General features: G+C 66.5%; 56 protein-coding genes and 1 other RNA gene (2 of these 57 cut by a window edge). 30 read left to right on the top strand and 27 right to left on the bottom strand.

Annotated features, from left to right (window positions below; genetic code table 11):
- Both acs and FPZ24_RS01095 read left to right on the top strand, forming a co-directional pair.
- Positions 1–1,255 carry the 3' portion of an acetate--CoA ligase gene (gene acs / locus FPZ24_RS01100; RefSeq protein ID WP_146569327.1) on the top strand. The gene continues 683 nt to the left of window position 1, outside the view, so 1,255 of the gene's 1,938 nt are visible here — the last part of the coding sequence; its start codon lies beyond the left edge, outside the window; the stop codon is at positions 1,253–1,255.
- Positions 1,252–2,220 (top strand): NADPH:quinone oxidoreductase family protein, encoded by a 969-nt coding sequence (locus tag FPZ24_RS01095; protein WP_146569326.1) that lies wholly within the window; start codon positions 1,252–1,254, stop codon positions 2,218–2,220. The genes acs and FPZ24_RS01095 overlap by 4 nt, the downstream gene beginning before the upstream one ends.
- On the opposite strand, the gene FPZ24_RS01090 is transcribed toward FPZ24_RS01095, so the two are convergent.
- On the bottom strand, positions 2,217–2,909 hold the full coding sequence (locus tag FPZ24_RS01090; protein ID WP_186728957.1) for a Crp/Fnr family transcriptional regulator: 693 nt from the start codon (positions 2,907–2,909) through the stop codon (positions 2,217–2,219). The two genes, FPZ24_RS01095 and FPZ24_RS01090, sit on opposite strands and share 4 nt — an antisense overlap.
- Positions 2,910–2,945: 36 nt before the next feature.
- Here FPZ24_RS01090 and FPZ24_RS01085 point away from each other — a divergent pair, with 36 nt between their 5' ends.
- Positions 2,946–3,770 carry a TauD/TfdA dioxygenase family protein gene (locus FPZ24_RS01085; protein WP_146569324.1) on the top strand — a complete coding sequence of 275 codons (825 nt, stop codon included), beginning with the start codon at positions 2,946–2,948 and terminating at the stop codon, positions 3,768–3,770.
- A 48-nt stretch (positions 3,771–3,818) separates the two neighbouring features.
- Positions 3,819–5,369, top strand: a complete 1,551-nt coding sequence (locus FPZ24_RS01080) for an N-acyl-D-amino-acid deacylase family protein (protein WP_186728956.1) — start codon at positions 3,819–3,821, stop codon at positions 5,367–5,369.
- Between the two features lie 159 nt (positions 5,370–5,528).
- Here FPZ24_RS01080 and gor read toward each other — a convergent pair whose 3' ends face one another.
- Both gor and pgi read right to left on the bottom strand, forming a co-directional pair.
- Positions 5,529–6,875 (bottom strand): glutathione-disulfide reductase, encoded by a 1,347-nt coding sequence (gene gor, locus FPZ24_RS01075; RefSeq protein WP_146569322.1) that lies wholly within the window; start codon positions 6,873–6,875, stop codon positions 5,529–5,531.
- Positions 6,876–6,967: 92 nt separating this feature from the next.
- A complete protein-coding gene (gene pgi, locus FPZ24_RS01070) occupies positions 6,968–8,458 on the bottom strand; it encodes a glucose-6-phosphate isomerase (RefSeq protein ID WP_146569321.1) in 1,491 nt (496 codons plus the stop codon).
- A gap of 143 nt (positions 8,459–8,601) precedes the next feature.
- On the opposite strand from pgi, the gene lepB reads away from it, so the two are divergent.
- The 3 genes from lepB to era are packed head-to-tail and all read left to right on the top strand — an operon-like array spanning position 8,602 to position 11,041.
- Positions 8,602–9,483, top strand: coding sequence for a signal peptidase I (gene lepB, locus FPZ24_RS01065; RefSeq protein ID WP_240047672.1), 882 nt, complete (start codon positions 8,602–8,604; stop codon positions 9,481–9,483).
- On the top strand, positions 9,483–10,151 hold the full coding sequence (gene rnc, locus FPZ24_RS01060; protein WP_146569319.1) for a ribonuclease III: 669 nt from the start codon (positions 9,483–9,485) through the stop codon (positions 10,149–10,151). The genes lepB and rnc overlap by 1 nt, the downstream gene beginning before the upstream one ends.
- Positions 10,148–11,041, top strand: coding sequence for a GTPase Era (gene era / locus FPZ24_RS01055; protein WP_146569318.1), 894 nt, complete (start codon positions 10,148–10,150; stop codon positions 11,039–11,041). The genes rnc and era overlap by 4 nt, the downstream gene beginning before the upstream one ends.
- 65 nt (positions 11,042–11,106) lie before the next feature.
- Here the strand turns inward: era and FPZ24_RS01050 are convergent, their stop codons facing one another.
- A complete protein-coding gene (locus FPZ24_RS01050; protein WP_146569317.1) occupies positions 11,107–11,808 on the bottom strand; it encodes an NAD-dependent deacylase in 702 nt (233 codons plus the stop codon).
- 76 nt (positions 11,809–11,884) lie between these two features.
- Here FPZ24_RS01050 and kynU point away from each other — a divergent pair, with 76 nt between their 5' ends.
- From kynU to FPZ24_RS01015, 7 genes are all read left to right on the top strand, one after another.
- Positions 11,885–13,078 (top strand): kynureninase, encoded by a 1,194-nt coding sequence (gene kynU, locus FPZ24_RS01045; RefSeq protein WP_146569316.1) that lies wholly within the window; start codon positions 11,885–11,887, stop codon positions 13,076–13,078.
- Positions 13,075–13,911, top strand: coding sequence for a tryptophan 2,3-dioxygenase (gene kynA / locus FPZ24_RS01040; protein ID WP_146569315.1), 837 nt, complete (start codon positions 13,075–13,077; stop codon positions 13,909–13,911). Before kynU ends, kynA begins: the two co-directional genes overlap by 4 nt.
- Before the next feature lie 155 nt (positions 13,912–14,066).
- Positions 14,067–15,692, top strand: coding sequence for an acyl-CoA synthetase (locus FPZ24_RS01035; protein ID WP_146569314.1), 1,626 nt, complete (start codon positions 14,067–14,069; stop codon positions 15,690–15,692).
- The gene (locus FPZ24_RS01030) at positions 15,689–16,843 is read left to right on the top strand and encodes a thiolase domain-containing protein (RefSeq protein WP_146569313.1); all 1,155 of its coding nucleotides are present in this window, start codon (positions 15,689–15,691) and stop codon (positions 16,841–16,843) included. The genes FPZ24_RS01035 and FPZ24_RS01030 overlap by 4 nt, the downstream gene beginning before the upstream one ends.
- On the top strand, positions 16,843–17,238 hold the full coding sequence (locus FPZ24_RS01025) for a Zn-ribbon domain-containing OB-fold protein (protein ID WP_146569312.1): 396 nt from the start codon (positions 16,843–16,845) through the stop codon (positions 17,236–17,238). Before FPZ24_RS01030 ends, FPZ24_RS01025 begins: the two co-directional genes overlap by 1 nt.
- A gap of 115 nt (positions 17,239–17,353) precedes the next feature.
- A complete protein-coding gene (locus FPZ24_RS01020) occupies positions 17,354–18,685 on the top strand; it encodes an MFS transporter (RefSeq protein ID WP_146569311.1) in 1,332 nt (443 codons plus the stop codon).
- Positions 18,682–19,692 (top strand): aldo/keto reductase, encoded by a 1,011-nt coding sequence (locus FPZ24_RS01015; RefSeq protein WP_146569310.1) that lies wholly within the window; start codon positions 18,682–18,684, stop codon positions 19,690–19,692. The genes FPZ24_RS01020 and FPZ24_RS01015 overlap by 4 nt, the downstream gene beginning before the upstream one ends.
- 332 nt (positions 19,693–20,024) lie before the next feature.
- Here the strand turns inward: FPZ24_RS01015 and FPZ24_RS01010 are convergent, their stop codons facing one another.
- Positions 20,025–20,309 (bottom strand): chorismate mutase, encoded by a 285-nt coding sequence (locus tag FPZ24_RS01010; RefSeq protein ID WP_146569309.1) that lies wholly within the window; start codon positions 20,307–20,309, stop codon positions 20,025–20,027.
- A gap of 97 nt (positions 20,310–20,406) precedes the next feature.
- Between FPZ24_RS01010 and FPZ24_RS01005 the strand changes: the two genes are divergently transcribed.
- The 3 genes from FPZ24_RS01005 to FPZ24_RS00995 all read left to right on the top strand — a co-directional run bounded on the left by FPZ24_RS01005 (position 20,407) and on the right by FPZ24_RS00995 (position 23,761).
- Positions 20,407–21,423, top strand: a complete 1,017-nt coding sequence (locus FPZ24_RS01005) for a polyprenyl synthetase family protein (protein ID WP_146569308.1) — start codon at positions 20,407–20,409, stop codon at positions 21,421–21,423.
- A gap of 189 nt (positions 21,424–21,612) precedes the next feature.
- Complete coding sequence (locus FPZ24_RS01000) at positions 21,613–22,599, top strand: proline iminopeptidase-family hydrolase (RefSeq protein ID WP_146569307.1); 987 nt, start codon at positions 21,613–21,615, stop codon at positions 22,597–22,599.
- 61 nt (positions 22,600–22,660) lie between these two features.
- Positions 22,661–23,761: an FAD-dependent oxidoreductase gene (locus FPZ24_RS00995; RefSeq protein WP_338061666.1), complete on the top strand. Its 1,101-nt coding sequence runs from the start codon at positions 22,661–22,663 to the stop codon at positions 23,759–23,761.
- 88 nt (positions 23,762–23,849) lie between these two features.
- Here FPZ24_RS00995 and FPZ24_RS00990 read toward each other — a convergent pair whose 3' ends face one another.
- Complete coding sequence (locus FPZ24_RS00990) at positions 23,850–24,830, bottom strand: cation diffusion facilitator family transporter (RefSeq protein ID WP_146569305.1); 981 nt, start codon at positions 24,828–24,830, stop codon at positions 23,850–23,852.
- Positions 24,831–24,882: 52 nt separating this feature from the next.
- Here FPZ24_RS00990 and hrpB point away from each other — a divergent pair, with 52 nt between their 5' ends.
- Entirely contained in the window at positions 24,883–27,396 is a 2,514-nt protein-coding gene (hrpB, locus tag FPZ24_RS00985; protein ID WP_146569304.1) for an ATP-dependent helicase HrpB, read from the top strand.
- A 112-nt stretch (positions 27,397–27,508) separates the two neighbouring features.
- The gene (locus tag FPZ24_RS00980) at positions 27,509–27,790 is read left to right on the top strand and encodes an ETC complex I subunit (RefSeq protein ID WP_146569303.1); all 282 of its coding nucleotides are present in this window, start codon (positions 27,509–27,511) and stop codon (positions 27,788–27,790) included.
- 81 nt (positions 27,791–27,871) lie between these two features.
- Here FPZ24_RS00980 and FPZ24_RS00975 read toward each other — a convergent pair whose 3' ends face one another.
- The 4 genes from FPZ24_RS00975 to FPZ24_RS00960 are packed head-to-tail and all read right to left on the bottom strand — an operon-like array spanning position 27,872 to position 30,561.
- Positions 27,872–28,342, bottom strand: coding sequence for an NUDIX hydrolase (locus tag FPZ24_RS00975; RefSeq protein ID WP_146574051.1), 471 nt, complete (start codon positions 28,340–28,342; stop codon positions 27,872–27,874).
- A 56-nt stretch (positions 28,343–28,398) separates the two neighbouring features.
- Entirely contained in the window at positions 28,399–29,079 is a 681-nt protein-coding gene (locus FPZ24_RS00970; RefSeq protein WP_146569302.1) for a TPM domain-containing protein, read from the bottom strand.
- Positions 29,079–29,948, bottom strand: a complete 870-nt coding sequence (locus FPZ24_RS00965; RefSeq protein ID WP_146569301.1) for a TPM domain-containing protein — start codon at positions 29,946–29,948, stop codon at positions 29,079–29,081. Before FPZ24_RS00965 ends, FPZ24_RS00970 begins: the two co-directional genes overlap by 1 nt.
- Before the next feature lie 22 nt (positions 29,949–29,970).
- A complete protein-coding gene (locus FPZ24_RS00960; protein WP_146569300.1) occupies positions 29,971–30,561 on the bottom strand; it encodes a LemA family protein in 591 nt (196 codons plus the stop codon).
- A gap of 142 nt (positions 30,562–30,703) precedes the next feature.
- Between FPZ24_RS00960 and mscL the strand changes: the two genes are divergently transcribed.
- Entirely contained in the window at positions 30,704–31,138 is a 435-nt protein-coding gene (mscL, locus tag FPZ24_RS00955) for a large conductance mechanosensitive channel protein MscL (protein ID WP_146569299.1), read from the top strand.
- A 139-nt stretch (positions 31,139–31,277) separates the two neighbouring features.
- Here the strand turns inward: mscL and FPZ24_RS00950 are convergent, their stop codons facing one another.
- Entirely contained in the window at positions 31,278–31,709 is a 432-nt protein-coding gene (locus FPZ24_RS00950) for an RrF2 family transcriptional regulator (RefSeq protein WP_146569298.1), read from the bottom strand.
- Positions 31,710–31,825: 116 nt separating this feature from the next.
- Between FPZ24_RS00950 and ssrA the strand changes: the two genes are divergently transcribed.
- Together ssrA and FPZ24_RS00940 are read left to right on the top strand one after the other, a co-directional pair.
- Positions 31,826–32,170: a transfer-messenger RNA gene (gene ssrA / locus FPZ24_RS00945) on the top strand.
- A 96-nt stretch (positions 32,171–32,266) separates the two neighbouring features.
- Positions 32,267–33,040, top strand: a complete 774-nt coding sequence (locus FPZ24_RS00940) for a class II aldolase/adducin family protein (RefSeq protein ID WP_146569297.1) — start codon at positions 32,267–32,269, stop codon at positions 33,038–33,040.
- A 60-nt stretch (positions 33,041–33,100) separates the two neighbouring features.
- Here the strand turns inward: FPZ24_RS00940 and FPZ24_RS17440 are convergent, their stop codons facing one another.
- Together FPZ24_RS17440 and FPZ24_RS00930 are read right to left on the bottom strand one after the other, a co-directional pair.
- On the bottom strand, positions 33,101–34,288 hold the full coding sequence (locus FPZ24_RS17440) for a PEPxxWA-CTERM sorting domain-containing protein (protein WP_240047556.1): 1,188 nt from the start codon (positions 34,286–34,288) through the stop codon (positions 33,101–33,103).
- A gap of 154 nt (positions 34,289–34,442) precedes the next feature.
- Entirely contained in the window at positions 34,443–35,831 is a 1,389-nt protein-coding gene (locus FPZ24_RS00930; RefSeq protein WP_146569296.1) for an alpha/beta fold hydrolase, read from the bottom strand.
- Positions 35,832–36,008: 177 nt separating this feature from the next.
- Between FPZ24_RS00930 and FPZ24_RS17435 the strand changes: the two genes are divergently transcribed.
- Complete coding sequence (locus FPZ24_RS17435) at positions 36,009–36,665, top strand: PEPxxWA-CTERM sorting domain-containing protein (RefSeq protein WP_240047555.1); 657 nt, start codon at positions 36,009–36,011, stop codon at positions 36,663–36,665.
- A 68-nt stretch (positions 36,666–36,733) separates the two neighbouring features.
- Entirely contained in the window at positions 36,734–37,078 is a 345-nt protein-coding gene (locus FPZ24_RS00920) for a PilZ domain-containing protein (protein ID WP_146569295.1), read from the top strand.
- Positions 37,079–37,140: 62 nt separating this feature from the next.
- Here FPZ24_RS00920 and FPZ24_RS00915 read toward each other — a convergent pair whose 3' ends face one another.
- Positions 37,141–39,507: a TonB-dependent receptor gene (locus tag FPZ24_RS00915; protein ID WP_146569294.1), complete on the bottom strand. Its 2,367-nt coding sequence runs from the start codon at positions 39,505–39,507 to the stop codon at positions 37,141–37,143.
- 153 nt (positions 39,508–39,660) lie between these two features.
- On the opposite strand from FPZ24_RS00915, the gene FPZ24_RS00910 reads away from it, so the two are divergent.
- Together FPZ24_RS00910 and FPZ24_RS00905 are read left to right on the top strand one after the other, a co-directional pair.
- Entirely contained in the window at positions 39,661–40,407 is a 747-nt protein-coding gene (locus FPZ24_RS00910) for a class I SAM-dependent methyltransferase (RefSeq protein WP_146569293.1), read from the top strand.
- Positions 40,408–40,743: 336 nt separating this feature from the next.
- Positions 40,744–41,706 (top strand): DUF535 family protein, encoded by a 963-nt coding sequence (locus FPZ24_RS00905; RefSeq protein WP_146569292.1) that lies wholly within the window; start codon positions 40,744–40,746, stop codon positions 41,704–41,706.
- Here the strand turns inward: FPZ24_RS00905 and FPZ24_RS00900 are convergent.
- The 3 genes from FPZ24_RS00900 to FPZ24_RS00890 form a co-directional block, all read right to left on the bottom strand.
- Positions 41,633–41,995, bottom strand: a complete 363-nt coding sequence (locus FPZ24_RS00900; RefSeq protein ID WP_146569291.1) for a hypothetical protein — start codon at positions 41,993–41,995, stop codon at positions 41,633–41,635. The two genes, FPZ24_RS00905 and FPZ24_RS00900, sit on opposite strands and share 74 nt — an antisense overlap.
- On the bottom strand, positions 41,992–42,837 hold the full coding sequence (locus FPZ24_RS00895) for a hypothetical protein (RefSeq protein ID WP_146569290.1): 846 nt from the start codon (positions 42,835–42,837) through the stop codon (positions 41,992–41,994). Before FPZ24_RS00895 ends, FPZ24_RS00900 begins: the two co-directional genes overlap by 4 nt.
- A gap of 62 nt (positions 42,838–42,899) precedes the next feature.
- The gene (locus FPZ24_RS00890) at positions 42,900–43,703 is read right to left on the bottom strand and encodes a hypothetical protein (protein WP_146569289.1); all 804 of its coding nucleotides are present in this window, start codon (positions 43,701–43,703) and stop codon (positions 42,900–42,902) included.
- A gap of 167 nt (positions 43,704–43,870) precedes the next feature.
- Here FPZ24_RS00890 and FPZ24_RS00885 point away from each other — a divergent pair, with 167 nt between their 5' ends.
- The 3 genes from FPZ24_RS00885 to FPZ24_RS00875 all read left to right on the top strand — a co-directional run bounded on the left by FPZ24_RS00885 (position 43,871) and on the right by FPZ24_RS00875 (position 45,319).
- The gene (locus FPZ24_RS00885; RefSeq protein ID WP_338061665.1) at positions 43,871–44,251 is read left to right on the top strand and encodes an ArsR/SmtB family transcription factor; all 381 of its coding nucleotides are present in this window, start codon (positions 43,871–43,873) and stop codon (positions 44,249–44,251) included.
- Positions 44,248–44,916, top strand: a complete 669-nt coding sequence (locus FPZ24_RS00880) for an MIP/aquaporin family protein (protein WP_146569288.1) — start codon at positions 44,248–44,250, stop codon at positions 44,914–44,916. The genes FPZ24_RS00885 and FPZ24_RS00880 overlap by 4 nt, the downstream gene beginning before the upstream one ends.
- Positions 44,917–44,977: 61 nt before the next feature.
- Complete coding sequence (locus FPZ24_RS00875) at positions 44,978–45,319, top strand: arsenate reductase family protein (protein WP_240047724.1); 342 nt, start codon at positions 44,978–44,980, stop codon at positions 45,317–45,319.
- Between the two features lie 231 nt (positions 45,320–45,550).
- On the opposite strand, the gene pnp is transcribed toward FPZ24_RS00875, so the two are convergent.
- From pnp to FPZ24_RS00850, 5 genes are all read right to left on the bottom strand, one after another.
- Positions 45,551–47,905: a polyribonucleotide nucleotidyltransferase gene (pnp, locus tag FPZ24_RS00870; RefSeq protein WP_146569286.1), complete on the bottom strand. Its 2,355-nt coding sequence runs from the start codon at positions 47,903–47,905 to the stop codon at positions 45,551–45,553.
- 151 nt (positions 47,906–48,056) lie between these two features.
- Positions 48,057–48,326 (bottom strand): 30S ribosomal protein S15, encoded by a 270-nt coding sequence (rpsO, locus tag FPZ24_RS00865; RefSeq protein WP_146569285.1) that lies wholly within the window; start codon positions 48,324–48,326, stop codon positions 48,057–48,059.
- 23 nt (positions 48,327–48,349) lie between these two features.
- Positions 48,350–49,312: a tRNA pseudouridine(55) synthase TruB gene (gene truB / locus FPZ24_RS00860; RefSeq protein ID WP_146569284.1), complete on the bottom strand. Its 963-nt coding sequence runs from the start codon at positions 49,310–49,312 to the stop codon at positions 48,350–48,352.
- A 31-nt stretch (positions 49,313–49,343) separates the two neighbouring features.
- On the bottom strand, positions 49,344–49,712 hold the full coding sequence (locus FPZ24_RS00855) for a DUF6491 family protein (protein ID WP_146569283.1): 369 nt from the start codon (positions 49,710–49,712) through the stop codon (positions 49,344–49,346).
- 31 nt (positions 49,713–49,743) lie between these two features.
- Positions 49,744–50,328, bottom strand: coding sequence for a thymidine kinase (locus FPZ24_RS00850; protein WP_146569282.1), 585 nt, complete (start codon positions 50,326–50,328; stop codon positions 49,744–49,746).
- 61 nt (positions 50,329–50,389) lie between these two features.
- On the opposite strand from FPZ24_RS00850, the gene FPZ24_RS00845 reads away from it, so the two are divergent.
- Positions 50,390–50,878, top strand: coding sequence for a hypothetical protein (locus FPZ24_RS00845; protein ID WP_146569281.1), 489 nt, complete (start codon positions 50,390–50,392; stop codon positions 50,876–50,878).
- On the opposite strand, the gene rbfA is transcribed toward FPZ24_RS00845, so the two are convergent.
- The 5 genes in view from rbfA to nusA are tightly spaced (at most 9 nt apart) and all read right to left on the bottom strand, a layout consistent with a single transcriptional unit that may run on beyond the window.
- Positions 50,875–51,270 (bottom strand): 30S ribosome-binding factor RbfA, encoded by a 396-nt coding sequence (rbfA, locus tag FPZ24_RS00840; RefSeq protein ID WP_420853377.1) that lies wholly within the window; start codon positions 51,268–51,270, stop codon positions 50,875–50,877. The genes FPZ24_RS00845 and rbfA overlap by 4 nt on opposite strands.
- On the bottom strand, positions 51,260–51,649 hold the full coding sequence (locus tag FPZ24_RS00835; RefSeq protein WP_146569279.1) for a glyoxalase superfamily protein: 390 nt from the start codon (positions 51,647–51,649) through the stop codon (positions 51,260–51,262). The genes rbfA and FPZ24_RS00835 overlap by 11 nt, the downstream gene beginning before the upstream one ends.
- A 9-nt stretch (positions 51,650–51,658) precedes the next feature.
- A complete protein-coding gene (gene infB, locus FPZ24_RS00830) occupies positions 51,659–54,304 on the bottom strand; it encodes a translation initiation factor IF-2 (RefSeq protein ID WP_146569278.1) in 2,646 nt (881 codons plus the stop codon).
- Entirely contained in the window at positions 54,301–55,026 is a 726-nt protein-coding gene (locus FPZ24_RS00825) for a DUF448 domain-containing protein (RefSeq protein ID WP_146569277.1), read from the bottom strand. Before FPZ24_RS00825 ends, infB begins: the two co-directional genes overlap by 4 nt.
- Positions 55,007–55,719 carry the 3' end of a transcription termination factor NusA gene (nusA, locus tag FPZ24_RS00820; protein ID WP_146569276.1) on the bottom strand. Its footprint extends 916 nt past the window's final position, so 713 of the gene's 1,629 nt are visible here — the last part of the coding sequence; its start codon lies off the right edge, out of view; its stop codon occupies positions 55,007–55,009. The genes FPZ24_RS00825 and nusA overlap by 20 nt, the downstream gene beginning before the upstream one ends.

The following is a 55,719-nucleotide window of genomic DNA, read 5'->3' as shown; positions in this document are numbered from 1 at the left end:
GGGCGATGGCGACCATTGGTATCACGACCTGCTGGCAACCGCGGAGCCCGAATGCCGTCCGGAGCCGATGAACGCCGAAGACCCGCTGTTCATCCTCTACACGTCTGGCTCGACCGGCAAGCCCAAGGGCGTGCTCCACACCACCGGCGGCTATCTCGTCTGGGTCAGCCTCAGCCACGAACTGACCTTCGATTACCGCCCGGGCCAGATCTATTGGTGCGCCGCCGACATCGGCTGGGTCACCGGACACAGCTACATCCTGTACGGCCCGCTATCGAACGGCGGCACGACGTTGATGTTCGAAGGCGTCCCCAACTGGCCCGACGCCAGCCGCATCTGGCAAGTCTGCGACCGCCACGGCGTCGAAATCCTCTATACCGCGCCCACCGCTTTGCGCGCGCTGATGAAGGAAGGCGACGAGTTCGTCACCCGCACCAGCCGCTCGACGCTCAGGCTGCTCGGCACGGTCGGCGAGCCGATCAACCCGGAGGCGTGGCGCTGGTATCACGACGTCGTGGGCGAGGGCCGCTGCCCGATCGTCGATACCTGGTGGCAGACCGAGACGGGGGGGCATATGATCACGCCCCTGCCCGGCGCGACCGACCTGAAGCCTGGCAGCGCGACCTTGCCGTTCCCCGGCATCGACCCGCAGATCGTCGATGGCGAGGGCGCGGTCCAGACCGGCGCGACCGAAGGCAACCTGGTCATCGCCCGCAGCTGGCCCGGCCAGATGCGCACCGTGTGGGGCGACCACGACCGCTTCTTCCAGACCTATTTCACCACCTATCCCGGCAAATATTTCACCGGCGACGGCTGTCGTCGCGATGAAGACGGCTATTATTGGATCACCGGCCGCGTCGACGACGTGATCAACGTATCGGGCCACCGCATGGGCACCGCCGAGGTCGAGAGCGCGCTGGTTCTCCACCACGCCGTCGCCGAGGCCGCGGTGGTCGGCTTCCCGCACGACATCAAAGGCCAGGGCATCTACGCCTATGTCACGCTGAACGCCGACGAGACGCCATCCGACGACCTGCGCAAGGAGCTGGTCGCCTGGGTTCGCACCGAAATCGGGCCGATCGCGACCCCCGACGCGATCCAGTTCGCGCCGGGCCTGCCCAAGACGCGCAGCGGCAAGATCATGCGCCGCATCCTGCGCAAGATCGCCGAGGGCGACGTGTCGAGCCTGGGCGATACGAGCACGCTCGCCGATCCGGCGGTGGTCGACGATCTGGTCGCGAACCGGGTGGGGTGAAAGCGCTCGTCGTCTCGTCGCTGGCGCCCGACTTCGCCGGCTGCGCGCTGGCGGACGTCTCCGATCCGATGCGGCGACCCGGCCAAGTGTTGGTCCGCGTGCGCGCGGCGTCGCTCAACTTTCCCGACCTGCTGATGACCGAGGGCAAGTATCAGCTCAAACCCGATCTGCCGTTCGTGCCGGGCATGGAAGTGGCGGGCGAGGTGGTGGAAGCCGACGCCGATAGCGGTTTCTCAGAAGGGGTCGCAGTGGTCGCGGGTACGCGGCTCGGCGGGTTCGCCGAATTGGTCACGGTCGATGCCCGGAGCGTCCGCGCCAAGCCCGCGAACCTCGACTTCGCGCACGCGGCGAGCGTCGGTGCGGCGTATAACACCGCCTATGTGTCGCTGGTCCGGTTGGCTGATGTGCAGCCGGGCGAGTGGGTCGTGGTCCATGGCGCCACCGGCGGCGTGGGGCTGGCCGCGGTCGATCTCGCCAAGGCGCTCGGTGCACGCGTGATCGCGACGTCGCGGTCCGCGGAGAAGCTTGCAGTCATAGCCGACGAATACGCCACCGACGCAACGCTGACGGCGCCCGGTTTTCGCGAGGCCGTCAAGGAACTGACCGGCGGCGGCGCGGACGTGATCTACGACCCGGTCGGCGGCGACGTATTCGACGAAAGCACGCGCTGCATCGCATTCGGCGGGCGGCTGCTGGTGGTCGGCTTCACCTCGGGTCGGATCGCGACCGTCGCGACCAACATTCCGCTGATCAAGGGATTCTCGGTCATCGGCGTCCGCGCCGGCGAATATGGCCGGCGGTTTCCCGACAAGGGTCGCGAGAACCAGGATGCAATCTGGACACTGGCGTCGGCGGGCAAGATCCACCCGCGCGTCGATGCCCGCTATCCGCTGGCCGACTGGCGCACCGCGTTCGAAGCGATGCGCGACAGCCGCATGGTCGGCAAGATCGTGATCGAGCCTTAAAGGCCCGCGAACGAGCGCAGTGCCGCGATGTTGGTGACCAGCACCGACCGGTACAGCGGTACGACCCACTCCCTTTCAGCCAGCGCCAGGATATGCCCGCTCGCCGACTTGCGGCTGAGCCCGCACATTTCGGCGACGTCGGCCTGGGTGGCGGCGACCACGCCTTCATGGTCGGCGAGCTGCGCCAGTCGCGCCGCGATGCGCTGGCGCGGGGTCAGGCACAGGTTGAGCGCCGCCGCATGCACTGCCGCGTCCAACTGATCGTATAGCAACGCGATCACCGCCGCCCATGCGCCCGGCGCCTGTTCGGCGATCCGCGGCAGCGCGATGTCGGGAACGAGCAGCACATGGCCCGCGCGCTGCGCCGACGCGGTGACGATCCGCCGCCCACCGCCGAACCGTCGCGACTGACCGATCGCCTGCCCTGCGCCGATCAGGCCGAGCAACACGCCGCGATCCCTGCCCGCGCTGACCTCCAGCCGCAGCACGCCGTCGACCACCAGGCACAGGCCGGGTTCCTCGTCGCCCTCGCTATAAATCCACTGCCCCTCGTCGAGCGCGCGCACCCGCCCCGCCGCGACCAGCGCGTCGGCCAGCGCCGGATCGAGCCCGCCGAACCATCGACCACGCTTCAAGGCCGCCATCACGTCCATCGCGCAATTGCTACGATCGTAGCATTCGTTCCGCAAGCGACTCGCTAATCATCGGCGCAAAGGAGAGGGCCAATGCATATTCAGCCGATCGCCGATCAGTGCGGCGCCGAAGCCAGTGGGATCGATCTCAAGACGCTCGACCAGTCCGGGATCGACGCGCTGAAGACCGCCGTCGCCGAGCGCGGCGTGTTGTTCGTCCGCGACCAGGAACTGACGCCCGAGGATCACATCGCCTTCGCGCGGCGCTGGGGCGACATCGACATCAACAACTACTTCCCGGCGAACGGCGGCCACCCGGAGATCGCCGAAGTCCGCAAGGCCGAGGCGCAGACGACCAATATCGGCGGCGGCTGGCATACCGATCACAGCTATGACCAGGTGCCCGCGATGGGATCGATCCTGCTCGCGCGCGAGACCCCGCCGACCGGCGGCGACACGTTGTTCGCGAGCCTTGGGGCGGCGTACGATTCGCTGTCCGACGGGCTCAAGGGGACGCTGGCGACCTTGCGCGCTGTCCACTCCGCCGATCACATCTACGGGGCGGACGGCGTCTACGCGAAGACCGACCAAGGCGCCGACCTGAAGGGCCACGACGTCCACGCCAATGCGGTTCACCCAGCAGTGATCCGTCACCCGGTGACGGGCCGCAAGATCCTGTACGTCAACCCGGCTTTCACGCTGCACTTCGAAGGCTGGACGCGCGAGGAAAGCATGCCGCTGCTCGCCTACCTCTATTCGGTCGCGATGCGCCCCGAATTTCAATGCCGCCTGCAATGGGCGCCGGGATCGCTCGCGGTGTGGGACAATCGATCGACCTGGCATTGCGCGATGAACGACTATCATGGGCATCGCCGGCTGATGCACCGGATCACGATTTCGGGGGTGCCATTGAACTAGGCCGAGCGCTGCTGTTAGCCTGTCCCCGCACGATCGAGGGGAATGGCGATGGCCCGGCAATTGACACGGCGACAGATGGTCGGCGGCACCGTGGCGGCGGGGGCGCTGGCGAGATGGTCGCCGGGCCTCGCCCAGCAATCCGCGCCGATGACCCTATTCAAGGAAGTGATGCTGGTCGATGGCACCGGAGCACCGAGCCGGCTCGCCAACGTCCTCGTGTCGGGCGATCGCATTGCCGATGTCACGGAGCCGACCGGGCGCCGGATTGCGGCGGGCGCGGCGCGCACCGTCGCCGGCGAAGGTCGCGTGCTCGCACCGGGCTTTATCGACATGCACAGCCATGGCGATCCGCTGGAGGATTCGTACGAGAGCTTCCTTGCGATGGGCGTGACCACGATCACGCTCGGCCAGGACGGTGACGGGCCGCGGATCGGCAAGGACCTCGACCCGAGGAGCTGGATGGCGGCGGTCGACCGCGCCGCGATCGATCTTAACGTCGCGCTGCTCGCCAGCCACGGCACGCTGCGCCGCGCCGCGGGCGTACCCGACTCTGTCCGCAGGCCCGACGCCGACGGACTCGCGCGGATGGCGGCGCAGCTCGAGTCCGAACTGCGCGCGGGTGCGTTCGGCCTGTCCTACGGCCTCGAATATGTTCCCGGCATCTATTCCTCCGCGCCCGAGCTCGCCAATCTCGGCCGTGTCGTCGCGCGTCACAGCGGCGTCGTCATGAGCCATATGCGGTCGGAGAATGACGACGAGATCGAGGCGTCGATCGACGAGCTGGTATCCACTTCGCTCCCCGCCCGCCCGCACATCTCGCACCTCAAGGTCGTGTTCGGCAAAGGCGCGGGGCGCGCGCAGCAACTGATCGATTTCCTCGAGACGAAGCGGCGCCAGGGAGTCGATTTGACCGCCGACGAATATCCCTACGAGGCTGGCTATACCGGTATTGCGATCCTGTTTCCGCAATGGGCGTTGCCGCCGACCGACTATGCCGGCGTGATCGCCTCACGCCGCCAGGAATTGCGTGACTATCTGATCGCGCGGATGACGCGGCGCGGCGGACCCGAAGCACTGCTGATCGGCACGCCGCCATACGCCGGCAAAACATTGGCGCAGGCAGCGCAGGAAACGGGGCTGCATTATGCCGACTTGCTGATCAAGCTTGGCCCCGACGGTGGATCGGGAGCGCACTTCACGATGAACAAGGTGCTGCAGGACGCTTTGCTGCGCTACAAACAGGTGGCGTTTTCAACCGATGGCGGCCCCGGCATGCGCCATCCGCGCGCGACCGGTACCTACGCCAAACTGGTCGAGGAATATGTCGTGCGCGACAAGGTGTTGACGGTCGAGGAGATGGTGCGCAAGGCAACCGGTTTCCCCGCTGCGATCCTACGCCTGCCCGACCGAGGCGTGATCCGGAAAGGTGCGAAGGCGGACCTCGTGCTGTTCGACCCGGCAAAGGTCAAAGCGCGCTCGACCTATGTCGATCCGTTCGCGATGGCGACGGGGTTCGACTTGGTGATGGTCAACGGACGGCCGGCGTTCGAAGACGGCAAGCGTGTCGGCAAGGCCGGGCGGCTGCTGCGGGCGGTATGATAGTTCGCCGGCGCTGAAGTGTCGAAATCGGCGACTAACCGTCAGGCCGCTTGGATTTGGAGCCAAGGCTCAGGATTAGCGCCGCGGCGATGCAGATCACGAAGCCGACGATGCCGGCAATGATACCTAGCTGATGTGTCATGCTGATCCCTCCGCGTGCTACTTCATCAGCACCAATTCCTCCGCCATCGTCGGGTGCAGCGCGACGGTGGCGTCGAAATCGTCCTTGGTCAGCCCGGCTTTCACCGCGACCGCCGCGGCCTGCAGGATTTCCGCGGCTTCGGGACCGATCATGTGGATGCCCAGAATCTTCCCCGTCTCACCGTCGCAGATCATCTTGTAGAGCGCGCGTTCGTTGCGGTTCGCCAACACGTTCTTCATCGGGCGGAAGTCGCTCAGGTACACCTTGACTGATCCATGCTTCATCTTCGCCTGGCTCTCGGTCATGCCGACGCCCGCCATTTGCGGGTGGCTGAACACCGCCGCTGGGATGCAGTTATAGTCGACCCGCGTCGGTTTGTTGCCGAACACGGTGTCCGCGAACGCCTGCCCCTCGCGGATCGCGACGGGAGTCAGCTGGACGCGGTTGGTGACGTCGCCGACCGCATAGATGCTCGGCACGTTGCTGCGACTGTCCTCGTCGACCTTGACCGCGCCCATTTCGGTCAGCTCGATCCCAGCCGCTTCCAGGCCCAGGTTCTCGGTATTCGGCACGCGGCCGGTCGCGAACATCACGCAATCGACCTCGATCGGCTCGTGATTCGACATCGACACTTTCAGGCTGCCGTCGGGCTGCTGTTCGATCCCTTCGAACTTCGCGTTGAAGCGAAAATCGATGCCCTTCATCATGCTGATCTGTAGCAGCCGATCGCGGACCGACTCGTCATAGCCGCGCAGGATCACGTCGGTGCGGTTGATCAAGGTCACCTTCGCGCCGAATTCGTGGAAGATGCCGGCGAACTCATTGGCGATATAGCCCGCGCCGGCGATCAGGATGCGCTTCGGCACGCTGTCGAGGTGGAATGCCTCGTTCGAGGTGATGCCGTATTCGTGTCCCGGACAAGTCGGAATGTGCGGCCGCGCGCCGGTCGCGATCAGGATATATTTGGCGGTGACCTCGCGCCCGCCGGCCAGCTTCAGACTGTTCGGCCCGGTGATCTCGGCATGTTCGTTGATGATCTCGACGCCGTGGCTGTCGAGCGTCGCGGTATAGGCCTTGTTGATCCGGTCGACTTCCTCGAACACGTTCGCGGTCAGCGTCTTCCAGTTGAAGGTGCAGTCCGGTACCTCCCATCCGAAGCGTCGCGCGTCCATCAGGTCCTCGGCGAAATGCGCGCCATAGACGAGCAGCTTCTTCGGCACGCAGCCGCGGATCACGCAGGTGCCGCCGACGCGATATTCCTCCGCCACCGCCACCTTCGCGCCGTGCGCCGCCGCGACCCGCGACGCGCGCGTGCCGCCCGATCCCGCGCCGATGACGAACAGGTCGTAGTCGTAGTCGGTCATTCTATTTCCCTATTCGTCACCCCAGCGAAAGCTGGGGTCTCCCGCAGTATATCTCCGCCCGAGATCCCAGCTTTCGCTGGGATGACGGATCGCTACCCGAACGCCCGCTTCAACAGATCGTTGGTGGAGACATCGAAATCGCCCCCGCCCTTTGCCGCCGCCTTCGCCATTTCCTTGCCGAGTTCGACCCCGAACTGGTCGAACGAGTTGATGCCGAGCAGCACGCCGTTCACGAACACGCGATGCTCGTGATACGCGATCAGCGCACCCAGCGTCCGCGCGTCGAGATCGTCGAGCAGCAACGTCGTCGAGGGCCGATCGCCCGGATAGGCCCGCGCAAGATCGTCGGGGTTGGGCTTGCCCTTCATCAACGCAGCCCCTTGCGCGAACATGCTGGTCAGCAGCGCCTTATGATGGTCCTCGGCCAGCGTGTCGCCGGGTTCGATCACGCCGATGAATTCGAGCGGCACGACGTGCGTTCCCTGGTGCAGCAGCTGGAACACCGCGTGCTGCTGATCGGTGCCGACGCCGCCCCAGGTGATCGCGGCGGTCGGGCGACCGACGGGCTTTCCGTCGAGCGTCGCGCCCTTGCCGTTCGATTCCATCTCGAGCTGCTGGAGGTAGGAGGGAAGCAGCCGCAAGCGTTCGTCGTAACAGAACACGCCGCGCGTCTCGCAATGCAGGACCTGGGTATAGAACAGGTCGGTGAACGCCGCGAGCGCAGGAACGTTCTCGTGCAGCGCCGCCAGCCGGAAGTGCCGGTCCATCTCCGCCGCGCCTTCGAGCAACTCGCTGAACGCGTCCCAGCCCAGCGCGATCGCCGCCGGGAAACCGATCGACGACCACAATGAATAGCGCCCGCCGACCGTGTCCGCGAACGGCAGGACGCGTGTTTCATCGACCCCCCATTCGATCGCCTTGTCGGGGCTCGCGGTCAGCGCGACGACGCGGCCATAGGGATCCTCGACCCCGCCCTCTTGCATCCACGCGATCACGCTGTCGGCGTTCATCATCGTTTCGGTTGTGGTGAACGTCTTCGACGCCACGGCAAGCAAGGTCGCGGTCGGATCGAACCGCTTGAACACTTCTTCCAGCGCCTGGCCGTCGACGTTGGAGACGATCGCGACCTCGTACCGCGTTTCCTCGCGGCCCAGCGCATCGACCAGCAGGTCCGGCCCCAGCGCCGACCCGCCGATCCCGACGTGCAGGATGTTGCGGATCGGGCCCAACGCACCCTGTTCGATCGCGTCGATCAGCGCGCGCATCCGGGCATGGTACCCTTGCGCGACGACGACATCGTCTTTGTTCCCCTCGCCGCGCTCCATCGTGTGCGTGACGGCGCGGTCCTCGGTGGTGTTGATCACTTCGCCCGCGAACAGCGCCTCGCGCTTGCCCGCCAGGTCACACGCCTTGGCGAGCCGTTCGAACGCCTTGATGCCGTCGTCGGTCAAATGCGTCTTCGACCAATCGAAATGGATGCCGGCGACGTCGGCGCTGTATTTCGACAGCCGGTCGGGATCGTCGGCGAAAAGCTGGGTCAGCGGGGTCCGCTTGAGTGCCTCGATCTCGCTCCAGTCGGCCATTCGAACGCTCCTTTTTGACTCGCGATGTCTCAATGGGCGTTCACAACGTCCCGTTCAAGGAACCGGGTCCAGTTACCTCCGCCTTGACCTTACGACACACCATGCGCAAACCCCGCGCCATGACCGACACGCCAGAGGCGCCCATGGTGGCACCGGACCCCATTCCGACTCCCGCCGCGCCCGCACCGGTGACGAAACCCGTGAAGGAAAAGAAGAAGGAGGACTGGCGCGACACGCTGAGCTTCCTGCTGAAGCTCGCGGTGGTCGTATTCATCTTCCGCAGTTTCCTGTTCTCGCCCTTCTCGATCCCGTCGCAATCGATGCTGCCGCGGTTGTACATCGGCGACTATCTGTTCATCTCGAAGTGGAATTACGGCTATTCGCGGCACTCGCTGCCGTGGAGCATTCCGCTGATCCCGGGCCGCATCCTGGCACGGACCCCGACCCGCGGCGACGTCGCGGTGTTCAAAACCCCGGCGGGCAATGGCGAGGATATCATCAAGCGCGTCATCGGCCTGCCCGGCGATACGATCCAGATGCGCGGCGGCCAGTTGATCCTGAACGGCGTCGCCGTGCCCAAGCAGCGTGTCGCCGACTTCGTCATCCCGCTGACCCCGAACTACAACGAAAAGCCCAAGCTCAACCCGATGGAAGAAGCGGACTGCCCCGCCTCCTATGTCACCACAGCGAACGGCGCGCCCGCGTGCAAATATCAGCAGTACAAGGAAACGCTGCCGGGCGGGCCGAGCTATCTGGTGCTCGATCGCGGCCTGCGCGCCGGAGCGGACGATACCGACGTGTTCACCGTGCCGCCCGGTCATGTCTTCATGATGGGCGACAATCGCGACGATTCGGGCGACAGCCGCTTCCCGGTGGCCGAGGGCGGACTCGGCATGGTCCCGATGGAGAATCTGGAGGGCAAGGCGGTCATCACCTTCTGGTCGACCGACGGCAACGCGCAGTGGTTGCTGCCCTGGACCTGGTTCACCGCCGCGCGCTGGAGCCGGATGGGGCAAGCGTTCTGATGAGCGACACCCTCGCCGCGTGGCTTGGCGAGACCTTCGATCACCAGCCCAACGACCTCGCCGGGTTCGCGCGTGCGCTGACGCACGGCAGCCAGGCGGCGGATAATTACGAGCGGCTCGAATTTCTCGGCGACCGCGTGCTCGGGCTGGCGATGGCCGAATGGCTGTACGAACTGTTCCCCGACGAGCCCGAGGGTGGCCTGTCGAAACGGCTCAACGCGCTGGTGACGGGTGCGGTGTGCGCCGACGTCGCGCGCGGGATCGGCGTGCAGCCGCACCTCCGCCTCGGCAAGCAGGCGCGCGACGACGGCGCGAGCGACAGCGACAACGTGCTGGGCGACGTGATGGAAGCGCTGATCGGCGCGCTGTACCTCGACGGCGGCTACGCTCCGGCGCAAGCGTTCGTTCGCTCCGCATGGCGCGACCGCGTCCATGCGGCCGCCCGCGCGCCGCAACACCCCAAGTCCGCGCTTCAGGAATGGGCCGCCGCGCACAATCGCAAGACCCCGCACTACGAAGTCACCGATCGCTCCGGCCCGCAACACGCGCCGCGCTTCACGGTGCGTGTCAGCCTGGGCGGGTTCGCCGAGGCCGAGGCGACGGGCACGAGCAAACAGGAAGCGGAGACCGCGGCGGCGGCAGCATTGCTCGCGCAGGTGGGAGCATGACCCAGCATTGCGGCCTCGTCGCCGTGCTCGGCGCGCCAAATGCGGGGAAGTCGACGCTCGTGAATGCGCTGGTCGGGCAGAAGGTCGCGATCGTCAGTCCCAAGGCGCAGACGACGCGCACGCGGCTGCTCGGCGTCGCGATCGAGGGTGAGACACAGCTGCTGCTGGTCGACACGCCCGGCATCTTCGCGCCGCAACGGCGCCTAGACCGCGCGATGGTGGCCGCGGCCTGGGGCGGGACCGAGGGCGCGGACGTGATCGCGCTGGTGGTCGATGCCAAGGGCGGGCTCGGCCCCAAGGTCATGCCGATCGCCGAGAGCATCGCGGGACGGCCCGAGCGCAAGTTCCTGATCCTCAACAAGGTCGATCTCGCGGACAAGGCCAAGCTGCTGGTCCATGCCGAGCGGCTGAACGCCGCGGTCGCGTTCGACGAGACCTTCTTCGTGTCGGCGGAAACCGGCGACGGCCTGCCCGAGCTGAAGAAGGCGCTGGCGTCCAACATGCCCGAGGGGCCGTGGCATTTCCCCGAGGACCAGGTGTCGGACGCGACCGAGCGCGCGCTGGCCGCCGAGGTGACGCGCGAGCAGCTCTACCTCCAGCTGCACGCCGAACTGCCCTATGCCAGCGCGGTCGAGACCGAGAAGTTCGACGAGCGCGCCGACGGATCGGTCGAGATCCACCAGCAGATCCTGGTCGCCCGCCCGACCCAGCGCGCGATCGTGCTGGGCAAGGGCGGCACGCGGATCAAGGAGATCGGCGCGCGGGCCCGGGCGCAGCTTCGCGAACTGCTCGACCGACCCGTGCACCTCTACCTTCACGTGAAGGTGAAGGCCGATTGGGACGAGGACCGCGAGGTATTCAAGGACATCGGGCTGGACTGGGTCGAGTGACTGCTCCGCGCCGCTAAGTTGACACCAGGGTGACACTAGCGACGTCGATCGCGGGACGCCGAAAGTCAGCTTTTCAGCATCGCCTCCACCCATGCCGGCACCAGCTCCCCGGCCGGCCCGCGCCGGCTCTCGGCGAACCAGCCGCTGCCTTCCGACGGGTCGAGATTCATCTCCAGCGTCCGCGCTCCGTGGTATTTCGCGGTCTGGACGAAGCCCGCAGCGGGATAGACCGCGCCCGACGTGCCGATCGACACGAACAGGTCGGCGCGCGCCAAGGCACGCTCGATGACATCCATGTCGTAGGGCATCTCGCCGAAGAACACGATGTCGGGCCGCAGCGCCGGCGCGCCGCATGTCGCGCAGATTTCGCCCGGCGGCATGTCTCCCGACCACGCCGCCCGCTCGCCGCAATCCGCGCACAACGCCGACAGTAATTCGCCGTGCATGTGGAGCATCCGCGTCGCCCCCGCCCGCTCGTGCAAGTCATCGACGTTCTGCGTGACGATCAGCAATTCGCCAGGCCATTCGGCATCGAGCTTCGCCAGCGCGCGATGCGCCGCATTGGGCTCGACGCCCGCCAGCGCCGCGCGGCGGAGATCGTAGAAACGATGCACCAGTTCCGGATCGCGCGCGAGCGCCTGTGGCGTGCAGACATCCTCGACCCGATGCCCCTCCCACAGCCCGCCCGGCCCGCGAAACGTCGCAATCCCGCTCTCGGCCGAAATGCCCGCGCCGGTCAGCACCACAATGTTTCGGATGTCGGCCATCACCGATAGCTGACAGGCGAAATCCTACATTGCCAGCACTCTTTACAACCGCGCGATTTCGGGGCCTGTCGCGATCATGATCGATTTCGCGGCGACCCGGCGGCTGTTCCATTTGCCCGAGGGCATGATCTATCTCGACGGCAATTCGCTCGGGCCGTTGCCGGTCGCTGCCGAGGCGCGGGTGGCCGGCGTGATGCGCGGCGAATGGGGCGGCCAGCTGATCAAGGCATGGAACACCGCCGACTGGATCAACCTGCCGCGCCGCGTCGGCGACCGGATCGGCACGCTGATCGGCGCACCGGCAGGGAGTGTCGCGACCGGGGACACGCTGTCGATCAAGGTGTTCCAGGCGCTGTCGGCGGCGTTGGCGATGCGGCCGGAGCGGAGGGTTGTATTGTCGGACACCGGCAATTTCCCGTCCGATCTCTACATCGCGCAGGGGCTGCTTCAGGCACTCGGGCGCGGGCTCGAATTGCGGCTGGTCGCGCCCGAGGACGTCGCCGACGCGATCGACGAGAGCGTTGCGGTCACGCTGATCACCGAGGTCGATTACCGCACCGGGCGGATGCACGACATGGCGGCGCTGACCGCGAAGGCGCATGCGGCGGGCGCGATCGCGGTGTGGGACTTGGCGCATTCGGCGGGCGCGATCCCGGTCGATCTGACCGCCGCCGATGCCGATTTCGCGGTCGGCTGCACGTACAAATATCTCAATGGCGGACCCGGCGCTCCCGCGTTCATCTACGTCGCGCCGCGCTTCGCCGAGAGCGCGCAGCCGATCCTGTCGGGCTGGATGGGACACGAAGCGCCGTTCGCGTTCGACCTCGATTATCGCCCGCACGCCAGCGTCGAGCGGATGCGCGTCGGGACACCGCCGGTGCTGGCGCTGGCGGTGCTCGATGCCGCGCTCGACGCGTGGGAGGGCGTAGATATGGCCGATATCCGCGTCCAGTCGACCCGCCTCTCCGAACGATTCATCGCGGAGGTCGAGGCGCGCTGCCCGGACCTCGACCTCGCGTCACCCCGCGATCCGCACGCACGCGGCAGCCAGGTCTCATTCCGCCACCCACAAGGCTATGCGATCATGCAAGCGCTGATCGCGAACGGGGTGGTGGGCGATTTCCGCGCCCCCGATCTGATCCGGTTCGGCTTCACCCCGCTCTATCTGAGCGAGGACGAGGTGGTCGACGCCGCCCGCATCCTCGAACGCGTGATGACCGAACGCTTGTGGGACGACCCCGCCTATGCGACGCGCTCGGCGGTAACATGACCGAAAAACCTTCTGATGCCGGCGACGCCGGCGGGCCCGAAACCGATTTCGCCGACAAGATGGCCTATGGCGACTATCTGCGCCTCGACTTGATCCTCGGCGCGCAGGAACCGCGATCCACGGCGCACGACGAACTGCTGTTCATCATCCAGCACCAGACGTCCGAACTGTGGATGAAGCTGGCCGTTCACGAGCTCGAATCCGCGCGCGACGCGATCGCCGGCGACCAGCTGGCGCATGCGTTCAAGATGCTCGCGCGAGTGGCGCGCATCCTCGAACAGCTCAACAACGCCTGGGACGTTCTGCGCACGCTGACGCCGAGCGAATATACCGAGTTTCGCGAGGACCTTGGCCAGTCGTCGGGCTTCCAGAGCCACCAATACCGCGCGATCGAATTCCTGTGCGGCAATCGCAACGCCGCGATGCTGAAGCCCCACGCGCACCGGCCCGGGATCGTCGGCGAGTTGCAAGCGATCCTGGCGCGGCCGAGCCTGTACGACGAGGCGGTGCGGCTGCTCGGCCGGTCGGGTTTCGATGTCGGCGAAGAGCGCGTCGGTCTGGCGGACCAGCGCGAAGAAAGTCCCAAGGTCCAGGCGGCCTGGCGCGCGGTCTATCAGGCGCCCGAACAGCATTGGCCGCTCTACGAACTCGCCGAGAAACTGGTCGATCTCGAAGATTATTTCCGCCGCTGGCGCTTCAACCACGTCACCACGGTCGAGCGCGTCATCGGCCTGAAGCGCGGCACCGGCGGCACGCAGGGCGTCGCGTATCTCCGCCGGATGCTCGAGGTCGAGCTGTTCCCCGAGCTGTGGCACGTGCGTACCGAGCTCTAGTGCTCCTGCGAAAGCAGGAGCCCAGAGCCACAAGCGACGTCGCCCATTATCCTGGATTCCTGCTTTCGCAGGAATACGGGGTTGACGGCACCATACCCGATATTCCAATTCGGGAGGAAGCCGTAGCGTCATGAAACGCGCGGCAGGAGAGCCGCATGACCGCATGGACCTACGCCAATATCTGGGAATCGGTCGCGGCGGCGGTGCCGGACCAGCCCGCCATCGTCCAGGGCGAGCGCGTCGTCAGCTTCGCAGAATTCGAGGCGCAGGCCGATGCACTGGCCACGCATCTGCTCGCCGCGGGGTTGCAGCAACAGGCCAAGGTCGCGGTCTACGCCACCAACTGCCCCGAATTTCTGGTCGCCTATTACGCCGCGTTCAAGGCGGGGCTCGCGCCGTTCAACGTCAATTATCGCTACGGGCCGGAGGAGGTCCGCTACCTGCTCGACAATGGCGATGCCGAGGCGGTGGTGTTCGAGAGCGGGTTCGCGAGCATCCTCGACCCGATCCGCGCCGCGATGCCCGGCGTGAAGAGCTGGATCGCGATCGGCGCCGATCCGCCCGCCTGGGCCGAGAATTTCGCCGCGCTCGCCGCGCGCGTTCCCGCCGAGCGGCCGACGATCGCACCTTGGGGCCGCCATAACGAGGACCTGCTCCTGATCTTCACCGGCGGCACGACCGGCATGCCCAAGGCGGTGATGTGGCAGCAGGGCGATCTGATGGCGAAGGGCGGCTACGGATCGAACCCGCTGCTCGGCGTAGGACCGATGAGCGCGCCGGAGGAGGCCGGTCCGCGTGCCGCCGCGTCGCCGATCAAGCCGCGCTCGCTGATCGCCCCGCCGCTGATGCACGCGACCGGCCTGATCGGCGCGTTTACCGCGATCTCGTCTGGCGGCGCGGTCGTACTGCTCCCGCACGGCAAGTTCGATCCCGAGGAGGTGTGGGCCGCGGTCGAACGCTGGCGCGTCACGCGGATGACGATCGTCGGCCAGCCCTTTGCGCAACCCTTGCTAGAGGCGCTCGACGCCAATCCTGGGCGTTGGGACTTGTCCTCGCTCTTCATCATCGGCTCGTCCGGCGCGATGTGGAACCGCGAGAACAAACTCGGCCTGATCCGTCACATCCCGCAGGTCAATCTGATGGACAGCTACTCCTCGTCCGAAGCGTTCGGGATGGGTATCTCGACCACCAACGCGCAGGGCGAAAGCGCCACCGCGACCTTCGCGCTCGGCCCCGATTGCGCGATCTTCACCGAAGACGGGCGGCGGGTCGAACCGGGATCGGGCGAGAGCGGACGGCTCGCGGTCGGCGGGTACATCCCGCTCGGTTACTACAAGGATCCGGTGAAGTCGGCGCAGACCTTCCCGACCTATGAAGGGCAGCGTTGGTCGATGCCCGGCGACTGGGCGAGCGTCGATGCCGACGGCACCGTCCGCATCCTCGGCCGCGGGTCGCAATGCATCAACACCGGCGGCGAGAAGGTCTTTCCGGAGGAAGTCGAGGAAGCATTGAAGCGCCACCCCGGCGTGCGCGACGCGGCGGTGACCGGCGTGCCAGATGCGCGATTCGGCGAGCGGATCGTCGCGCTGGTCGAGCCGCATGCCGGCCAATCGCCCGACGAGACGGACTTGCGCGACCACGTCAAATCGCAACTGGCGACCTACAAGGCGCCGCGCCACGTCCTCGTGGTCGACAGCGTTGCGCGCGCACCCAACGGCAAGCTCGACTACAAAGCAATCAAGGAGCGCGCGATGGCGGCATTCGGGGAGCAGGCCGCGTGACGATCCGCAACAAGGCCTATATCGCCGGCGCGTTCGAGCATCCGACCCGGCTCGCCCCCGACAAATCCACGCCGCAGCTTCATGCCGAATGCGCGGCCGGCGCGCTCGCCGATGCGGGCCTGAGCCTCAAGGACGTCGACGGCTATTTCTGCGCGGGCGACGCGCCCGGCTTCGGCGGCATGTCGATGATCGACTATATGGGGCTGAAGGTACGTCACACCGACAGCACCGAAACCGGCGGGTCGTCGTACATCCTCCACGTCAGCCACGCCGCGCAGGCGATTGCCGCCGGGCACTGCTCGGTCGCGCTGATCACGCTCGCGGGACGGCCGCGATCGGAGCCGTTCGGCCGCTTCCCCGGCGGCGCGCCCGAAGCGCCGTTCGAGGGCTGGGTCGGCAGCACGACGCACAACAGTTACGGCATGTGCGCCGCGCGCCACATGCATGAGTACGGCACCACGTCGGAACAGCTGGCCTGGATCAAGGTCGCCGCATCGACCCACGCGCAGTACAATGAACACGCGATGCTGCGCGACGTGGTGACGGTCGACGACGTCCTTAATTCGCCGATGATCTCCGACCCGCTCCACCGCCTCGATTGCTGCGTGGTGTCGGACGGCGGCGGCGCGTTGCTGGTCGTCGCGCCCGAAGTGGCGAAGTCCTTGAAGCGCCCGCTGGTCGCGGTGCGCGGCGCGGGCGAAGCGGTAAAGGGACCGCGCGGCGGCATGAACCTAGATCTCACCACCTCGGCGGCAGCGGTATCCGGCCCGGCGGCGTTCGCGGAGGCCGGGTGTACCCCCGCCGACATGAAATATGCGTCGATCTACGATAGCTTCACGATCACCGTGCTGATCCAGCTCGAGGACCTCGGCTTCTGCAAGAAAGGCGAAGGCGGCAGGTTCGTCGCCGAGGGCAACCTCATTTCGGGCACCGGCAAGCTGCCGTTCAACACCGACGGCGGGGGGCTGTGCAACAATCACCCGACCAACCGCGGCGGCATCACCAAGGTGATCGAAGCGGTCCGCCAGTTGCGCGGCGAGGCGCATCCGGCGGTGCAGGTGCCGAATTGCGACCTGGCCGTCGCGACCGGGATCGGCGGCTCGCTCGGTGTGCGCCACGGCGCCGCGACCCTCGTGCTGGAGAGGCAGTGATGAGCGACCCCCGGAAGATCCCCGCACCCCAGCCGAACGTCGAGAACCAGCGCTTCTTCGACGCCGCCGCACAGGGCAAATTGCTGATCGGCCAGTGCGACGCGTGCGGCCAGCCGCATTATTATCCGCGCGCGACATGCCCGTTCTGCTTCGGCGCGACGACGTGGGTGGAGAGCGGCGGCAAGGGCGAAATCTACTCGCTCTCGACGATGCGTCGCGGTGCCGGCGCGCCCTACACGCTCGCCTATGTGACGCTCGACGAAGGCCCCGCGGTGCTTACCAACATCGCCACCGACGACCATGATTCACTCGCCATCGGCCAGCGCGTGAGCGTCCGGTTCACGCCGACCGAGGGCGGCCCGCCGGTCCCCATGTTCGCGCCCGAAGGGGAGTGAAACCGACTAATGATCGTCACCCCGGCCTTGTGCCGGGGTCCGCTGCGCCGCAAGCGACGTCAATGACCATGATCGGCATCGCGCGCTCCACGGCGGATGCCGGGACGAGCCCGGCATGACGAATCTGGGCGACACCCGCACCCTCGCCGAACGCGAGGCCGAGTATGACGCGTTCGTCGCCGCGAACCTGCGCCGCAATTTCATCGCGCATTTCACGCACGGCATGCTCGGCATGACCGGGTTCCGCCTGATCTACGCGCCGACCTTCATCCCGACCTACATCCACCGCCTGACCGGCTCCGACGCGCTGGTCGGGCTCGGCACCGCGCTCCTCCAGTTCGGCGCGATCCTCTCGCCGATCTTCAGCGCGTCGCGGTTCGAGACCAAGGAGCGCATCCTCCCTTACGCGATCCGCACCGGTACGATGTTGCGGGTGATGATCCTCGGCATGGCGCTGGCCGGTTGGTTCCTCCACGGCGAGGCGCTGCTGATCGTCACGCTCGTCCTGTTCTTCCTGCTCGGCGCGTTCAACGGGACGCAGCGCGTCGCCTTCCAGATGCTGATGTCGAAGGTCATCCCGATCCACCGTCGCGGGCGGTTGCAAGCCTATCGCAACGTCGCGGGCGGGATCATCGCGGCGATCCTGTCCTACGCCGCCGGACGCTGGCTGATCGGCAACGACGTGTGGGGCAACGGTTACGCCACCACGTTCTTCGTCGCGTTCGTGCTGACCAGTATGGGGCTGACCGTGCTGCGGCTGCGGATGGTCGAGCCGGTGCCCGTGACGGTCCGCTCCCCGATGAAGTTCGTCGATCGCGTGAAGACCTTCCCGCAATTGCTCGAGGATCGCGGCTATCGCTGGTTCATCCTGGCCGAGGCGTGCTGCGTCTGCGCGCGGATCGCGACGCCGTTCTACATCCTCTACGCCGGCAGCCAGCTCGGCCTGTCGGGAATCGTGATCGGCGAACTCAGCCTCGCCTATCTCGGCGCGGATACCGTCTCCAATCTGCTCTGGGGCAATCTCGGCGATCGTACCGGCTATCGCTCGACCTTCACCCTGGCGGCGGCCCTCTGGGCCGGCGGGATCGTGTTGCTGCTCAGCGTGCATCACCCCTGGGCGGTATTCGCCGCCTTCTGCTGCCTCGGCGCGGGCAATTGCGGGTATCAGATGAGCCAGCAGACGATGGTGCTCGAATTCGGCGAGCGCGCCGACGTCGCGATGCGACTGGCGCTGTCGACGACGATCGAAGGGACGATATCCGCGATCGGTCCGTTGATCGGCGGCCTCGTCGCGTATCGCTACGGCTACCCGCCCGTCATGTGGACCGCTTTCGGTTTCCTCAGCGCCGCCGTCCTTCTCCTGATCTTTCGCGTCCGCGAGCCTCGCCAGCGCCACGTCGCGCCGGTATTGGAAGGCGACCTGCCCAACCCCGAAAGCGTATCATGACCCTTCCAACCCGCCAGCTCGGCCCGCTGACCGTTTCCGCGATCGGGCTCGGCTGCATGAACATCTGCCATGCTTATGCGACGCCGCCGTCTGAGGAAGACGCCGGCAAGCTGCTCAACCGCGCGCTCGACCTCGGCGTGACGTTTCTCGACACCGCGGCAATCTACGGCCTCGGCCAGAGCGAGCGGCTGATCCAGCGCTACGTCATGCACCGCAAGACCGAGTTCACGCTCGCTTCCAAGTGCGTGATGGATGCGCCCGACGGCAAGACGCGCGTGCTCGACGCCAGCCCCGCGGCGATCACCGCGACGCTCGACCGCGCGCTGCAGCGGCTGCAGACCGATCATATCGACCTCTATTACCTTCACCGCCCCGACCGGAACGTGCCGATCGAGGAGTCGGTCGGCGCGCTGAAGGATGCGGTGCAGGCGGGGAAGATCGGCGCGATCGGCCTGTCCGAAATGGGCGCCGGCCTGATCCGTCGCGCGCACGCCGTCCATCCGATCGCCGCGGTGCAGAGCGAATATTCGCCGATGGTGCGCAACCCCGAGGTCGCGGTGCTCGACACGTGCCGCGACCTCGGCATCGGCTTCGTCGCCTTCTCGCCCGTGGCGCGTGGCATGCTCGCGACCGGCGTGCGTGACGATCGGTTCGAGAAATACGACATCCGCCATACCATGCCGCGCTTCACCGGCGACAACCTAGCGCACAATCTGACGGTGGTGGCGACGTTCGAGGCGGTGGCGCGCGAGGCGGGATGCACGCCCGCGCAACTCGCGCTCGCCTGGGTGCTCGCGCAGGGCGATCACATCGTCCCGATCCCCGGCACGCAGAACATCGCGCATCTGGAGGAGGACGTCGCCGCCGCAACGATCGCGATCGCGCCCGACGTGCTGGCGGAAGCCGCGACGATCTTCGCCGGCACGATCCGCGGCGCGCGGTATGCCGCCTTCGCCCAAGCGACGGTCGACACCGAATTGCTCCCCGACGAAGAGCTTGCGGCCTAGGCTTCGTCATAGAGGGCCGTTTCGCACTAGCCTGTGCTCCGGCGCAGGCCGGAGCGTAGGCGATCGCAGCGAATGCCGGCCAACGCTCCGGCCTGCGCCGGAGCACGGTCAACGAAGGCGCGAAGACCTACCAGATCAGCACGACCACGCCGAGAATGACCCCGGCCAGCGCAAAGCTGACGAGGTGCATCGCCAGGCCATAGCTGCACTGACTGTTCGATGCATGAAAGCCGTGCATCATCCTCTCCCGGACGCGCTATCGGCTTGTCGCGATTGGTCGCGTCGGGCGGGAAGCTACGCTTGTCGAGGACGACTCGCAAGCGCCGCCGTGATCAGACCTCGTCCCGGAATTGTTCGTGGTGGCGGATCACTTCGTCGATGATGAAGCGCAGGAATTTCTCGCTGAATTCGGGGTCGAGCCGGGCGTCCTCGGCGAGTTTCCGCAACCGCGCGATCTGGCGTTCCTCGCGACCCGGATCGGCGGGGGGCAGCCCGGCCTTCGCCTTGTAGCGCCCGACCGCCTGCGTCACCTTGAACCGCTCGGCGAGGATGTGGACCAGCGCTGCATCGATATTGTCGATGCTGCTGCGATAGGCGTCCAGTATCTCGTCGCTCATCCGGCCCTCCTTGAGTCGCCTGCGTTCTGCGCATGCATCCCGGGATGCGCAAGCCGCGCTTGCGTTCGCGAGGCCGCTCCGCCAAACGCCTCACAAGATGAGCGCCACGATCCACCGCCTCGATCCGACCCGCCCGGCCCCCAGCCTCGAGCCGATGATGAGCCTGGTCGCCGCCGACATGAACGCGGTCAATGCGGTGATCCTGGATCGCATGCAGTCGGAGATCCCGCTGATCCCCGAACTCGCCGGTCACCTGATCGCGGGCGGCGGCAAGCGGATGCGGCCGATGCTGACGCTCGCGAGCGCCAAGCTGCTCGGCTACACGGGCAATCGCCACCATCGCCTCGCCGCGTCGGTCGAATTCATCCACACCGCGACCTTGCTCCACGACGATGTCGTCGACGGCAGCGACCTGCGCCGCGGCAAACGCACCGCGAACCTGATCTGGGGCAACCCCGCATCGATCCTGGTCGGCGATTTCCTGTTCAGCCGCAGCTTCGAACTGATGGTCGAGGATGGCAGCCTGAAAGTGCTCAAGATTCTGTCGAACGCGTCGGCGGTGATCGCGGAGGGCGAGGTCAACCAGCTGACCGCCGCGCGTCGCGTCGATCTGGGCGAGGAACGCTATCTCGACATTATCGGCGCGAAGACCGCCGCCTTGTTCGCCGCCGCGTGCAAGATCGCCGCGGTCGTCGCCGAACGCTCGGACGGCGAAGAGGCCGCGTTGGACGCGTTCGGGCGCAACCTGGGCATCGCGTTCCAGCTGGTCGACGATGCGATCGACTATGTCTCCGACGCCGGGACGATGGGCAAGGATACCGGAGACGACTTCCGCGAGGGCAAGGTCACGCTGCCGGTGATCCTGGCCTATGCGCGCGGGTCGGAAGAAGACCGCAAGTTCTGGAAGGACGCGATCCTGGGCTTCCGCGCGTCGGACGAAGACTTCGTCCACGCGGTCGACCTCGTACGCGCCACCCGTGCGATCGACGACACGCTGGCTCGCGCCCGCCATTACGGCCAGCGCGCGATCGACGCGATCGCGGGGTTTGCGCCGGGGAAAGCGCGCGACGCGATGACCGAAGCGGTCGAGTTCGCGGTGGCTAGGGCGTATTAGCCCCTTCGTTCCGGACACCTTCGCCGTGCTCCGGCGAAGGCCGGAGCGTTGGCCAACGCAGCCGTCGATTTCCAGCGCTCCGGCCTTCGCCGGAGCACGTCATCCTATCAGGACTAAGTCGAACGGGCGATTTGAGATTTCCTCGCGCTGATCCTCGCGATAAGCTCTCTCACAAGGGGGGGACACTTGATGGATCGACGCGATTTCCTCATGTCGAGCGCCGCCGTGGCGCTCGCGGGTTCGGCCGCCACACCGGTGCTGGCGACACCGCCCGCCGACCCGCTCAACCCGCCCGGCATCAAGGTCGCCGGCATCCGCATGCTCCCGGTGCGCCGCGGCAAGTATCAGGTATGGACCAAGACGATCGGCGACGGCCCGATCAAGGTCCTGTTGCTCCATGGCGGTCCCGCCGCGACGCACGATTATCTTGAGGCGTTCGAAAGCTTCCTGCCGCCCGCGGGCATCCAGATGATCTATTACGACCAGCTCGGCTGCGGCAATTCGGACATTCCCGACGATCCGTCGCTCTGGACCCTCCCCGGCTTTCTCGGCGAGCTCGAGGAGGTGCGCCAAGGTCTCGGGCTCGACCAGTTCGTGCTGTTCGGTCACAGCTGGGGCGGGCTGCTCGGCATCGAATATGCGCTGAACTACCAGCAGCATCTGCGCGGGCTGATCATTTCGAACATGGCCGCCGGGGTAAAGGCCGTCCTCAAGCATACGCAGGAGATCAAGGACTGGCTTCCCCCTGCCGAGCGCAAGCGGCTCGACGAACTCGAAGCGAAGCAGGACTATGATAATCCCGACTATCACCGCATCGTCGAGGGCATCCTCTACCCGCAAATGATCTGCCGCACCGTGCCTTGGCCGGAGCCGGTCACCCGGTCGATCAAGAAGTTCAACCTGAAGATCTACGAACAGATGCAGGGCAAGAGCGAGTTCCTGGTCACCGGCAACCTCAAAGATTGGGAACGCTGGGACCGGCTGCACGAGATCAAGACGCGCGCGCTGACGATCGGGTCGCGCTACGACGAGATGGATCCGGCGGACATGCTCAAGATGGCGACGCTGATGCCCAATGCACAGGGGTTCGTCTGTCCCAACGGCAGCCACATGGCGATGTGGGACGACCAGGCCTATTATTTCGACCATCTGCTCGCCTGGCTGAAAAAGGTTTGATCTGACCCAGCCGCTCGACATCGCGATCGCCGGGTGCGGGCCGTGCGGGCTCGCCACCGCATTGTTGCTGTACCGCGACGGACACCGCGTGACGCTGTTCGAACGGTTCGATACGCCACGCCCGATCGGCTCCGGCTTGATGATCCAGCCGACCGGCCGTGCGGTGTTGCGTGAGCTGGGGCTGGAGGAGGCGCTGATTGCCGGCGGCGCGCGAATTGAGCGACTGTTCGGGTTGAACGATCGCGGGCGGAAGGTGCTCGACGTCCGCTACGACGCGCTTGATGCCGGGGCCTTCGGGATCGGCATCCACCGCGCCAGCTTGTTCGATCTGCTCCATCGCGCCGTCGCGAACGAGAAGATCGCGATCGAAGGCGCCCGCACGATCGCCGGGCGCGATGGCGGCGCCTTGCTCTTCGCCGACGGCAGCCGCGCCGGCCCGTTCGACCTGATCGTCGATGCGTTGGGGTCGCGCAGCACGCTAGCGCCGCAGACCGGGCGGGAGCTCGCGTACGGCGCACTCTGGGCAAGCCTGGACTGGACCGAGGGGTTCGACGCCCACGCGCTCGAACAACGCTATCGCGCCGCGAGCCGGATGGTCGGCGTCCTGCCGATCGGCGGCAACCACGCCGCCTTCTTCTGGTCGCTCCGCGCCGACCGCCTCGACGCATGGCGCGTGGCCGGGCTCGATGTTTGGAAGGACGAGGTCCGCGCGCTCTGGCCCGCGACCGCGCCTTTGCTCGATCAGGTCGCCGATCCCGATCAGCTCACCTTCGCACGCTACGCCCACCGCACGCTCCGCCGTCCCGTCGAGCCCGGCCTGATCCACCTCGGCGACGCGTGGCATTCGACCAGCCCGCAGCTCGGCCAGGGCGTCAACATGGCGCTGCTCGACGCCTGGGCGCTCGCATTCGCTTTGCGTGAACGCGAGTCACTTGCCGACGCACTGGCGCTCGCCGCCTCGCTCCGCCGCGAGCATGTCGGCCTCTACCAGTTGATGAGCCGCCTCTTCACGCCGGTCTATCAGTCCGACAGCACAATGCTGCCGCTGCTCCGCGACGTCGTCGTCGCCCCACTCGCCAAGACTTGGCCCGCACCCAAGGTGATGGCGGCGATGGTCGCAGGGATCGTCGGCAGCCCGCTGCGGCGGCTGGGACTGGCTTAGCTTCGTGCTCCTGCGAAAGCAGGAGCCTAGGGCCACAAGCGACGTCACTCTTGGCTCTGGGTTCCTGCTTTCGCAGGAACCCAAGTCGCTAGCAATCGGTCGCGCACGCCTCGCCGCGTTCGATCTGGATCGTCGCGTGGCCGATCGCGAACCGCTCTTGCAGCATCCTCTGCGCATCGGGCAGGAAGGCGTCCGCCGGCATCTCGACCATCACGAGATGCGCAGTCAGCACCGTCTCCGTCGTCGACATCGGCCAGATATGGAGGTCGTGCATCGCGGTCACGCCGGGCAGGCCTTTCAGCGCCGCGGCCACCTGATCGATATCGATCGCGCGCGGCACCGCGTTGAGCGACATCTCTATCGTCTCGCGCAACAGCCCCCAGGTCTGCCAGAAGATCAGCGCCGACACGACGATGCTCGTCACCGGATCGATCCAGTTCGCGCCGGTCCACCAGATCGCGACCCCCGCCAGCATCACCCCAGCCGACACCGTCGCGTCGGCCGCCATGTGAAGGTACGCGCCGCGCAAATTGATGTCCGACTTCTGCCCGCGCGCGAACAGCCAGGCGGTCGCCGCGTTGACCAGGATGCCGATGGCGGCGACCACCACGACCACCGCGCCCTTCACCTCGGCCGGCTGGCCGAACCGCATCACCGCTTCGAACACGATCGCGCCCATCGCCATCAGCAACAGCAGCGCGTTGATCAACGCGGCCAGAATGGTCGATGCCTTGAAGCCGTAGGTGAACCGCTTGGTCGCACCGCGCCGCGCCAGCGTCGCACCCGCCCAAGCGACCGCGAGACCGAGCACGTCGCTGAGGTTGTGCCCCGCATCGGCCATCAACGCGACCGATTGCGACACGAAGCCGAGCCCGAACTCGACGATCACGAAGAGGATGTTGAGGCTGATGCCGATCGCGAACGCGCGGTCGAAGGTCAGCGGGCCGTGATGATGGCCGCCCGGGCCATGGCTGTGGCCGGCGTGGCTGTGCCCGTGATCGTGCTTGTGCGCCTTCCCATGATCGTGCGCATGGTCGTGGCCGTGATGGTCATGGTCGTGGGGAGGCATCGTCGCCCTGCCTAGCATTGCCCATGCGTGTGATACTAGGACGCTGAATCGCATGACCGATCTTCCCGTCCTTGCCGTCCTGCCCAACCTGCTGGCGTCGCTTGGCCAGCGCGCGAACGCGGTGCTCGTTGCGCCGCCGGGGGCGGGCAAGACGACAGCGGTCGCGCCGGCCTTGTTGGGCGAGGCGTGGTGCGTCGGCGAAATCCTCCTGCTCTCCCCCCGCCGCATCGCTGCGCGCGCCGCCGCCGAGCGGATGGCAGCGCTGGCGGGCGAACCGGTCGGCAAGACGTTCGGTTACGCGACGCGGATGGATTCGAAGCGGTCGGCGACGACGCGGGTGATGGTCGTGACCGAGGGTATCTTCGTCGCGCGGATTCAGGCCGATCCCGAACTGGCCGGCGTGTCGGCGGTGTTGTTCGACGAAGTGCATGAGCGCAGCCTCGATTCGGACTTCGGGCTGGCGCTGGCGCTGGATGCGCAAGGCGCGTTGCGGCCCGACCTACGCATCGTCGCGATGTCAGCGACGCTCGACGGTGCACGGTTCGCGAAGCTACTCGGCGACGCGCCGGTGATCGAGAGCGCGGGGCGCAGCTATCCGCTCGACCTGCGCTATCTCGGGCGGCGCGGCGAGGCGCGGATCGAGGACGAGATGACCGCCGCGATCCGTCAGGCGCTGCGCGAGGAGAGCGGCGGCGTGCTCGCTTTCCTGCCGGGCGTCGCCGAGATCGAGCGGGTGGCGGAGCGTCTCGGCGACCTGCCCGGCATCGCGCTCCACAAGCTCCACGGCCAGATTCCGCCCCCCGCGCAACGCGCCGCGATCGCGCCGGAGTCCGCGCGCAAGTTGGTGCTCGCGACCAGCATCGCCGAGACCAGCCTGACGCTCGACGGCATATCGGTGGTGGTGGATTCGGGTCTCGCGCGCCGCCCGCGCTACGATCGCGCGGCGGGGATGACGCGGCTGGTCACCGAACGCGCGAGCCAGGCGGCCGCGACGCAGCGCGCCGGGCGGGCCGCACGCCAGGGGCCGGGGGTCGCGTATCGGCTTTGGGAGGAAGCGGCGACCGCAGGCCTGCCGAGGTTCGACCCGCCCGAAATCCTCGAGGCCGATCTCTCGGCGCTGGTGCTCGACTGCGCGATCTGGGGCGTCGCCGACCCGCGCTCGCTGGCCTGGCTGGACCCGCCGCCCGAGGCCGCGGTGGCGGAAGCGCGGGCGCGGCTGGCGACGCTGGAGGCGGTCGATGCCGACGGGCGTCCAACCGCGCACGGCCGCGCGATCGCAAAGCTGCCGATGCCGCCGCGCTTGGCGCACATGCTGGTCCGCGCGGCGGAGATGGGGATGGCGCAGGAGGCGGCGGAGGTCGCGGTGCTGCTCGGCGAACGCGGGCTGGGCGGGCCGGGGACCGATCTGGAGACACGCGTGCGCCGGTTTCGCGGTGAGCGCGGGCCAAGGGCGGAGGGTGCGCGAAGGTTGGCGGAGCGGTGGACTAACCTCGTTCGTCATCCCCGCGAACGCGGGGACCCAACACCCAAGATTGCAACAAGCGGCACGGTTGGGGAGATGGGCCCCCGCGTGCGCGGGGGTGACGGCGTAAGCATCGCCATCGCTCTAGCCTTCCCCGATCGCGTTTCCCGCCGTCGCGATGCATCCGGCGAGCGCTGGGCGTCGGTCGGCGGGCGCGGGTTCCGGCTCGATCCGGCAGATCCGCTCGCGACCGCCGAGTGGCTCGCCGTCGCCGAAACGCAAGGCACCGCTGCGGGGGCACGTGTCCTGTCGGCCGCCGCGATCGACCAGGCGAGCGTCGAAGCCCTGTTCGCCGACCGCATCGAGACGCGGCGCACCTTCGCGTTCGATCCCGCGGCCGGCGCGGTCGAGGCGGTGCGCGAGCGACGGCTGGGTGCGATCGCTCTGTCGCGCGGGCCGGACAGCAACACCGATCCCGCCGCGATCGCCGGGGCGCTGGTAGAAGGCGTGCGCGACCATGGTCTCGCGCTGCTGCCGTGGAGCGAAACCGCCACCGCGCTTCGCCACCGCGCCGCGTTCGCTGCCCAGCACGGCTGGACCGAGTCGCTCGACGACGAAACGCTGACCCACCGTCTCGACGATTGGCTGCCGCCCCTGCTCGCCGGCAAGCGAAGACTATCGGCGGTAAGCGACGCCGACCTCGCCGAAGCCCTCCGCAACTTCGCCGGCTGGGACGCGATGCGCGCGCTCGACCGCATCGCGCCGGCGCGGCTCGACACCCCCGCGGGGTCGAGCGCCGCGATCGATTATGCCGCCGAAGCCGGCCCGACCGTCGAACTCCGCCCGCAGGCCTTGTTCGGCCTCGCCACCCACCCGACCGTCGCCAACGGCGCGGTGCCGCTCGTCCTCAGCCTGACCTCGCCCGCCGGCCGGCCGATCCAGACGACGCGCGACTTGCCCGGCTTTTGGGCCGGCAGCTGGGCGGCGGTGGCGAAGGAAATGCGCGGCCGCTATCCGCGCCACCCGTGGCCGGACGATCCCGCAGGCGCGAACCCGACGCTGCGCACGAAAAACGCTGATGCGCGGCGCGACAAGTCGCGCTAGTGCGTTGAAGCGCACGGTGCCGGCCCGCTCCCCCACCCGACCGCCCATAGGTTACCGTAACTGGGCGGTCGGGTGGGGGAGCGGGCCGGCACCGCGAACAACAGGATCACTCATGGCCAAAGCCCGCATCTTCCAACGCCCCAAGAACGCGATGCAATCCGGTCGCGCGCGCACCGATCGCTGGACGCTCGAATTCGAGCCCGCCGAGGCCAAGCGCCCCGACCCGTTGACCGGCTGGGCCGGGTCGGGCGACACCAACGAGCAAGTGCGGCTGGGCTTCGCGACGGCGGAAGACGCGATCGCCTATGCCGAGAAGGTCGGGCTCGCGTTCGAGGTGGTACCGACGCCGACGCGGACGCTGAAGATCCAGACGTACGCGGATAATTTCCGCTGACTCCCCGTGCTCCTGCGAAGGCAGGAGCCCAGGGTTGTGCTATCCGAATTACCCTAGGCTCCTGCCTTCGCAGGAGCACAGTTAGGCAAGCAAACCCGGCCCCAGCAACGTCAACAGTTTGACGTCGATCGCAACCCCGACGGCACGGCGCTCGGCGACGAACTCGGCGATATCGCCCAGCGCCACGCGGTGGACGATGATGTCCTCGTCTGCCGTCCCGCCGCCATTCCCAACCTTCGTCAGTCCTTCTGCTCGCACCAGCGTGAAGCACTCGCTCACCATGCCCGGCGAGGCATAGAAGGTCCCGAGCGACGTCACCCGCTCGGCGCGATACCCCGTCTCCTCCTCCAGTTCGCGCGCGGCGGATGCTTCGGCGGTCTCGCCCGCTTCCTCGTCGCCGACCAGACCCGCCGGCAACTCCAGGCATCGCCGCCCGAGCGGCACGCGATATTGCTCCACCAGGATGACATGGCCGTCGTCGATCGCGAGGATCACCGCCGCCTGCGTACCGCCGACGCGGCCGACATATTCCCAGCGCCCGCGCTTCTTCATTTCGAGGAAGCGGCCCGCCCATACCGTCTCCTCCGGCACATCGGCGTCGGTCACGCTCACAGTTCGATCAGCCGATCGGGCAGCTCGTTGCGGTCGTGCTCGGTCTTGGGGAAATGTTCGGCGACGATCGCGCCGATCGCACGCACCGCCGCCGCCATGCCCTGTGCCGGGCGGCCGTCGCGTACCTCATCGACCAAAGCCGCCATTGCGTCCCCCCAGCGTTCGGGCGGGACCTTGGCGTGGATCGCGGCGTCGGCGACGATCTCCGCCAGCCGCTCGTCGAGCGAAAGGTAGAGCAGCACGCCGACCCGCGCCGCCGTCCGCTTCTCCGCGCCGACCTTGAAATAGCGGATCGCTCGCCCGCGTACGCGTCGCGCACGGACGGTCGGCGGGGTCAGCGCGATCCGCAGCCGGCCGTTGCGGAACAGCAGCAACGCCAGCCCGAACACGACCGCCTCGATCACCAGCAAGGTCACGAACCGCGCCGCCATGCTCGGCACTTCGCCCCAGCCGCCCGTCACCAGCGCGATCTTGGCGTCGATCGTCCCCGGCAGCACCGCCGCCAGCGCGACCACCAGCAGCATCGCCATCGCCGCCCAGATCAGCCCGGTATCGCGATACTCGTCGGACCGCCGCGTGACGATCGTCACGATCTCGCCGTCAGTCCCCGCCTCGGCCGCGGTCACCGCATTGCTGACGAGGGCGCGATCTTCGGCGCTCAAGGGAAAGCCGGTCATCACCATCCCCCCGATGCGCCGCCGCCGCCACCGCCGCCACCGCCGCCACCCGAAAAGCCGCCGCCCCAGCTGCTGCCGCCCGAATCGCTCCACGACGACCCGCCGCCCGAACTCCAGCCCGACCCGCCGCCCCACGACGATCCGTTCGATCCCCAGTCGCTCAGGCCCGGTCCCCACAGGATCACCGGCGCGCCGCCGCGGCGATAGCGCTGGCCGCGCCGCCCGTTGCGCAAGCTCGACAGGATCACAAAGCCGATGATCAATGCCCAGATCACCAGCCCGATCGGAAAGTCGCCGCTGCCGCTGCTGCTCGACGATCGCTTGCGCTTGTCGAATGCGGCGATCGCGGCGTCGGTGCGGGCCTTGGCCTCGTCGGGCGTGGCGCGGAGTTGTTCGATCAGGGCGTCGGCTCCCGCCGTCATCGCCTGCGGCACTTGCCCCGCCTTCAACAGCGGCATCATCTTCTCGTCGATGATCTGCCCGGCCAGCGCATCGGTGACGATCGGCTCCAGCCCGTACCCGACCTCGATCCGTGGACCGCGATGCCCGGGCTGTTCGTTGGGTGCGATGAACAGGATGATACCGTTATTGACGTCTTTCAGCCCGACGCCCCAGGCGCGGATCAGCCCGACGCCGTAATCCTCCAGCGTATAGCCCTGCATGTCGGGGATCGTCGCGACGATCAGCTGGCGATGCGTATCGCGTTGCAGCGCATCGAGCTTGGCGGTCAGGTCCGCCTTGGTCGCGGGGTCAAGCACGTTGGCGGCATCGACCACGAAGCCGCTGAACGGCGGATAGGTTTGCGCGAGCGCCGGCGTGGCGGCGACGAGCGCCGCCAGCACCAACACCAGCAGACGGATCAGGCGCATGGCCGGTTCCTATGATCCCGCGTCAGTTGCTGTTGCCGAAATCGATCGTCGGGTTGGCGTCCGCGCCCGGCGCTGCCTGGAACGGTACCATCGGCTTCGCACCGTAGACGATCTTGGCGCCGATCGCATCGGGGAAGGTGCGAATCTTGGTGTTATAGGCCTGCACCGACGTGTTGTAGTCGCGGATCGCGATGTTGATGCGGTTGTTGCTGCCCTCGATCTCGCGGATCAGCGCCTGGAAGTTCGCTTGGCTCTGCAGCGTCGGATAGGCCTCGACCGTCGCGAGCAGGCGACCGAGCGACGCGCCCAGCGCGCCCTGCGCCTGCTGGAAACTCGCCACCTTGGCGGGATCGGTCAGGTCGCCGGCATTGATCTGGACCTTGGTCGCGTTCGCGCGGGCGTTGACGACATCGGTCAGGATCTTACCCTCGGACGCGGCGCTGCCCTTCACCGTCGCGACGATATTGGGGATCGTGTCGGCGCGGCGCTGATACGCGGCCTGGACGTCGGCCCAGCGCGCCTTCGCCGCCTCTTCCGCGGTCGGCACCGAATTGACCCCGCACGCCGACAACGTGGCGGCGATGGCGAGCATGATCACGGCACGAAACTTCATGGGGATAAGCCTCCAGAACCCTTGCGGTCCGCAATGTAGGGGGTCGCATATTCGGCGAAAAGGGAAATGCGACACGGGTGCTTGCCGAGCCGATATCCACAGGCCTAACCTGCGTTGCGGGTAGCAAGCAGGGAGACTGCAGATGTTCAAGGAATTCAAAGCCTTCATCATGCGCGGCAACGTGATGGACCTGGCCATCGCGGTGATCATCGGCGCGGCATTCGGCAAGATTGTCACTTCGCTCACCGACGACATCATCATGCCGTTGATCGGCAAGGTCTTCGGCGGGCTCGATTTCTCGAGCTATTTCCTGGTGCTCAACGCCGACAAGGTGCCGCCCGCGCTGGCCGGATCGACCGACTATGCGGCGCTCAAGAAGGCCGGCGTGCCGTTGCTCGGCTATGGCGAGTTCATCACTCAGGCGGTCAATTTCTTCATCATCGCCTTCATCATCTTCCTGATGATCCGCGCGGTGAACCGGGTAATGCCGAAGCCCGAAGAAGCCGCCGCAGCCGATCCGGCCGACGTCGTGCTGTTGCGCGAGATCAGGGACGAGCTGCGCGCGAAGCGGGGCTGAACGCTCCCCCTCCCTGGAAGGGAGGGGCCGGGGGTGGGTCGAGGCTTGCCGAAACGCAAGCCTCCGATCTCACCTCACCAGTATCGCGATACTCCCACCCACCCCTAACCCCTCCCTTCCCGGGAGGGGAATATGCAGGTCACGCCGCGACCAAATCCTCCGCCCCCGCATCGGCCAGGCTGGTGCCGTCCAGGATCCGCGCGGTCTCATCCCGCACGCGCGCCATGGCGTTACGGATCGCGCAGGTCGCCTCGTCCTTGCAATCGGCGCAGCGGCGATACGCGGTGCGGCTGACGCACGGCACCAGCGCGAGCGGCCCCTCGATCACACGGATGATCTCGCCCAGCGAAATCAGGTGGGTCGGGCGCGACAGGCAGTAACCGCCCGCCTTGCCGCGATGGCTGTGGATGAACCCGGCCTCGCGCAAGTCGGCGAGGATCAGCTCCAGGAACTTGCGCGGGACGTTGGCGCTGTCGGCGATGCGGTTCATCGGGATCGGCGGACCACCGGCGGGGGCTTCGGCCAGATAGAGCATCGCGCGGAGCGCGTAACGGGAACGCTGCGTCAACATGATGATACTTTATTGCGCGATATTATGGCGCAGGGAAGGCAGGCCGGTATTTTTTGGCGCCGCAGCGTGGCTCAATCGCCACAGCATGGCAGCAGCTATGCCACACACCCCGCCCGCCACTTTTCTTTAAGCGCCAAGCGCCTATATTGGTCGGTGCAAGGGCTTCGGCCCGGCTATGGCGATAAACGACGGCGTATAATAGACGCAGCGGACCCGGGGGCAGTACCCGGCGGCTCCACCATATGCCCCTGATAACACAGGGGTTTCTGACGGGGCCGAACCAGGATCGACGTGTGTTGAAAGGCGCTGACTTTTGCTCGGAATGGGACCACCGTGACGGCCCGTACACAAGTGCCAACGATAACGAAGCACTCGCTATGGCGGCCTAACCCCACGGCCTAACGGCCTAAGGTTAGACTAAAATGCGCGGTCGGACCCACCGGGCAACAGAAGGGAATCCAGCGGTTCGGGGAGCACCGGGCAACAGAAGCTCCCCACTTCCCCTCCCCTTCGAAATTGCGGTATGCTCACGTCCGACAAAGACTCGGAGAGTGACGATGGCAACGCTGGCGACGGTCGATACCACCAACGAAATGGCCCCGGGCGAGTGGGAAGCGCGGGTCGATCTCGCCGCGGCCTACCGCCTGGTCGCGCTGTACGGCTGGGACGACCTGATCTTCACCCACTTGTCGGCGCGCGTGCCGGGGCCAGAACACCATTTCCTGATCAATCCGTACGACATGATGTTCGAGGAGATCACCGCGTCGAGCCTCGTCAAGATCGACGTCGACGGAAATCCGGTCGGCAAGTCCGAGCATCCGGTCAATCCGGCCGGCTTCACGATCCACTCGGCGATCCACATGGCGCGCGAGGATGCCGCCGCAGTGATGCACCTCCATACCCCGCAGGGTCAGGCGGTGTCGGCGATGGAATTCGGGCTGCTCCCCCACACCCAGACCGCGATGATCGCCAAGCACAACGTCGCGTATCACGAGTATGAGGGCATCGCGACCGACCTCGACGAGCGCGAGCGGCTGGTCCAGGATCTGGGCGACAAGCATGCGATGATCCTGCGCAACCACGGCACGCTCGCGGTCGGCAAGACCGTCGGCGACTGTTTCCTGCGACTCTATTTTCTGGAGCGCGCGTGTCAGGCGCAGGTGATGATGCTGTCGGCCGGGTACGACCATCTCTACAACCCGCCGCAAGGTACCGAGCACAAGGTCGAAACCCAGACTCCGCCCGCCGGCATGGCAATGGCGGCCGAGCGGCTGGCGTGGCCGGCGCTGCTTCGGAAGCTCGACCGGATCGATCCGTCGTTCCGCGACTAGCAACGGTTGGCCGACCGGCAGGTACGCGCCGGCCGGCCGCCCACTGTTACACGCCGGGGATCAAGCGGCGAGCACCAACGGGGTGGCATGACGGCGCCGCATCGCTGCGCCGATCAGCCCGAAGCCCATGATCATCATCGCCCAGGTCGCCGGTTCGGGCACGCCCGACACCGCGGCGGGATAACCGTAGCCGCCGCCCGGTAGCGGGCTCAGCGCGCCGCTCGCACTCGCCAGCGATCCACCCGCTGACACGTTGACGCCGGTGACCTTCGCGGTGTTGAAGAAATCGACCGTCCCGTCGTCGACATCGTCGGCGTATAGCCAGCTCGCGAGCGTGAACACCGAACCCGCCGCCAGATCGAAGTCGAGCGTAAAGCTGGTCGGGTCGATCACCGTCATGCCGGTCGAATTGGTCGAGCATTCGTCGTCGGGGCACAGCGCGCCCGATGCGATCAGCGAATAATTCGCTTTCACGTTGTTATAGGCGGCCAGCAATTGCGGCCCGCCCGCCGCCGTATTGGTGTATTGGAAGGTCTGAAACGCGCCGCCGTTGATCGAGCGCTGGAAGAAGCCATCGTATAACCGATTGACCGTGACGTTGTTGCCCGACGCCGAGGTGATCTCGTAATATTCGCCGAGCGGCCCCGTATCCCGCAGCGCGCGTGACGCGAAGCTTCCCGGCCCGCCGTTGACGTTGGTGTAGTTATAGAATCCGTCGAAATCCCGCGCGTCGGCGTAGGTGACCAGGCCCGCCGTGGTCCGCTTCAGGATCAGCGTGTCATAGTCGTTGCCGGTCGAAAGCTGGCGGCCGTAATTGGTGCTTTGCCACCCGTCGCTGCCGTTCAGCGACCAGTCGCCGCCGCGCAGCGCCGCCACTTTGTAGTTCCACGCGCTCGACGCATTATTGCCCGACACGGCGCCGTCGATCGTGAAAGTGAAGCTCAGATGGACCATGCCGGTCCCCGCCACCGTGAAGGTGTCGAGCCATGCCGAGCTGGCATAGACTTCGGTCGTGGACGTACCCTGCGCGAAGATCTTGTTGACGCCGTAATCGGTGGTGGCGCGGGCATCGACGCCGTTCAGGTTGGTTCCGACGATCCCCCCGGCAGTCGTATTCACCCGCGTATCGTCATTGCCCGCGCCCGGCGGATCGGCGCTGACGGCAGTCAGTATCTGCTGCTGCGCGCTCGCCTCGCCGCTCGCGAAGATTGCCATCCCCAACGCCGCCGCTCCCATCAGGCGCGTCATCCTGCTGCTTCGCGATACCATCTCTTTCATCCCCCGATTGACTTCGATGGAGTGGGGATTGGCAGCGACCGCGGCGTGGCAACATCCCGGATTGTATGGTGAATTAACGAAAATTTACCGGCACGACTGCCCCGATGAGGGACAATGGACCCGCTCAATCGAGCGCATCGACCACCAGATGCGGGTGCGAATAAGCGAGCATCTGCCCCGCCTCCGCCACCCATCGGATCGGCGTGTCGGGGAGTTTCACCCGCCAGTAATCGAGCGCATCCTCTGGGCTGCGCAACATCGACGATCCGCCCTGGACGATGCGCCAGTCGGTCATGCCCGGCATCGCCGTGACGTCGTACCCCGATACCCAGGCGACCTGTTCGGCCACGTACCCCGCAATGCGTCCCTGCTGAAACCCGCGCACGGCGCGGATATAATCGGCGGCGAAGCGGGGATCGTTGCGCGCCAGCGCCTCGTCGGGCGGGCTGTCGCGAAACGCCCGTAGCGCCCCCGAATAGAAGCTGGCCGGAGTCTGCCGTTTCGCGATCACCGCCAGCAATGCGCCGATCGCCCAGGGGCGGCGGGCATAGGCGCGCTTGACCGCGCCGAGCGGTCCGGTCGCACCCGACGTAAAGGCGTAGGCCGGCGTGGGATTGACCAGTACCGCGCGTCGAATCAACCGCGAATGGAGCTGGTGGAGCCGCATCGTCGCCATGCCCGGCCCGCGCGCGACGACATCGATCGTCGCGAACCCCAGTTCGTCGCACAACGCCTTCAAGTCGTGCGCGGCCTGGACGAAGGGATCGCTGCGCTTGGGGCCGGCGTCGGTGTCGCCATAGCCGGGCCGGTCGATCGTGATCGGGCGATAGCCGCGGGCACGCAATTCGCCGACCAGCCGCGTCGGCGGCGCGCGGCTGGTGATCGCGCTGTGCAGGACGACCACCGGCTTACCGTCCGCCGGTCCGTAATCCGAATAGCCGATCGTCCGGCCGCTCACGTGCAGGATGCCCGCCGGCATCGTGTGCTCGGTATGGCGTTCCATCGCCGCGATCGTTTCCACGCCCGGCACGCCGAGTCCGGCGCTCGCGACGACGCGTGCGATCTGGCCGGCGCTCTGCGTCCCGAGGACGAGGTTGATCTCCTTCAGCTCGGCATCAACCACCGAGGGCGAGATCGCCAGCCGTTCGGCGATTTCCTCGCGCGACCGGAGCGTGCCGACGTCGTGCGCGATCGCGAATTGGCGGTCGGTCAGGCTGAACAGATCGTGGCGCACCGGCTCGTGCGCCCCCGCCTTGAATTCGAGCACCATGGCGATCAGCATCGGCACCGTGGACACGCCGAACTTGTCCTTCAGCGCCACGACACCGTTGCGCGCGGACGTATAGGAAATGCCGAGCCCGTCGGCCGCCTCGCGAACCCCGCCATACTCGATCAGCGCCGCCAGCAACGCCGTCTGGCGCGGGGTCAGGCCATAGGCGGTCCCCACATCGTCGAACGAACTACTCGGAAACGCGGACCCCACGGTACCCAGCTTACGGGGCTTGCCGGTCAAGGCAATCGCAAAACCCGCCCCGTTTCATCGCCTCGCGGATTATTCTTACCGCGCGTTGAACCATCTTTCGCGCGCCCTGCACTGAGATGCGGGGGTGGCGCGTGTGCGTCCCCTCGCGCGTGCCACTCCCGCGATCCGTCAAGCCGGCGGATCGCCTATCGCAACAGGAGCTGGCACATGCGTAAGACGATCCCCGCGATTCTCGGACTTCTCCCCCTCGCCCTGATCACCACCCCCGCCCATGCGGCGACCGTCGTCGATGCGACCGGCGATTTCCTGCCCACCTATGTCGGGCCGCTGCTTGCCGACCTCGACGTGACCAGCTTCTCGGTGAACTACAATTCCACCACGAGCATCTTCACGCTCGGTGCGACCTTCGCCGGCGCGATCGATCCGGCGACGGTCGGGTTCTACGTGTTCGGGGTGAACACCGGTACCGGCACCGCGCGTCCGTTCGCCGCGCTGGGCCAGGAAAACGTGATCTTCAACCAGGCGATCACGATCCGCAAGGACGGCACCGGATCGATCGGCGCGATCGCGCTCAACCCCGCCGACATCTCGATCGCGGGCAACATCCTGACGTTCAAGATCGCCGCGTCGCTGATGCCGTCGACCGGTTACGCGCCCGAAAATTACGGGTTCAACCTGTGGCCGCGGATCGGCACGGGCAACAACAACCAGATCACCGACTTCTCGCCCGAAAACGCGACGCTGGCGGTCATCACGCCGGTGCCGGAACCGGCGACCTGGTCGCTGATGATCCTGGGCTTCGGCGCGGTCGGCGGCGTGATGCGTCATCGCCGCCGCAGCCCGCGCGTGCGGTTCGCCTATTGAGCGACGACATCGAAGCCGCCGGTCGAAAGCGCCGGCGGCCTCGGCCGTTTACCGATCGGTAACGGGTGATGCCTCAGCATGGTGTCATGCTCCATCTCGCCTGCACGCTGGAGAAATCGCCGCGCGTCGAGCAGCGCAAGTTCGCACGCGTCGAACTCGGCGCGCCGGTCAGCGTGCGGTCGCGCGAGGGCGGGCGCGAAACGGGCATGATCGAGAATCTGTCGGCCGGCGGCTGCGCGATCAACGCGCCCGGCACGTTCCTGGTCGGCGCACGGATGTTCGTGACGATCGCCAATTTCCAGTCGTTCGCCGGCAAGGTCGTTTGGCGCAACGAGGACGGCCGGTTCGGGATCGAGTTCGACACGCCGCTGCACCCGGCGATCGTCGACCATATCGCGCGGTCGAATCCCTGAACGCAAAAAAGGGCCCGGCGTCGCCGCCGAGCCCCTTTTCTTATCAATAGCGGATCAGCCGCTTAGCGGAACGACCCGCTCAGCATCACGCCGAACACGCGCGGATCGTTGTAGATGCCGGCGCGGTAGTTCGACGTGTCAATCGCGCCGATCAGGTTCTTGCGGTTGGTGAGATTACGCACGAACGCCGCGATCTCATACTTGCCGAACGCATAGCCGACCTTGCCGCCCAGCTCGTAATTGCCGTCCGAACTATATTCGACGCTGCGGTACAGGACCAGGTTGGTCTTGCCCTGCATGTTGAAGTCGCCGGCGACGAACAGCTTGTTGTCCCCGCCCAGCGGCAGGTCGTACCGCGCGCTGACGTTGATGTTGTAGTCGGGCGCGTTCGGGAACGGATTGCCGTTGATATTGGCGTAATAGTTGTTGCCGATCCGCACCGTCGGGTTGAGCACGGTCTGCGACATCACGCCGTTCGCCGCACCGACCTGCGCGAACACGGTCGGGGCGTTGATTTCCGTGTGGAGCAGGCTGAGGCCCGCGGTCACGCGGAAATTGTTGACCGGGCGCGCCTCGATCTCGAACTCGGCGCCGTAGCCCTTGCCCTTGCTGCCGTTGAACAGCACGCCGTTGCCGTTGCTGTCGTTGCCGTTCAGCTGGATGTTGTCGATGTTATAGTAAAAACCTGCAGCGCTGAAATTGACGCGACCATCGGCGAACGAGCCCTTGATTCCGCCTTCATAGCTGGTGTTCTTTTCCGAATTCGCGGTCGAGTAGGCCGAGTTGAACACCGCCGAACGGCCCTGCACGGTCGGCCCGCGGAAGCCGCGTGCGTAGCGTGCGTACACGCTGACCTCGGGCGCGATCTTGTAGAGCAAGCTCACGTCCCAGCTTGGCTGCGTGTCCGACAGGCGACAGAATTGCGCGGTACCGCACGCGTAGGAAGAGGTCGGCACGCCCGCCGGCACGGTCAGGTTCGCGAAGTTCGGGTGGAGCAGCAGATTGGTGCTCTTCGTGTCCTTCGTGATGCGACCGCCGGCCGTGAAGGTCAGCTTGTCGGTCAGGTCGTAGCTGACCTGGCCGAACGCCGCCCAGCTGGTGTTGACGTTGCGCAGCAGCACGAAGTTGTTCGGGTTCGGCGCGGTGCCGAGCGAATTGTTCACGAGGAAGAACGAGCGCTGGTCGAACTCGGTCTTGTCGCGCGCATCGAAATAGATGCCGCCGATCTGCCACTTGAACGGGCCGGTGTCCGGGCTGGCGAGGCGGACTTCCTGCGTCCACTGGTCGAGCCCGCGCAAGCGACCCTGCGACTGGCCGCACCCGACCGCGCAGATGTTCGGCGTGACACCGCCGAAGTTCGCCGCCGCACCGCCGTCGGTGTCGCCGCGGCTGAAGCCCGCCGCATGCTCCCACGCGGTGATCGAGGTCAACGTGACGCCGCCGAAATCGTAATCGGCCTTCAGCGAGACGCCCTGGTTCTTGTACGCCTGCGTGTTGTTCTGCGCTTCGTCGTACGAGACGAGCTTGCGGTCGAACGTCGACGGCACGGCGTTGGTGCCGACCTTGATCGAGCCGCGATAGAAGATGGAAGCGGTGCCGTTGTAATCGCGCAGGTGGCCGGCGAGGCGCAGGCTGAAGCGATCGCTCGGCTTGAACAGCAGCTGGAGCTTGACGTCCTTTTCGTCGAAGCCGCCCATCACGTTCTTGCCGGGGACGGTGCCGTCGTCGGACGGGCCGGTATAGGTGTTGCTGATCCAGTCGTCGCGATGCTGGTACAGGCCCGACAGGCGGAAGCTGATCGTACCGTCCTTGGTCAGCGGGCCGCCGACGCCGACATCGGCGTTGACGCTGTTGAAGCTGCCATAGCTCAGCGAGCCCTGGCCTTCGAAGTTCGCGGTCGGCGCGGCGGTGTCGAACTTGATGATGCCGGCGGTGGTGTTGCGGCCGAACAGCGAGCCCTGCGGACCCTTGAGCACTTCGACCTGACCGATGTCGAACGCGGGGTTCGACTTGAGGACGACGTGTTCCTTCACGACATCGTCCTGGATGATCGACACCGGCTGCGACGCGCCGAGGTAGAAGTCGATGTTGCCCAGACCGCGGATGTAGAAGCGCGGGAAGATGCGGCCGGTCGTCGATTCGACGTACAGGCTCGGCACGCGACCGGCCAGCGACAGCAAAGTATCGCCACCGGCAGCCTGCAGATCGCGCAGCGTTTCGGAACGGACGACCGACACGGCGACCGGCACGTTCAACGTGTTTTCGCTGCGGCGGTTCGCGGTGACGATGATGTCGCCGTCGGGCGCGCCGTCATCGGTCGTGACGGGCGCGGCGGCCGGCGTGTCGGCGGTCTGCGCGCTGGCGATCGGCATCGTAGCGGCGGTTGCCGCTCCGGCGAGGAGCAGCGCGGCGAACTTCTGAAACTTCATGTCGATGATCCCTTGCGAATGGACGCCGCCCTTATGGTGCAGCGCAACATACGCGGGCGCCTCTGCGCGCGAATTGTGACCGGATTACGACAAGCTTCCTCGCTCCGCCGTCTTCGCGGTTGATCATCGGGTCCGATTTCGCGAACGTTCCGCATGGCCAACACCGTGACTCGTTATGCCCGCCGGATGGGGGCGGTCTATCGCACCTACGGCGCCGGCGGGTTGGCGGCGCGCATCATCGACAAGGTCCGGTCGGCGTTCGGCGTGTCGAGCAAGGCGCATCGATCGTTCATCGATGCCAAGGCGAAGAGCGACGCCGCGTTCGATGAGGCGGCCGAGGCAGACACCGGCGGCGTCCAGCATCTGCCCGGATTGACGATCGCCAGCGCCAACCGAGTCCACGGCAGCAGTCACATCGCGATCAATCCGGCCGAGTTCACCACCTCGCTCGCCGTCGCCGAACAGGATTTCGTCGCCGTCGATCAAACCACGTTCGTGGATCTCGGCTCGGGCAAGGGGCGCGCGTTGCTGATGGCGGCCGACCGTGGCTATCGCCACCTGATCGGCGTCGAATTCGCCGCGGAGCTGGACGCCATTGCACGGCGTAACATCGCACAGCGCACCGACCGGGAGCGGTTCACGCTGATCCATGGCGACGCGACCGAATTCGACCTGCCCGACGGACCCGTGCTGCTGTTTCTCTATCACCCGTTCGACCGGCCGATCATGGCCGAGGTCGCGCGACGCGTCGGCGCGTCGTGGCGGGCGGATTCGCGACAGCTGCGGGTCGTCTACCAGCATCCGATATTTGCCGACGTTTGGCTTCAGGCCGGATGGCGCTCGATCGCGACCCCGCCCGATTGCACCATCTTCGATCCGGGTTCGCTGCCAAAAGGCTGACCTGCAGATAGTTACTGAATCGAGCGGATAATCAACAACCCGGTGATAACCGTGTGAAACGGTCATATTGGTTGATTTGGATCAACTATCAATTTCAATCATTGATTGTCCCAATAGTACACATTGCGAATCCACCTTCTACGAATAATTTGCTACGGTAATCTCAGGGAAAAAAATACGATTCGTACTAGCGGGGTTACTTGATTTTAGCTTAGCGTTCAGGACTTCACCTTGAGAAGTAAAGATTTTTCTCCGGGAAATGACGGTCGCCGCGGCATCGCGGGGGCCGAATCCCGCCGCGGGCTGCGCGCGACAGCGAACGTCGTCGTCAGACGCATGCGGCAAGTGGCAGCGTTGCTGCGTCGGCCGGGGCCGGCCCTGCGACTGAAGCGGATCGCGGGCCGCGCGCGCAAAAGCGGCCATGCCAGTGCCGATGCGTCGATCCCGCTCAAATATGTCGGCGACTATCTGTCACTCAGCCTGTCGCCCGGCGAGCGGTATCGCGCACTCGCCTTTCACTATGGCTTCCTGGAAAGCACGATCACGGGCGTCCGGATTGAGCCCGGCCTGGTGCTGTGGCAATCGATCGACGACGAAGGCAAAACGCACGACGTCGTGCTGCAACCGGCCTGGGCGGCGCCGATGGAGGGGGAAACCGAACTCTGCTTCCGGCTCGACGGCGTTCGCCTGTTCACCCTGACCTTTTGCATCGTGCAGGGTGGCCTGGTGGGATCGGCCGAGCCGGCGGTGATATTCGTCGGCGGCGTCCAGGGCATCTTCTTCGGCAAGGATCGGATCCGCTACGCCGCGCGCAAGAACCAGGAGATCGCGCCGCTCGCCATGCTGTTGCTGGCGATCGACGCCGTCGCCGAAATGCTCGGCATCGCGACGATCGTCGGCACGTCCGACACTGCGCAGGCGGCGAGCCAGACATCGGTCGACGGGCGCTCGACGACGATCGACTATGCGGCGCTGTGGCGCGACATGGGCGGGATCGACGACGGTCGCGGCCATTATTGCGTGGCCGTCGGGCAGACGTCGGGGGCGGAAAAGGAAGTCGCGGGCAAGAACAAGGCGCGCACCAGGCGCCGGCGGTTGCAGCGGCGCGCCGTTCGCGACGCGATGATCGGGATGCTGGCGGTGGCGCTGGGCCGCGATGCTCCTGCCGCCGCGCCCGCCCGCAAACCGATCGCCGATCGCGACGGTGACGGCGCGCGCCGCCGCGTTACTGCCAGCGGATCTGCGACCCCTGTTGCAGCGACCCCATCAGGCCCTGCAGTTCGGATATCAGCACGCTAAGGCTCTCCGCCTTGAACACCAGGGGCAGTTCGGTCCCGCCCTTCAACGTCATCAGGATCACCGGTTCGCCGTCCGCCGTCTTCCCGGTCTGTAGGCCGGTCGGCCGGATCATCTGCTGATCCTTGCCTTGCGCATTGAACTTCTCGGCCTCGGACGCCAGCGCCGCGACCAGCGCCCCCGCACAGTCGGTGCTGACCTCCAGCGTGTGCGTCTGCTCGTCCTCGCCCAGCATCTCGAGCTGGACGGTGTCGCCCTTCGTCGCCCATTGCACGACCCGGACGTACTTCACCGCAACACTCCTTCGGTCGACGACGACGCGGTGCCGCCCTCCTTGGGGACCAGCAACCTGGCCGGCCGCCGTTCGCGCGCGGTCTTGAACAGCGAATAGGTCTGGCCGACGATCTCGGTCACGCCGGTGATCGACGCCATGTAGCTTTCCAGCTCGGGCGTCTTGGTCGCCTCGACCAGCCGCACCGGCGCCGCGGGATCGGCCCCTTCGAACCGCACGTAGAATAACGGCTCGCCGCGCCGCAGGATCAGGTCCTTCGACGTGTCGTGCCACTCGAACGCCCATTGCAGCGCGCGCGGCCAGATATCGATCGGGAAGCGCCCGCTGATCTGGATGCCCGGCCGCCGATCGCCGGTATAGTGGAAGATCGGCGGGTATTGGTTGATGTAGAGCGGGTCGTCGGAAACGAACACGAACGCGGTCAGCATCTGCAGCACGGGCCGCTGCGGATTGCGCCATTCGTGGCGCGGCTGGAATACGATCCAGCGCTGCAGCGCGTCGGCGCGGATCGGGCTTTTGTCCGCCAGCACGTTGGTGACGTCCATGCCCGTCGCGGTCAGGTTCACGCGCAGATGCACATCGATCGGGCAGTTGATCACGAAATGCTTGCGGTCGAAATCGAGCACCGAGGGGCATTGCCCGACCGAGCGCGGATCGTTGCTCTGCGATTCCATCCGCACCGGCCGCGGCGTGTCCCAGATCACGCTGGCATTCTCGCTGTTGAGCAGCCAGCCGACGGTATTGGTGCGGGATTCGCCCGGTTCCGGCGCGGCAGCGGCGGGAGCCGGCTCGACCGCGGCCTCGTCGTCGCGCGACCCCTTCGAAAACAGATTCTTCAGCATAAGCGCGTTCGCGGCCCTCGGTCCTGACAGGCGTCGCGCGTAGCACGGAGATCCCCCGCCCGCTAGCGTGCCGGCTTCCCCGTCCCCCGCACCGCCCGCATCCCGCGGTCGAGCGCGCGACGGCCCGCGGCGGGGTCGGGCGCGGCCTCCGCGCGCAGCTTCTTCTCGAGCCGATCGAGCTTGTGCGCGATGCTCGCGAACACCTCCTCGGACGTGCGCGGCATCCGGAACGGCCGCCCCGGCCGCTTGCCGATCTTGTGCACGCGCGCCTGGTGCTGGGCGAGCAAGGTGATCGCCTGATCGACCGACATCGGCTCGATCGGAATATCCTGGTCGTACGCGACCGGCGCGAAGGCACGCCCGGCATTCTCGATCAGCGCGAGTTCGAGCGCCTGATATCCCTCCGCCAGCGCCGCGTCCCAGCGCTGCTCGAAATCGGGCCACCGGTTATAATGGTTATAGGCCGCCGCCTGGCTCATCCCGACCGCGCGGCATGCCGCCGCCACATTGCAGCACGCCGCGAGCGCCGCCAGGAAGCGCGCTTCCGTGCGCGGCGTCCATTGGTTCAGGCGCGCCCGCGCGATCTGCGTTCGCCGCCCGTTAGTGCCGCGTACGGCCAACTCCTCGCCATTGATCGCTCGCCATGTCGCAACAGGCTCGACTCCGTTCGCCTGCGCGCGCAGCCTTTCCCGCGCCGCCGTGATCGCTGCCTCCATCCGTGCCCGGAAGTCCGGATCGGTTGCCCGGTGGAGCGACATCCACGACCGCGACACTCGCGCGGCCTCGGCGGCAATCGTCTGGTTGCCGGTCTCTTCGAGCGCGCGAAAGAACGCCGCGATGCGGGCGGGGGACGTCTTGCGGGTCATGGGTGGCCTCCCGGGGATGCGAGACAGGGAAGCGGGGTACGTATGTCGAAGTGGGGGCTGTAGGAAAGCGCGGCGCCAAGATTTAGCGACGCTAAATCGCGATCAAGCGCCGCGCCGGCCGGCGGCGCGCCAGCGCCCTGCAACCACTCGGAAGCAGCAAAACGATCTTGTCGAATCGATATTTCGAGAATAGTCGAAATATCGTGATGCAATTGCCGACAGCCGTAGAGGCACTATCCGCCCTAGCGCATTCAAGCCGCCTCGCCGCATTCCGGCTCCTCGTGCGAGCTGGCGCCGACGGCGTAGCCGCAGGCGACATCGCCCGCGAAATCGGCGCACTTCCCAACACGCTTTCCACACATCTGACGATTCTCGGCAGCGCCGGATTGATCACGTCTCAACGGAAGGGCCGCTCGGTGATCTATTCGGCCGATTATGACGGAATGCGCGATCTTCTCGGCTTTCTCGTCGCCGACTGCTGCGGCGGACAACCGGCGATATGCGGTTCACTCGGCGACCTCGCAAGCAAGGCCGATTGCCGTCCATGACGATGACCCGACGCGTCACAGCCGAATTTGTCGGCACCGCCATGCTGCTGGCTATCGTGGTCGGATCGGGAATCATGGGCGAACGACTTGCGGCCGGCAACGAGGCGATCGCTCTGCTCGGCAACACGATAGCCACCGGGGCCGGTCTGATCGTTCTCATCCACATTTTCGGCCCGATCTCCGGTGCGCACTTTAACCCGGCTGTCACGCTCGCCGTCCTGCTGAAACGCAAGACAACGGTCTATGACACGATCGGGTACATCGGCGCCCAGATGATTGGGGCGATCGTGGGCGTCTGGGCGGCGCATGCGATGTTTGCCGAACCAATCCTGCAACTCTCGATCAAGGCACGTGACGGACTGCCACAGGGATTTGCCGAATGTGTCGCGACGTTTGGCCTGATCGGAACGATCTTCAGCACGCAGCGCAGCCGACCCGAAATCACGCCCACCGCGGTCGGGCTCTATATTACCGCGGCCTATTGGTTCACGGCATCGACATCCTTCGCGAACCCCGCCGTGACGATCGCACGAAGCATTTCGAACAGCTTCGCCGGGATAGCGCCGCATTCCGTTCCCCTGTTCGTCGCGGGGCAGTTGGTCGGTATGGTAGCCGCAGTCGGCGCGTTCACTTGGCTGTTGAAAGAGGAAGCCGTCAGTGACTGAAGCGTTCCCGATCACGATCTATCACAATCCGGACTGCGGCACGTCGCGCAATACGCTCGGCATGATTGAAGCAGCCGGGTATGCGCCGACGATCGTTGAATATCGCACCGTTGGCTGGACGCGAGCAACGCTCGACGAATTGCTGACCGCGATGAGAATGACGCCCCGCGATGTTCTGCGGGCCAAGGGCTCGCCAGCAGCCGAACTCGGCCTGCTCGATCCATCGGCGTCCGACGACGCGATTATCGAAGCCATGATTGCTCACCCGATCCTGGTCAACAGGCCCATCGTGGTGACGCCGAAGGGCGCGAAGCTTTGCCGTCCGTCTGAAGGGGTATTCGATCTTCTGGATCGCAAACCCACCGAATTCACGAAAGAAGACGGCGAAGTGGTTCGGCTCTAGACCCACCAAAAAAGGCCCCGGCGTACCGGCGAGGCCCTTCTCTCCCCCTCCCGGAAAGAACCGCCGCCGATTCATACCGGTCGGCGAGAACTGTTCGACCAACCCACCCGACGCGGAATGAATCCGCGTCGTCGGTCCTCGCTTGCGCGAGGCCGGCCGGGCGGGCGGCGAGTCCGCCGTTAGCGCGTTGGTTCGCTTCGCGACCAGGCACTAACGGCGGCCGCCTTCGCCTCAGTCGTCGTTGCCACCCGTCAGGAACGCCGGCGCAAACTCGGGCGCGGGGCCGTCGTCGTTGCCGCCTTCCGAGCGCTCGCGACGCGGACCTCGGTCGCCGCCGTCACGGCGCGGGCCGCGATCGCCACCATCGCGACGCGGGCCACGGCCCCCGTCACGACCGCCACCGCCATCACGACGCGGACCACGGTCGCCACGCGGGCCACGGTCGCCGCCTTCACGCGGTTCGCGCGGCGGGCGGGTGTCTTCCAGCTCGGCGCCGGTTTCCTGGTCGACGACGCGCATCGACAGGCGGACCTTGCCGCGCTGGTCGATCTCGAGGACCTTGACCTTGACTTCCTGGCCTTCGCTCAGGACGTCGGACACCTTTTCCACGCGCTCGTTCTTGATTTCGGAGACGTGGACCAGGCCGTCCTTGCCGCCCATGAAGTTCACGAACGCGCCGAAATCGACCAGGTTGACGACCTTGCCGTCATAGACCTTGCCGACTTCCGGCTCCTCGACGATGCCCTTGATCCACTTGATCGCGGCTTCGATCTGCGCGGTGTCGGACGACGACACCTTGATCACGCCCTCGTCGTCGATGTCGACCTTGGCGCCGGTCGTCGCGACGATCTCGCGGATGACCTTGCCGCCGGTGCCGATGACGTCGCGGATCTTCGACTTGTCGATCGAGAAGGTTTCGATCCGCGGCGCGTGCGCCGACAGTTCTTCGCGCGTGTGGTCGAGCGTCTTGTTCATCTCGGCCAGGATGTGCGCGCGGCCTTCCTTCGCCTGGTTCAGCGCGGCTTCGAAGATCTCCTTGGTGATGCCGGCGATCTTGATGTCCATCTGCATCGTGGTGATGCCTTCGGACGTGCCCGCGACCTTGAAGTCCATGTCGCCCAGGTGATCTTCGTCACCCAGGATGTCGGACAGGATCGCGTAATCCTTGCCTTCGAGGATCAGACCCATCGCGATGCCGCTGACCGGGCGCTTGAGCGGCACGCCCGCGTCCATCATCGACAGCGACCCGCCGCACACCGTCGCCATCGACGACGAGCCGTTCGACTCGGTGATGTCCGACAGGATGCGGATCGTGTAGGGGAAGTCCTCCTTCGACGGCAGCACCGGGTGCAGCGCGCGCCAGGCGAGCTTGCCGTGGCCGACTTCGCGACGCCCGGGGGCGCCGAAGCGGCCGACTTCACCGACCGAATAGGGCGGGAAGTTATAGTGCAGCATGAAGTTGGAGTAGGACAGGCCGTTGAGGCCGTCGATCATCTGCTCGGCGTCCTTGGTGCCGAGCGTGGTGGTGCAGATCGACTGCGTCTCGCCACGCGTGAACAAGGCCGAGCCGTGCGCGCGGGGCAGGAAGTGCGTTTCCGCGACGATCGGGCGGATCTGGGTCGTGGTGCGACCGTCGATGCGCTTGCCGTCCTTCAGGATGGCGCCGCGGACGATGTCGGCTTCCAGCTTCTTCGTGAGCTTGATGCCGGCCATGACTTCCTGCGGGCTGAGGCCGTCGGCGGTGAACTGGGCCTTCGCCTTCGCGCGCGCTTCGTTGAGCGCGTTCGAGCGGGCCGACTTGTCGGTCAGCTTGTAGGCGGCGGCGATGTCCTTGCCGATCAGGTCCTTCAGCTTGGCCTTGATCGCGGCAGTGTCGTCGCCCTTGGCCATGTCCCACGGATCCTTGGCGGCCTTTTCGGCGAGCTTCACGATCGCCTTGACGATTTCCTTGCACGCGTCGTGCGCGAACAGGACGGCGCCCAGCATGACCTCTTCCGACAGCTCGTTGGCTTCGGACTCGACCATCATCACCGCGTCGTAGGTCGCGGCGACGACGAGATCGAGATCGCCCGCGGCAACCTGCTCATCCGTAGGATTCAGGATGTACTCACCGTCGACATACCCGACGCGCGCCGCCCCGATCGGGCCCATGAACGGCACGCCGGAGATCGTCAGTGCGGCGGAGGCGGCGACCATCGCGAGGATGTCCGGCTCGTTCTCGCCGTCATACGACAGCACCTGCGCGATCGCGTTGATCTCGTTGTAGAACCCTTCCGGAAACAGCGGACGGATCGGGCGGTCGATAAGGCGGGAAACCAAAGTTTCCTTCTCGGTCGCGCCGCGCTCGCGCTTGAAGAAGCCGCCGGGGATGCGGCCGGCCGCGGAATATTTTTCCTGATAGTGGACGGTGAGCGGGAAGAAGTCCTGCCCTTCCTTGACCGACTTGGCGGCGGTGACCGCGCACAGAACGACGGTCTCGCCGAGCGTCGCCATGATCGCGCCGTCGGCCTGGCGGGCAACCTTGCCCGTTTCGAGCGTGAGGGTCTTGCCGCCCCACTCGATGCTTACCTTCTTGGTATCGAACATTTTATTTCCTTCGTCCGGCGGCCCTATGCCTGCCGGTGCCTGTGATAGGGTCTGCCTTCAGACCCGGGTGGCGGAGAGTTCCGCCGCCGGCCCGCACCGAATTGTACGGGGCCGAATAAGCGAAACGGCGCCCGCGGGCGCCGTTCCTGGATTACTTGCGGAGACCGAGCTTCGCGATGAGAGCGAGATAACGATCGCCCTCGGTCTTGCGGAGATAGTCGAGCAGCGAGCGACGCTTGTTGACCATCATGAGCAGCCCGCGGCGCGAATGGTTGTCCTTCGCGTGGGTCTTGAAATGCTCGGTCAGGGTCTTGATGCGGTCGGTTAGGATCGCGACCTGGACTTCGGGCGAACCCGTGTCGCCTTCGGCGCGGGCATGTTCCTTGATCAGCGCTTCCTTGCGCTCCGGCGTAATCGACATTCTGTTTCCTTCGACATCGCGGACTATAGGTTGAAGCCGCGGACGACACGGGCTTCCCCGCTGGTGACCACCACCAATGCGACGGGCGTGTCGCCCAGGGTCGCGAAGTGCAGGCCATCGTCTTCGGCAATCCCGGCCAGAACGCGCCCCTGACGGAGCGCCCCTGCCTGGTCGGGATCGAGCGCGAGAGCCGGGATGTCGTCCAGCCCCGCCCTCAGCGGCAGGAGATGTTGTTCAAGGGTGCGGCCCTTAGCGGCTTCGTCCAGTTTGTCCAGCGATATCGCGTGGGACAGGTCGAACGGGCCGGCCTTGATGCGCCTGAGATAGGTGACGTGGCCGACGGTGCCAAGCGCGCGGGCGATGTCGCGGGCGAGGGAGCGGATGTAGGTGCCCTTGGAGACGTGGGCGGTGAGGGTGACACTATCCATAACCTCGTCATCCCCGCGAAAGCGGGGACCCATCTCGTCGCCGTGCCGCGCATTGGACAGGACGGGAGATAGGCCCCCGCTTTCGCGGGGGTGACGGACTAAAGAATAGACTGTTACTGAGCGGCACTTCAGTTCAACATCTTCCCCCGCTCTCGCCAGATCATACGCCCGCTCGCCATCGACCTTCAGCGCCGAATAGGCTGGCGGCACCTGGTCGATCGCGCCGGTGAATTGCGGTAGGACGGCATCGATCGCCATCATGCTTGGCCGCACGTCGCTCTCCGCGACCGCCTTTCCCTCCAGATCGAGCGTATCCGTCTCGACCCCGAACGCGACTGTGAAGTCGTAGACCTTGTCGCTGTCGAGCATCCGCCCGGCGAGCTTGGTCGCCTCGCCGATCGCGATGGGCAGCACGCCTGTCGCCAGCGGATCGAGCGTGCCGCCGTGCCCGACTTTTAGCTTCCTATACCCACCTTGACGCAACGCACGCTTGACCGCGCTCACGCCTTGCGTCGAGCCGAGCTCGAGCGGTTTGTCGAGGATGATCCAGCCATGCACCGCGCGGCCCTAGCGGCTCGGCGCGCGGCGGTCAGCCCTTCTTGACCTTCTTCGGCTTGGGCGGCGGGCCGTTGCTCGCAGTCAGGCTGTCGATGTGACAGCTTTGGCCGTCGACCAGCAACGTACCGGTGCGGTCGAGCTCGCTGCCGCCGAACCGCGTATCGACCGCGATCCGGTTCGCGAACGGCAAGCCGGTGCACACGCCCGAAATGCGCGCATAATACCAGCGTCGTTGCTGGTCCTGCAGGTAGACACCCTGATCGTCGCGCGCCTCGAAATCGTAAATACCGATCGTCCCGAAACGGGATGCTCGTTTCCTTGCCGAGCTTGTCCGCCGGCCAGGTCGGCTGCTTGGCGAGCGCGGGTGTCGACACCAGGATTGCCGCACCCAGAATGGCATGTCTGATCATCGTCTTTCTCCGCGACGACCCTTAGCGCGCGGCGGCTGAACGCTCGGTGAAGTGCTTGCGGCACAAGGCCACATAGCGGTCGTTACCGCCGATCTCGGTTTGCGCTCCGTGCGCGACCGCCTTGCCCTCGGCATCGACACGCAGGTTCATCGTCGCCTTGCGACCGCATTCGCAGACCGACTTGAGCTCGACCAGCGAGTCGGCCAGCGCCAGCAATCGCGCCGACCCTTCGAACAATTGTCCCTGAAAATCGGTGCGCAAGCCGTACGCGAGCACCGGAATGCTCACCACGTCCGCGAGATGCGCGAGCTGATCGACCTGCGCGGCGGTCAGGAACTGCGCCTCGTCGACCAGCACGCACGCCACTTTCTCGTGCGCATGCTTGTCCGCGACGATCGCGGCAATGTCGGTCTTCGCATCGAACGGCGTGGCCGACTGGTCGAGCCCGATCCGCGAGGTGATCGTCCCCGTCGCGAAGCGATCGTCGATCGCGGCGGTGAACAGCATCGTCGCCATGCCCCGCTCGCGATAGTTGAAATCGGCCTGCAGCAGGGTGGTCGATTTCCCCGCATTCATCGAGGCGTAGTAGAAATAGAGCTTGGCCATGACGCGAGCCTAGCCACGGATCGCCCCGCGCGTCTATGCGGCTGGTACGAGGGAGTATGCGATGCGCGGTGGAATCTGGGTGCTCACGATCATGGCCGCCGTCTGGGGCGTGGCCGCCATCATGGTCGGGCATGCGCCGACATGGCTCGTCGTCATCCCGATCGCGATCTCGCTGGCGTTGCTGTTCTGGGCGAGCCGCCAGCCGGTCGGCACCGGCAATCCGGTCGAGGGCGGCCATGTCGGGCGCGTCGTCGGCATCGCCACCGGGATCGAGGGTGTCGCGATTTTCGTTGCGGCGAACGTGCTGATCAACCTCCACCTACCGACATTGGTCATGCCCGCGATCGCGATCATCGTCGGGCTGCATTTCATTCCGCTCGCGCGGTGGATTCCGGTGGCGCTCTATTACCGCACCGGGGGTGCGCTGATCGCGGTCGGGGCCGCGACGTCGTTCTTCCCGCCGGAGCAACGCGCCAGCGCGACCGGTGCGGGTGCGGCGGTAGTGCTGTGGGCGAGCTGTATCCTGCTGGTCCGCCAGGGCCGCGGCTAGTCGTCCGACGCGATATCCTGCGCGACGTGCGGGTCGCGGAGCAGCGTGTCGATGTGGCTGCCCTCGTCGAAACTTTCGTCGGCGATGAACTTCAGACGCGCGGCGTATTTCATCTTCACCGCGTGCGCGACTTCGCGCTGGAGATAGGCGGTGTTGGTGCGCAGCGCCTTGAGCACCGCCTCCTCGTCCTTGCCGAGCAGCGGCTTCACGAACACCGTCGCGTGGCGCAGGTCGGGCGACATCCGCACTTCGGTGATCGACACCATGTGGCTCGCCAGCGTGTCGTCGTGCACGTCGCCGCGCTGCAGGATGTCGGACAGGATATGCCGTACCTGCTCGCCCACGCGCAGCGTGCGGACCGAGCGTTCCTCGGTTGAACCGCTAGGCCGCACCATCGTCGCTCTCGGTCGGTGCGGGCGTGAAGAACGTCAGCTGGTTGTGCGCGGGGTCGTGGATCGTGATATCGCGCGAACCCCAGGGCATGAGCTGCGGCTCGCCCGGACGCGCATTGCCATGCTGCTTCGCGCGCAGTTCCGCCATATAGGCCGAGACGTCATCGACCGGGATGCGCATCGCGGACCCGGGCGCCCCGTCGCCATAATGCTCCGACAGATGCAGCACGCAATCGCCCTTGCGCACGCCCATGTAGAGCGGCGCCGACGCCTCGAACCGATGTTCGAACACCAGCTCGAAACCAAGGAAGTTCAGATAGAAATCCTTGGTCCGCGCCTCGTCGAAACTGCGCAGGATCGGGACGGGAGCGCCGAGCATCCTCCGCCCTTACAGCGTCCGCTCGCGCAGCTCGACCTCGAACGTTTCGAGGAAGTCGCCGGCCTTGATATCGACGAAGTTCTGGCTGAACGTCACGCCGCATTCCAAGCCGGCGCGAACCTCCGCCACATCGTCCTTGAAACGACGCAGCGATGCGATCTCGCCGGTATAGATGATGACGTCGTCGCGCGTGATGCGCGCCTTGAGCGCCTTGCGAATGACGCCTTCGGTGACCAGCAGACCCGCCGCCTTGCCGTGCTTGCCCGCCGAGAACACCTCGCGGATTTCGGCGCGGCCGACGACCGTTTCGAACGCTTCCGGCCCGAGCTCGCCCGCCATGCCGGCGCGGATTTCGTCGGTCAGTTCGTAGATCACGTCGTAATATTTGAGCGCGACCTTCTGGCGTTCGGCGATCTCGCGCGCCTTGGCGTTGGCGCGGACGTTGAAGCCGATGATCGGCGCGCCCGATGCACCCGCGAGCGTCACGTCGCTCTCGGTGATGCCGCCGACGCCCGAATGGAGCACGCGCGCCTTGATCAGATCGGTCGAGATCTTGTTGATCGCGCCGACGATCGCCTCGACCGTCCCTTGCGTGTCGGCCTTGACCACCAGCGGATATTCGATCGCCTGCTTCTCCTTCAGCGCGGAGAACATCGAATCGAGGCTGGCGGGTGCGTTGGTCGTGCGCTTGGCCTGGATGACGCCGGCGCGATACGCCGCGACTTCGCGGGCACGCGCTTCGTTCTCGACCACCTGCAACGGATCGCCCGCCGCGGGAACGCCGGTAATGCCCAGGATTTCGACCGGCATCGACGGGCCGGCTTCCTTGAGCTGCATACCCTTGTCGTTGACCAGCGCACGGACCTTGCCGCTTTCGGCGCCGATCACGAACACGTCGCCGACCTTCAGCGTACCGCGCGTGACGAGCACCGTCGCGACCGGGCCGCGGCCCTTGTCGAGCTTGGCCTCGATCACGGTGCCTTCGGCGTCGCGATCGGGGTTGGCGCGCAGTTCGAGCAGTTCGGCCTGGAGCTGGATCTTCTCGATCAGCTGGTCGAGCCCGGTCTTCTTGGTCGCCGACACTTCGACGTCCTGCGTCTCGCCACCCATCTCTTCGACCACGACTTCATGCTCGAGCAGACGCTCGCGGATCCGCTGCGGGTTCGCCTCGGGTTTGTCGACCTTGTTGATCGCCACGATCATCGGCACGCCGGCCGCCTTGGTGTGGTTGATCGCCTCGATCGTCTGCGGCATCAGCCCGTCATCGGCCGCGACCACCAGCACGACGATGTCGGTGACGTTGGCACCGCGCGCGCGCATTTCGCTGAACGCTTCGTGGCCCGGCGTGTCGAGGAAGGTGACCTTCGACTTGTCCTTCAACGTGACCTGATACGCGCCGATATGCTGGGTGATACCACCGGCTTCGCCCTTGACGACGTCGGTACCGCGCAATGCGTCGAGCAGCGAGGTCTTGCCGTGATCGACGTGACCCATGATCGTCACGACCGGCGGACGCGGCTTCAGGCTCTCCGGCGCATCCTCGACCGTGTCGGTCGCGAGATCGACGTCCGAATCCGACACGCGCGTGATGTTGTGGCCGAATTCGGTCACCAGCAGTTCGGCAGTGTCCTGATCGATCGTCTGCGTGAGCGTGACGGGCATGCCCATCTTGAACAGCGCCTTGACCAGGTCGGCACCCTTTTCCGCCATGCGGATCGCGAGTTCCTGGACCGTGATCGATTCGGGCACCGCGACGTCGCGGACTTGCTTGGCCTGCGCCTCGCGCGGGCCGCCCATCCGGCGATGTTCCTTTTCGCGCGCACGCTTCAGCGCAGCGAGCGAGCGAGCGCGGGCGCCGTCTTCGCCGCCGAGCGCACGGTTGACCGTCAGCTTGCCGCCGCGGCGCTCGTCGCCGGTACGACCGCGCTGGCCGGGACGCTGCGGCTGGGCAGTGTCGGCCGCGCGACGCGGGGTCGCCTGGCCGGTACCGGTCGGCAGCGCGCGCGCGGCCGGGGTCGCAGCGGACGCGGACGCGGCCGCGGCCGCGGCGGGTGCCGGTGCGGGCTTGGGCTGCGGCTTGGGGATTTCGGGACGCGCGACCGGGGTGAAGCGGCGCGGCGCGGGCATCGACGGATCGAGTTCGAGCGCGACGATCGGTGCCGGCTCGGGAGCGGGTGCCGGCGCAGCGGCAGGCGCCGGCGCCGGTTCGGGCGCAGCCACCGCGGCAGGCTCGGCCGCCTTGTCCGCGGGCGCCTTGGCCTTTTCCTCGGCGCGACGCTTCTCGTCCTCGGCGGCCTGGTGGCGCTCGGCGTCCTCGCGACGACGCGCTTCTTCCGCGCTGGCGAGGCGCTGGTCCTCGGCCTCGCGCATCAGGCGAGCCTGACGCTCCTGCGCGGTTTCCGCCGGGGCGGACGGCGCGCGCGCGGTTGGCGCCGCAGGAGCCGGCGCGGGCGCCGGTGCGGGGGCTGCCTCGACGACCGGGGCTTCGGCGGGTGCACCGCCCGGACCCAGGATGCGGCGACGCTTGACCTCGACCACGACGGTGTTCGAGCGTCCGTGGCTGAAGCTCTGCTTCACCTTGCCGGTCTCGACCGTGCGCTTCAGCCCCAGCGGCTGGCGCATTCCGAGTTTCGGCTTGTCGTTTTCGTCGCTCACTCAAAATCCTCGTCGTTGCCGGCCATCCCGACGCTCGCGCGGAGCGCCGATGCGCCCTGCGAGGCCGTTTCGCAAGGCTCGGGTGTCAAATCAGGGCCGATAAAATGCTGCCAGCGGTCCAGCGCGTGCTTCACGCGGTCCGCGGCGGCGGGGTCGGTCACGGCGACATGTACCACATTTTCGCGGCCAAGTGCCAAGGACAATATGGGGCGCGGGACCGGGAGTGCCAAGCCCTGTTCGCCCGATCCTTCCAGATCGCGCCCGACCCGCCACGCCTGGGCGAGCTTGCCGGCGCCGTCCGGGCGTGCATCGGATGCGTGAAGCAGCAGGTGGACCTGGCCCGATCGCGCGGCATTGTCGATCTTCGCGGTACCGGTGGTGATGTGACCGGCCTTCGCTTCGAGACCGAGCCGGTCGAGAAACGCGCGCTGCAACTGGTCGGCGATCCGCTCGCTCAGATCGACGGGGACCGTCAGTTCGCCGGTCTTGAACGCCCGGCTCAGCGCGCCCTTTAGCTTGCCCTTAGCGATCGCGATGTCGAGCTCGGCACGCGGCACGCCGATCCACGCGCCGCGGCCGGGGGCCTTGGCACGGATATCGGGCAGCACCTGACCGTCCGGCGCGAGCGCCAGACGGATCAGCCCCTCGCGCGGCCCATGCTCGCGCGACAGGATGCAGGTACGCTCGGGTCCTAGCGCAGTATCATTGTGAGGATTCCGCATCAGCGTCCTCCTCTGCCGACGCGGGTTCGTCGTCGAACCAGTGCGCGCGCGCGGCCATGATGATCTCGTTACCCTGCTCTTCGGTCAGGCCGTATTCGGCCAGCACGCCGCCCTTGTGCTCGGGGCGCTTGGGGGCGTCCTCGGCGCGGCGACGGGGTTCCTGGCGCTTCTTCTCGATCAGTTCGTCGGTCGCCAGATCGGCGAGATCGTCGAGCTCCTTGATCCCGGCCTTGCCCAGCGTGACCAGCATCGCTTCGGTCATGTACGGCATCCCGGCGAGGTCGTCCGACACGCCGAGCGCGATGCGCTCCTCGCGGTTGGCGGCTTCGCGGCGATCGAGCGCTTCCTGCGCGCGGCTCTGCAACTCGGCGGCGAGGTCTTCGTCGAAGCCTTCGATTGTGGAGATTTCGTCGGCCTCGACATAGGCGACTTCCTCGAGGCTGCCGAAGCCTTCGGCGACCAGCAGCTGCGCGAGCGTCTCGTCGACGTCGAGCTCGTTCTGGAACATCTCGGTGCGCTCGAGGAACTCCTTCTGGCGCTTCTCGCTGGCGTCCTGCTCGGTCAGGATGTCGATTGCCTTGGCGGTCAGCTGCGAGGCAAGGCGCACGTTCTGGCCGCGACGGCCGATCGCGAGGCTCAGCTGATCGTCGGGCACGACCACCTCGATCCGGTCCTCTTCCTCGTCGATCACGA

It is taken from the genome of Sphingomonas panacisoli, from assembly GCF_007859635.1.
Classification (GTDB): domain Bacteria; phylum Pseudomonadota; class Alphaproteobacteria; order Sphingomonadales; family Sphingomonadaceae; genus Sphingomonas; species Sphingomonas panacisoli.
Note: the sequence above shows the minus strand (reverse complement) of the source record. Positions and strands in the feature narration are given on the sequence as shown.

Excerpts from the sequence above, each read along its gene's own strand:
- FPZ24_RS01085 (WP_146569324.1), top strand. The coding sequence starts at position 2,946 with ATGCATATTCAGCCGATCGCCGATCAGTGCGGCGCCGAAGCCAGTGGG.
- FPZ24_RS01080 (WP_186728956.1), top strand. The coding sequence starts at position 3,819 with ATGGCCCGGCAATTGACACGGCGACAGATGGTCGGCGGCACCGTGGCG.
- gor (WP_146569322.1), bottom strand. The coding sequence starts at position 6,875 with ATGACCGACTACGACTACGACCTGTTCGTCATCGGCGCGGGATCGGGC.
- pgi (WP_146569321.1), bottom strand. The coding sequence starts at position 8,458 with ATGGCCGACTGGAGCGAGATCGAGGCACTCAAGCGGACCCCGCTGACC.
- lepB (WP_240047672.1), top strand. The coding sequence starts at position 8,602 with ATGGTGGCACCGGACCCCATTCCGACTCCCGCCGCGCCCGCACCGGTG.
- rnc (WP_146569319.1), top strand. The coding sequence starts at position 9,483 with ATGAGCGACACCCTCGCCGCGTGGCTTGGCGAGACCTTCGATCACCAG.
- era (WP_146569318.1), top strand. The coding sequence starts at position 10,148 with ATGACCCAGCATTGCGGCCTCGTCGCCGTGCTCGGCGCGCCAAATGCG.
- FPZ24_RS01050 (WP_146569317.1), bottom strand. The coding sequence starts at position 11,808 with ATGGCCGACATCCGAAACATTGTGGTGCTGACCGGCGCGGGCATTTCG.
- kynU (WP_146569316.1), top strand. The coding sequence starts at position 11,885 with ATGATCGATTTCGCGGCGACCCGGCGGCTGTTCCATTTGCCCGAGGGC.
- kynA (WP_146569315.1), top strand. The coding sequence starts at position 13,075 with ATGACCGAAAAACCTTCTGATGCCGGCGACGCCGGCGGGCCCGAAACC.
- FPZ24_RS01035 (WP_146569314.1), top strand. The coding sequence starts at position 14,067 with ATGACCGCATGGACCTACGCCAATATCTGGGAATCGGTCGCGGCGGCG.
- FPZ24_RS01025 (WP_146569312.1), top strand. The coding sequence starts at position 16,843 with ATGAGCGACCCCCGGAAGATCCCCGCACCCCAGCCGAACGTCGAGAAC.
- FPZ24_RS01020 (WP_146569311.1), top strand. The coding sequence starts at position 17,354 with ATGACGAATCTGGGCGACACCCGCACCCTCGCCGAACGCGAGGCCGAG.
- FPZ24_RS01015 (WP_146569310.1), top strand. The coding sequence starts at position 18,682 with ATGACCCTTCCAACCCGCCAGCTCGGCCCGCTGACCGTTTCCGCGATC.
- FPZ24_RS01010 (WP_146569309.1), bottom strand. The coding sequence starts at position 20,309 with ATGAGCGACGAGATACTGGACGCCTATCGCAGCAGCATCGACAATATC.
- FPZ24_RS01005 (WP_146569308.1), top strand. The coding sequence starts at position 20,407 with ATGAGCGCCACGATCCACCGCCTCGATCCGACCCGCCCGGCCCCCAGC.
- FPZ24_RS01000 (WP_146569307.1), top strand. The coding sequence starts at position 21,613 with ATGGATCGACGCGATTTCCTCATGTCGAGCGCCGCCGTGGCGCTCGCG.
- FPZ24_RS00990 (WP_146569305.1), bottom strand. The coding sequence starts at position 24,830 with ATGCCTCCCCACGACCATGACCATCACGGCCACGACCATGCGCACGAT.
- hrpB (WP_146569304.1), top strand. The coding sequence starts at position 24,883 with ATGACCGATCTTCCCGTCCTTGCCGTCCTGCCCAACCTGCTGGCGTCG.
- FPZ24_RS00980 (WP_146569303.1), top strand. The coding sequence starts at position 27,509 with ATGGCCAAAGCCCGCATCTTCCAACGCCCCAAGAACGCGATGCAATCC.
- FPZ24_RS00975 (WP_146574051.1), bottom strand. The coding sequence starts at position 28,342 with ATGAAGAAGCGCGGGCGCTGGGAATATGTCGGCCGCGTCGGCGGTACG.
- FPZ24_RS00970 (WP_146569302.1), bottom strand. The coding sequence starts at position 29,079 with ATGACCGGCTTTCCCTTGAGCGCCGAAGATCGCGCCCTCGTCAGCAAT.
- FPZ24_RS00965 (WP_146569301.1), bottom strand. The coding sequence starts at position 29,948 with ATGCGCCTGATCCGTCTGCTGGTGTTGGTGCTGGCGGCGCTCGTCGCC.
- FPZ24_RS00960 (WP_146569300.1), bottom strand. The coding sequence starts at position 30,561 with ATGAAGTTTCGTGCCGTGATCATGCTCGCCATCGCCGCCACGTTGTCG.
- mscL (WP_146569299.1), top strand. The coding sequence starts at position 30,704 with ATGTTCAAGGAATTCAAAGCCTTCATCATGCGCGGCAACGTGATGGAC.
- FPZ24_RS00950 (WP_146569298.1), bottom strand. The coding sequence starts at position 31,709 with ATGTTGACGCAGCGTTCCCGTTACGCGCTCCGCGCGATGCTCTATCTG.
- FPZ24_RS00940 (WP_146569297.1), top strand. The coding sequence starts at position 32,267 with ATGGCAACGCTGGCGACGGTCGATACCACCAACGAAATGGCCCCGGGC.
- FPZ24_RS17440 (WP_240047556.1), bottom strand. The coding sequence starts at position 34,288 with ATGACGCGCCTGATGGGAGCGGCGGCGTTGGGGATGGCAATCTTCGCG.
- FPZ24_RS17435 (WP_240047555.1), top strand. The coding sequence starts at position 36,009 with ATGCGTAAGACGATCCCCGCGATTCTCGGACTTCTCCCCCTCGCCCTG.
- FPZ24_RS00920 (WP_146569295.1), top strand. The coding sequence starts at position 36,734 with ATGCCTCAGCATGGTGTCATGCTCCATCTCGCCTGCACGCTGGAGAAA.
- FPZ24_RS00915 (WP_146569294.1), bottom strand. The coding sequence starts at position 39,507 with ATGAAGTTTCAGAAGTTCGCCGCGCTGCTCCTCGCCGGAGCGGCAACC.
- FPZ24_RS00910 (WP_146569293.1), top strand. The coding sequence starts at position 39,661 with ATGGCCAACACCGTGACTCGTTATGCCCGCCGGATGGGGGCGGTCTAT.
- FPZ24_RS00905 (WP_146569292.1), top strand. The coding sequence starts at position 40,744 with ATGCGGCAAGTGGCAGCGTTGCTGCGTCGGCCGGGGCCGGCCCTGCGA.
- FPZ24_RS00895 (WP_146569290.1), bottom strand. The coding sequence starts at position 42,837 with ATGCTGAAGAATCTGTTTTCGAAGGGGTCGCGCGACGACGAGGCCGCG.
- FPZ24_RS00890 (WP_146569289.1), bottom strand. The coding sequence starts at position 43,703 with ATGACCCGCAAGACGTCCCCCGCCCGCATCGCGGCGTTCTTTCGCGCG.
- FPZ24_RS00880 (WP_146569288.1), top strand. The coding sequence starts at position 44,248 with ATGACGATGACCCGACGCGTCACAGCCGAATTTGTCGGCACCGCCATG.
- FPZ24_RS00875 (WP_240047724.1), top strand. The coding sequence starts at position 44,978 with ATGATTGAAGCAGCCGGGTATGCGCCGACGATCGTTGAATATCGCACC.
- pnp (WP_146569286.1), bottom strand. The coding sequence starts at position 47,905 with ATGTTCGATACCAAGAAGGTAAGCATCGAGTGGGGCGGCAAGACCCTC.
- rpsO (WP_146569285.1), bottom strand. The coding sequence starts at position 48,326 with ATGTCGATTACGCCGGAGCGCAAGGAAGCGCTGATCAAGGAACATGCC.
- FPZ24_RS00855 (WP_146569283.1), bottom strand. The coding sequence starts at position 49,712 with ATGCCATTCTGGGTGCGGCAATCCTGGTGTCGACACCCGCGCTCGCCA.
- FPZ24_RS00850 (WP_146569282.1), bottom strand. The coding sequence starts at position 50,328 with ATGGCCAAGCTCTATTTCTACTACGCCTCGATGAATGCGGGGAAATCG.
- FPZ24_RS00845 (WP_146569281.1), top strand. The coding sequence starts at position 50,390 with ATGCGCGGTGGAATCTGGGTGCTCACGATCATGGCCGCCGTCTGGGGC.
- FPZ24_RS00835 (WP_146569279.1), bottom strand. The coding sequence starts at position 51,649 with ATGCTCGGCGCTCCCGTCCCGATCCTGCGCAGTTTCGACGAGGCGCGG.
- FPZ24_RS00825 (WP_146569277.1), bottom strand. The coding sequence starts at position 55,026 with ATGCGGAATCCTCACAATGATACTGCGCTAGGACCCGAGCGTACCTGC.